Here is a 56,132-nt window from a genome sequence, read left to right on the forward strand (position 1 = left end):
GCTGCAGCAACTGATGAAACGCGGTGTTATGATGTGACAAAGCCTGAATCCTTTGTGATTAAAGTGTTTGCTCGCACACTCATTTTACTCACATGGATTCAGGCTTTCTTATTTATCCCAAACTATGGGACAGCAGTGACCCTTGGGTCGCTTTTTTTGTGTCCGCAATCCTGAACTTACTCTTCGTGATCGCGGATAAAGGTCCAGGTATCACCTTCGGACATACTTTCAGCGAAACGGTAACCTTCCAGATCAAAACCTTTCAGCGCTTCCGGATCTTCCAGTTTGTTCTGGATGATGTAACGGCTCATCAGGCCACGCGCTTTCTTGGCGTAGAAGCTGATCATCTTGTACTGGCCGTTCTTCCAGTCTTTAAACACCGGCGTGATGATACGCGAGGAGATGCTCTTCGCCTTGGCAGCCTTGAAGTACTCATTGGAAGCCAGGTTGATCAGTACCTGCTCCTGTTTCAGCTCTTCGTTCAATGCGTCGCAGATGATGTTGCCCCAGAACTGGTACAGGTCTTTGCCGCGACCGTTTGCCAGCTTGGTGCCCATCTCCAGGCGGTAAGGTTGCATCAGGTCCAGGGGTTTCAGCAGGCCGTAGAGGCCGGACAGAATGCGCAGGTGATCCTGGGCAAAGGCAAAGTCCTCTTCACTGAAACTCTGTGCGTCCATACCCGCATAGACATCACCTTTAAACGCGAGCAGCGCCTGCTTGGCGTTGCCGGTGTTGAACTCAGGCGTCCATTCTTCGAAACGCGCAACGTTCAGGCTGGAAAGCTTGTCACTCAGTTTCATCAGCTCAGCGACATCCTGTACCGACAGGGTACGCAGCTGTTCGATCAGCTCAGCAGAGTGGTCTAGGTAGCCCGGCTGACTGTAGGTGTCAGTCACCGGTGCGGTATCGTAATCCAGTGTTTTGGCAGGGGAGATAACAATCAGCATAGGTATCTATTGGTCCTTAACCTCATTTGGGAACCATGATACGCCGCAAACCACAAAAAAAAAGACCGCGTTTTGTGCGGTCTTCTATCGGGGCGGTATTTGCCCCGTCGGGTCGTCCGCTCAGTGGCGGAGCATACTGTCCAGCTCATCGACCAGTTCACACCAGTCGGAATCTGAATCCAGTGATTCCTTCAGGAACGCAGATTGCGCAGGGGTCCAGAAGGTGGCCTCGGTTAACTGGATATCACCGCTGTAGAGACGGTGAGTGGTCACAAACTGTTTGATGTCCTTATCGCTGCTTGGCAGACCGAGCTGGTCAAAAAGGGTATTCATATTGTGTGCCGACAAGTCCATCACAATCTCCCAACAACTTTTAAAGGATCTATATCGCTTTGAGTGTTGGTCAGGATTGGCTGGGTGTCAAATCCGAGTTATTTACTCAGTCTTTTCTGCGCGCCGAACTTTTCTTTCCCGGCAACACAAAGCAGGGCACCCACAACGACCAGCACGGAACTGATGATTGGGTTCTCGATACCGCCCAGCACTTTCATAGTGACAGCAGCGATTAACAATCCACCAAACATACAGAGCACGGCTGTTACCAGATTCATCAGGATGGCTTGGGCAGAACGGTTGGGGTTACGAACGAGCAGGACAACGGCAGACAGGAAAAAAGCGGAGAGGGTAATCCAGGAAGCAAGTGATTCAGACATAGCGGCAATACAGTTATCGTTATAGTTAAGATATTGTTTTTACCACCGCTTTTGGTCGAAGGGAAGCGGATACACTCCGTATCACACGCGCCTTTAGTAGTGAATTACGCTATCATAGCGATCAAATTTTATTCCAGATTCCAGAGATTCGAGTTTCATGAGCAAGAAGACGGTTCTGACCGGTATCACCACCACAGGTACCCCACACGTGGGTAACTACCTGGGTGCGATCAAACCAGCTATTGATGCAAGCACCAACCCTGATTTCAGCAGCTTCTACTTTCTGGCGGACTACCATGCACTGATCAAGTGTCATGATCCGGAGCGTGTGGCACGTTCTTCCCGCGAGATCGCTGCAACCTGGCTGGCACTTGGACTGGATACCGACAAAACCACCTTCTACCGTCAGAGCGATATCCACGAGATCCCGGAGTTGACCTGGATTCTGACCTGCATGTGCTCCAATGGCCTGATGAACCGTGCTCACGCCTACAAAGCGTCTGTTGATGCCAACCGTGACGCAGGCAAGCAGGATCTGGACGACGGTGTCACCATGGGCCTGTTCAGCTACCCAATCCTGATGGCCGCAGACATCCTGATGTTTAACGCCGATATCATTCCGGTGGGTAAAGACCAGATCCAGCACATCGAGATGGCCCGTGATGTTGCCGGTCGTTTCAACCACACCTACGAGCAGCTGTTTACCCTGCCGGAAGCGCTGGTGGATGAACAGACGCAGCTGATCCCAGGTCTGGACGGTCGCAAGATGTCCAAGAGCTACGACAACACCATTCCGCTGTTCTGCTCCGCGGATGAGCTGCGCAAGCTGATCAACCAGATCGTAACCGACACTAAAGCGCCGGGCGAACCAAAAGACCCGGATAACAGCACCCTGTTCCAGCTGTACAGCTGCTTTGCAGAAGAAGCAGAACAGCAGCAGATGCGCGACAAGTTCCTGAACGGCATCGGCTGGGGTGATGCGAAGAAAGAACTGTTCGAATTTATGGATGCCAAGCTGAGCGCGCCACGTGCACTGTACAATGAGTTGATGGCAAGCCCGGCAGACGTAGAAGCGATTCTGGAGAAAGGTGCGGCAAAAGCCCGTGAAACCTCTGCGCCGCTGCTGGAAAAAGTACGTATTGCAGCGGGTATCCGCCCACTGACCCACGTGGCAACTGCCGCGAAAGAAGAGAAGAAAAAGAAAGAGGTATCGGAAGAAGCACTGGCGCGTGCCGAAGCAGGCCGCCGTCGTGCGATTCTGATGCAGCTTAAGCCGCAGCTGGACGAAGTACAGGCTGCTGATGACAAGTCTGCTGCCGCGCAAGCGCTGATCTCGAGCAAGGAAGAAGAAGTAGCCGGACTGAAGAAAAAGGCGAAGCAGAAAGCTCAGAATGAGCTGGACCTGCTGCGTGAAGAGCTGGCGGATCTGCTGGCTTAATCCTCAACGAATACGGACGTTAATCGATGTATACAACGCTGATCACTGCACCTGAACTGAACACCCTGATCGAAAACGGGAATGTGTTGGTCTTGGACTGTCGCTTCAGTCTGGCGGACGCCGGCTATGGTCAGCGTGTATACAGCGAAGCCCATCTGTCGGGGGCTTGTTTTATGCACCTGGATGATGATCTGTCTTCGCCGATCACACCGAAAACCGGGCGCCATCCACTGCCGGATGTGGACAAGCTGGCCGACAAGTTGCGCTCATATGGCCTGAATAACAACCTGCAAGTGGTAGTGTATGACGATTGCGGTGGTGCGATGGCCGCACGGACTTGGTGGCTGCTGCGCTGGTTGGGACACGATGCTGTTGCGGTACTTAATGGCGGTTATCCACATTGGGTGCAAGCTGGATTTGAGGTGACCCAGGCAGTGCCGCAAGCGGAGCCGGGTAACTTTGCGGTGAGCCTGCGTGATGAGATGAACCTGTCCGTGGATGAGGTACTGAAATCACTGGATGATCAATCCATCACGCTGGTGGACGCGCGCGGCGCAGAGCGCTATCGCGGCGAGCAGGAGCCGATCGACCCGGTGGCCGGACACATTCCGGGAGCGCTCAACCGTCCGTTGACCGATAACCTGGAGAATGGCCTGTTTAAGTCTGCTGAACAGTTGCAGGCAGAATGGCAGCAGTTGCTGGGAACTGTAGATCCACAACGGATCGTGCACTACTGCGGCTCCGGCGTGACGGCTTGTCATAACCAGCTGGCGATGGCGGTGGCTGGAATCACCGGGACGCGTATCTATGCCGGTTCCTGGAGTGAATGGATTCGTGAGCCAGCCCGTCCGATCGCAACCATCTCCTAAACCTTACCCTCTGGCTGAACGTCCCGAAGCGCGTTAAAGCGTGTTTCTGAATATAAAACCGGTCTGAATCGTCTTGGATCGGTTTCTCTTTTTGTGGCTATCGTTCTGTTGATTTAAATAGCCGATAGCTATCGATTTGTTTGCCCAAATCAAATATCCCTGTCATCTGCATCTGGCTATACTGATCCTGTTATATCGTTGAGCACAGGGAGTTTTTTATGTCCGCACGTCCACAGCTGGGTATCACCGCAGAAGCTAACAGCGCCGCCTTATTTCTTACGTTCAACCAGTCCAGTGCCGACGGGGCGCTTGCACAGGTGCTGAATGTATTACGTCAGATTCCTAAGCTTGAAGCGGAATACCGCAGTAACCATCCTGAGGCTGAGTTTCATGCTGTCGCGGCGGTTGGCAGTGGCTACTGGAACCGTATCAATCCGCGCACGCGTCCGGCAGAACTGGCACCGTTCCCGGCGTTGGAAAACGGTGACAACGTGGCACCTTTTACCCCGGTTGATCTGCTCTTCCATATCCGCTCAGAACGTAAGGATCTGAACTTCCGGTTTGCCACCGAACTGACCGCAATTCTGGGTGATGCGGTAGAGCTGGTCGAAGAAGTTGAAGGTTTTCGATACCTCGACAGCCGGGACCTGACGGGTTTTGTGGATGGGACCGAAAACCCGGAAGGTGATCACCGTCTGAATGTGGCCGTGGTGGGGGATGAGGATGCCGAGTTCTATGGCGGCAGCTATATCCACATCCAGCGCTACGTGCATAACATGAGCCACTGGAATCGCCTGCAGGTAAAAGCGCAGGAGGACATCATCGGTCGTACCAAGGCGGACAATGTTGAGTACGCCGGAGCCGACAAGGCACTAACAGCCCATACCAAACGCACCTCACTGAAAGATGAGAACGGCAACTCAATTGAGATCCTGCGTCACAGTATGCCGTACGGAGATATGCGGGAGTGTGGCCTACTGTTTGCGAGCTACTGCCGTAACAGCCGCAACTTCCGCCTGATGCTGGAGAGTATGATCCATGGCGAGAGTGGGCATAGCGATCACCTGCTGAAATACACCCGCGCCGTAACCGGGGCTGCGTTCTTTGCGCCGTCGGTTGAAGGCTTGGCTGAACTCGGTAGCTAAGCGGCCTGAATTACCTACCTTAAGCGCTCTGTTCGTTGAGCGGGCGCTTCAGGTACGGTACCAATAGTGCATCGCCAAACAGTACAAGGAAGTGGAACAGCACACACACCAGCAATGCCTCACCCATCGGCAGGTTCAGGGCGGTGAGTACGCTGACAGCAACCGGCAGCGTCTTCTGCGCGCCGGTCAGAATCACCGCAATTGCTCCTTTCCATTCCAGACGTAGAATCCGACTGGTGCCCCAGCACAGGCAAAGTAAAGCCGTGTGTACTAAGAGCGCAGCCACCGCAATTTTCAGCAGGCCGGTAAGGTCGAGTGCCTGAAACACCTCGGAGGAGTCTGACAGGGCCATCCAAACAGTTGCGATTACACAGCTTGAAGGCAGGTACTGCAGCACGATGTGCTTGGGATCGACCGACGCAAAGCGGCGTATCATCAGTCCTGCAAGGAACGGCAGTAAAACCAGCATTACCAGTTTCTGCAACAGGGGCAGGGGATCGATCACAATCTCGCCCACGCCTTCCAGGGTAAGGTCCAGCATAAATGGGATGGTGAAAATGCCGATGATGTTGAGCGCAATCGTCATGATCAGCGCCCAGGTGCCGTGCCCCCCGGCCAGCTGGGTCATCACAATACAAGTCGAGAGAGTTGGCGGTACGGTGGCTTTCACTACCAGTCCCAGCGTGAAACCGGCGCCGAGTCCCAAAGCCGTTGCGACGCCCATACCGATAAACGGGCTGATAAGCAGGGCAATGATCGCGGTGAGCAGGGTGGCGGTAACAAAGCTGCGCGAGCGCGGCAGTTCACTGAGGTTGGTCTGGTAACCGTTGACGATAAAGATGGTGACCACCATCCAGGGTATCAGGCCCCAATCCTTAAACTGTACGCCGATGTGGGGTACCAGCCATGCGATCACAAACGCCAGAATCAGTCCGCCTGGAAGAAAGCTGCTTTTCACCTATTTACCCATGGATGTCCGTTTTGCACCTGTGCGGGGCAGTATGTCATAAAACCGTCGTTACAGGTTCATCTGCTTGTTAAATTTCTCCACTAAGCTAAGATTGTATGTAGCAAAACTACAAAAACGAAAAAAACCTAAAAAAACAACGGGAGCGAGTGGATGTCAACTGAGTTCAAAAGTCGCACAATTGCAGTGCTGGCAGTAGATGGTGAAAACTTTTCTGTAAACGGTCACTATGCAGGTCAGGACCGTGATCCGCATTGGTACACCATCACTCGTAGTCGCGATGGAAGCGTGATTGTCGACAAATGCACCCAATTTCCAACTCACGATTCCATTCGTGAGCTGATTCACTAAGGTGTCGCTGACAATCTGAGTGAAATTCAGATACAAAAAAACCGGGCATTGCCCGGTTTTTTTATGCCGTTCGAAACCTGCAGCGATTACTGCTGGGTTTCGTTATCGGTGAACATTCCGTCAAACAGCACAGAGGAAAGGTAGCGCTCACCTGAGTCAGGTAGTATTACTACAATATTTTTTCCTTTATTTTCAGGTAGTTGTGCCATGCGCTGCGCGGCAACTACCGCAGCGCCGCCGGAAATGCCAGCCAGGATACCTTCTTTCTGCATCAGAACGCGGGCCATTTCGATCGCTTCATCGTTGCTGACCTGCTCTACGCGGTCGATGATATCCATGTCCAGGTTCTTTGGAATAAAGCCTGCACCGATACCCTGAATCTTGTGAGGGGCTGGTTTCAGCTCTTCACCGTTACGTGCCTGGGTGATGACCGGAGAGTCTACAGGTTCAACAGCAACCGCGGTGATCGCCTTACCCTGGGTCTGCTTGATGTAGCGGGAAGTACCGGAGATGGTGCCGCCTGTACCTACGCCTGCCACGAAGATATCGATCTCACCGTTGGTGTCGTTCCAGATCTCTGGACCGGTGGTTTTTTCGTGGATGGCTGGGTTTGCCGGGTTCTCGAACTGCTGCAGCATCAGGTACTGTTCCGGATCGCTATCAACAATCTCCTGTGCTTTTTCAATCGCACCTTTCATGCCTTTGGCAGGTTCAGTCAGCACGATCTCAGCGCCCAGCGCTTTCATCAGCTTACGACGTTCCAGGCTCATGGAGGATGGCATGGTGAACATAATCTTGTAGCCACGGGATGCTGCTACGAAGGCCAGCGCGATACCGGTGTTACCGCTGGTTGGTTCAACCATCGTCATACCTGGCTTCAGGCTACCGTCCTCTTCCGCAGCCCAGATCATGCTGGCACCGATACGGCATTTAACGGAGCCTGCAGGGTTGCGGGATTCTACTTTCGCCAGCAGGTTGGCCTCAGGGGCGATGTGCTTCAGCTTAACGAGTGGTGTGCGGCCGATCGTTTGTGAATTGTCTTCGAAAATAGTCATGGTTGGTTCCTGAACGTCCCAATTGTTGCGCTATAGTGATCGCGACCTTTTATATAACCGGTAGATATATAACGCGGGTTGTTTATTTCTTTTTGCGGTCAATAGTTTTTATCCTATATCGGCTTTGGTAACAAGCGCTTTCTATTGAGCCCTTACAAGCTGTACGTGTTTAAATTAGAGGGTGCTGATATACTGGCGCTATCAATAGCCGCTATGCTGTCGTTTCCGTCTTATTTATAGCCCGGGGTACCTATGCGCTGGTTAATGCACCTGATTTCACCGCTGATCTTCTATATCGCCTATGGGCTGTTTCGTACCTCTCTGCTTAAGAAGTCCCAGGCCAAACACCGCTTTGTGATGAAGGTCTTCCGCTACGCTGCGGATAATGGCAGTACCCGTGCGTTATCTGTGTACGGGCACCTGCTTCATTTTCGGGGAGATGGCGTGCAAAACCGTATTCAGGGCGGTATCTATCTGCAGCGTGCGGCCGATCAGGGGGATATGAAAGCGCAGTACCAGATGGGACGGATCTTTGAAGAGGGATTTGAACATTACTTTCAGCCCAATGCGGAAAAAGCGCGCCACTATTATGCGCTTGCAGCGAAGCAGGGGCATCAACTGGCTGTGGCGCGTATGGTGGACATCTATGCCAACGGTGAGTTGGCCGTGGCGGTAGATGAAGGCCAGGCTAGCCACTGGCGGGCATTGATGCCCGAGCTCCCGCAGCGTTAAACCGAGTTGTCAGGTATCGGGTGATTACACTTCCAGGCGTGGTAGTGGATCAGGAAACGGTCAAGCAGTTGATCCAGGGCGCTGGCTGCACCGCCAGCATCGGCTAAGCGTAGCACTTCCGCGACAGTTTCTGCCGTACACAAGTGATCATCGTCCGGATTGCGTCTGAGGGTGTAGCGGGTGCGTCGATCAGGATCGAAGGCCAGCAATGGCAGTTCGTTCAGCCACGGGCTCTTGCGCACGATCTTACGTACTTCCTTCCAGGTACCGTCCGGTACCACAATCAGTGGAATTTTACCTTCGGTCGCTTGATAGGCTTTGGCACGGGGTTCCAGTTCGGGGCGATCCGCAGGAAACAGCAGCCAGGGTTGATAGCGCGGATCGTTCAGCATGGTGACTAAGTTTTCGGGGGGATCGGCGCGCTGCCAGATGAAGGTGTGGGTAACCTCAGGCAGCAACTGAGCGATCAGCCGGCTTGTGTTGCTGGGCCGTGCCGGTTCGTTCTCGTGCAGCAGAAGTGCGATCTGCAGTGGCGGTACGTCGTTACACGTATCGCCACAAGCGCAGTAGTCTTCAGGCAGGCCGCAGCCAGGACATCCACTCATTTTCGATCGGGCTTCTTCATCTGTACGCTGAAGTTAAGTACCTGATCGCTTTTGCCTGCAACTTCGACTGTCCATTGCGCGGCACCGGCGTTAATTTTTTCCATCGGCAGGCTGCTGTGTTCCAGTTGCCACTCGTAAGGGAAGTTGGCACGCAGGACAACGGTCGCCGGTTTATTACGGCTGTTGGTAATACGGATCGCTTGACCCACCAGAAAACCGTTATAGGTTTTCTGGAACTGGCTTTGGTGGCGTTGAACGGTCACGTCAAATGCCTGGCCGAGGGTGATTTTTACCGGATCTTTTTCCGCCGTGTGGTTGATGCGGGCGCCGCCAACAAACTGCAGTTGCTCCTGGCTGTCTGGACGGAAGACACGGATATTACCCGCAGGCATTGGTTGTCCCAGGCCTTCCTCGTTGGTGTTGTTAAAGCTCAGGCGCAGGTTGGGTTTGATGCGGTAGCGCTGTGCATCCTGATTGGCCGCCACGTAAAACTCATGTTGATAGGTACGTTTCAGGCTGACATCGTCGCTGCTGAGCAGGGTGATCTGTTTCTGCTGGCCATCTTCCAGATTTACTTTGCCGGGCAGTTGATACAGGTGGAACGCTTCCATCTGTGCCGGTGGTGCGACGCTGTCCGCGGCGGCACCCAATGCCACCACGGCCATCTCACGCTGTGCTTTGTAGCGGGGTTGTGGTGGGGCGGTATTCACATTGCCGGCCATCAACTGGATGCTGGCATTCGGGTAGCCTGTACCGCTGTTGTTGGTGAGTGATGCCATACCCGACAGGTTCGCGTTGTCACCGTCCTGTGACAGGGTCAGTACGTAATTCATGGTCCAGTTCAAACCACCGGTCAGGTAGCTGATGCGGGCATCACGGGCACTGCCTGTTCCCTGACTGCGAAAACTCAGGTTAGGTTTGGTGAGTAGGGCCGCCGGTCGGCTTGGGAAGATAAAGCGCCAGTGGCTGTTCAGTGGAATGCTCTCCACCCGGTTGTTCCGGGACACCAACGCCTGGTTGCCGTTAACGCTGAGCAGGGTTGCCTTGCTGATCGTTTCGGCGCCGGTGGCCGGATTGATGCGTGCCAGCTCCAGTTCCTTGTTGATGTAGTGCTCCAGCAACGCATGCTGGCTAAGCAGACGGGCGTTGAAGTTCTGCTCCAGAATCGCACCGGCATTTTTGATACGCAGTGTTTCCGGTTGCAGCTGTTTGCTGACGTCTTCGATGATCACCTTCTGGCCGGATTGCATCGCAGGCAACTCGCGGGTTTCACGCACCAGTGCCAGATCCTGGTTATACAGTGTGACACCCAGTGACTGGCGCTGGTCCACCCCGATGGTGAGATTGTCGGCTGCCAGGGCTGGGGTGCTGAGCATCAGCATGGATAGAAACAGGGGGCGGAACTTCATTCGCTAGTCTCCTTGATAAATTCTTCCGGCAAATCCAAAGCAACGCGGAATCCCCAGTCATTCTGGGAAGCGTTGGCCGGATGGCGATAACGGGCGGCTGGGCGCATCAGACGCATGATATCGAACCATGAGCCGCCACGCATAACTCGATCACTACATCCGTCACCTTGGTATGCGCTTCCGTTAACGGGTGCGCCACTATAATCCGCTGCGTAGCAGTCTTCGACCCATTCACTGACGTTGCCTGCCATATCGTACAGGCCCCACGGATTAGGTTGCAGGGCGCCCACAGGTGCGGTCTGGCTGCCATCCCAATCGCTGCCACATTCGTCACAAACCGCGAAGCCCATGGCCGGTTTATTACCCCAGCTAAATGCGCTTTGTGTCCCGGCACGGGCGGCGTACTCCCACTCCGCTTCAGTTGGCAGGCGATACGGTTGGTCCGTCTCGCGAGACAGCCACTGCACATAGGCTTGCGCATCGCGCCAGCTGACGTTGATGACCGGGCGGTTGCCGCGTCCCCAGCCTTCATCGGAAGGCAGATCCCGGTCAGTGGCGCGGGCAAACGCATCGTACTGGGCGAAGGTGACCTCATAGCGGGACAGGGCATAAGGCTGATTGATCGTTACACGGTGCACCGGATGTTCGTTATCGTCGCCAAGTTTGTGGTTATCCCCCATCAGGAAATCTCCGGCGGGTAGGGCCACCATATCTGGGCCGTACAGATCACCTCGGATCTGGTCGCGGAACAGCAAAGTCCTGGGGGCTTGTTCTCCGGTCAGCTGGGCGGCCGTCATAAATGTCGCCGCACTGTCCGACAGGTTGTTTGTGTCAGACTCTAGCGTGGGTTCGATGACTGCAGGCTGAATGCTGTCCTGGCTTGAATCAGTTTCTGCGGCCCTATCGTTCTCAGGTGTTTGAGTCTCAGGAGCTGTGACCCCAGATGCAGGGTTGGTGGTCACTTCTTTGGTTTGTGGCTGACCGGAAGTGGTCAGGACCAGTGATAAGCCGTAGCCCAATGCCAGCCCCAGAATAAAGGTGAGCAGAGGGACCAGTTTGCGCTTGGATTGTCCCTGGGGGGCTTGTGAGTCTTTCTGCTCTGCCTCTGATGCCTTGGCTTGATCCTCTGGTTGCTCGGGTGCCAGATCTTCATCGCTTAGGCGTGTGGAGCGCTGCGTCTCAGTTTCCGCCGCCGTTGCGGGGAGTTCCTCGATTTCAGACACTTGCGCGGGTTGTGCGGCTGTATCGGCCTTTTCCTCGTCTGGCTTGAACAGGTCGCGTATCAAGCTCAGTGCATTGCTCGGCCGTGCCGCAGGCTCTCCCGAGAGCGCGGTTTGCAGGCTGTGCCACTGCTGTTCGGTCAGCTGCTTGGGCTGGCTTAAGCGGGTGGGATCACACTGCGCCGGTTCCCGGGTGTTGGCGAAAGGTGGGTGGCCGGTGAGGACTTCATATGCAATGCAGGCCAGCGAGAATATATCGGCCGCCCGATTGAAGGGTTGGGCTCGGTGGGTTTCCGGTGCCTGATAGATTCCGGCGTGCCGGGTGTGGTGCCTATCCTTGGGCAGCTTGCTGTGGAGAGGCTGGGTTGCGTAGCCACTGAGCTTCACGCCACTACCCCGGTTGATATGTACGTTCGCCGGGCAAAGGCCGCCATGGCTGACATGATGGGCACCGTAGGCGACATCCAACGCAGTAGCGATCTGCAGCAGCAGGCCTTTAAGCTGATTGTCATTCAGCGCCTTGGTTTTTTTCTCTGTCAGCAGATCGGCGAGGGTAGTGTTGTCCAAGCGCTCGGATGCAACAAAGCCGGGCTGGTTTTCGCTTAGGAAGAAGCCATGCTGGAGCGCCAGGTGCTTGTGGCGCAGTTTCTTGCCAACGGTAACGGCGCGTTTCAGCGTCTCCAGGGCTTTGCTGTCGCTGATTAACTGCGGATCGATAAATTCCAGCGATACGATCGGCTTGCCCTGTACGCTCAGGTCCTGAGCTTGCCAGAGCTGCCCAAACAGCGAGTCGCCGGAATGCTCTTTCAGCAAAAAGCGGTGTTGGCTTGTACCGACCACCTGGCCGGAAGAGAGGGAGGAGTATTCGATAGCCTTTGTTACTGCCATGGGCTAGCCTGCATCAAAAATTTCCATCAATGATAGTCAAGGCTAGCCCAACCTGCACAGTGAACTGCAAAGGCTTAATGGCTTAAGCGGAGGTATCCAGCTCTGGGAAGGATTTCACCAGCTCATCGACCGCTTTCATCTGTGCCAGGTATGGCTCCAGTTTGTCCAGCGGCAGAGCGCAAGGACCATCACACTTAGCAACGTTCGGATCTGGGTGTGCTTCCAGGAACAGACCTGCGATTCCCTGAGAAAGACCTGCACGGGATAGCTGCGCAACGAGTGCACGTCGACCATCGGCAGAATCAGAGCGACCGCCTGGCATCTGCAGAGCGTGGGTCGCATCAAACATCACCGGGTAGCCAAACTCCTTCATGATAGAGAAGCCCAGCATATCCACGATCAGGTTGTTGTAACCGTAGCAGGAGCCGCGTTCACACAGGATCAGGTTACTGTTACCCGCTTCTTCGCACTTGTTGAGGATGTGCTTCATCTCGTGTGGTGCAAGGAACTGTGCCTTCTTGATGTTGATAACCGCACCGGTCTCGGCCATCGCCTGAACCAGGTCGGTCTGACGGGACAGGAAGGCGGGTAGCTGGATGATGTCGCAGACTTCAGCGGCTGGCACACACTGGTAAGGCTCGTGTACATCAGTGATCACTGGTACGTTAAAGGTCTTTTTCACCTCTTCCAGGATCTTCATGCCCTCATCCAGGCCAGGGCCACGGAACGAGGTCAGCGACGAGCGGTTGGCTTTGTCGAACGATGCCTTGAATACATATGGGATGTTCAGTTTGCTGGTGACTTCTACATAGTGCTCAGCGATAGACATCGCCAGGTCGCGGGACTCCAGCACATTCATGCCACCGAAAAGCACCATCGGTTTATCGTTGGCAATTTCTACGCCACCGGCAACAACGGTTTTCTGCTCCATACAGTCGCTTTCCTTTAAATAAGGTAAATACTTAGGGCCCGCCGATATTAACGGGCCGCGAAGCGACCATTATACGCCATTGCCAGGAAAAAGTGCGGCGTAGCGCTCGATCCATTCCATTGCAGCGGCTTCAGGGCTGAGCACACGCCCTTGTTCTTCTTTGACCTCAAGACGGTACTGATGGATCTGACACAGCTGCTCCAGCATCCGCATGCGCATTTTGGCGTCCGGATTATCAAAATCGATACCCAGTTCAAAGCCCGTACCGTCGTTGTGACACCAAGTCACCACGCCGGATACAGCCAGCGAAGGCTCAACGAATGGAATGCGCAGTTTGACTGCGGAACCTTTGGATATTTTGTTGTTGGAGTGGCAGATGAGGCCGAGACTTGGAGTGGAGTGGGAGACCGGGAGGGATTGAGTGAGTTGCTCTAGCTCAATCGGAATCTCTTCCGGATGCCGGATATATACCTGTAGGTTGCTCATGACAACCTCCCCTTTCTCTTTTACCCTTCTCTTATCTACATCGCCGGGGATGCAGATTCCTTTAGCGATTCTTTGATCAGTTAAAGGTGTTCCTATGTTTAGGTATAAACGCTATCCAAGGAAAAGCAATGGCAGAAATGAAACAAGATGAATTAAATGCTTACAGCGCTGCGTGCCGTGCGTTACAGGATGGTAAGCAATCCGTACTGTTGTCCACGCTCAATCAAGCGGGTAATCCTGAGATCAGCTATGCCCCGGCTGTGCGAGACGGCCAAGGCTGCTTCTACATATTTGTGAGTGAGCTGGCTGCACATACGGCAAACCTGTTAGGTCACCCCAACTGCAGTGTGTTGTTTATTCAAGATGAGCAGGAGAGTCGCAATATATTTGCGCGCGAACGGCTGACTTATCAGTGTGATGTGGAAAAGGTCGAGCGCGACTCTGCAAAGGGCGTTGAGATCCTGGAGCAGATGGAGAACAAGTTAGGGCAGACGGTAAAACTGTTGCGCGGCTTGCCGGACTTTCATCTGTTTAGACTGAAACCAACCAGCGGCAGCTATGTGGTGGGGTTTGGTAAAGCGTTTGAGGTAGATCCGGCAAGTGGCGAGTTGATCCACCTCAGCGAAGAGCGGGTGAAACGCTAGATTCCACCACCGATATACTCCACCACGACTGACTTGATCAGGAACGCGGCAAGACCCAGGCCCAGGGCGAAAAACAGGATTGCAGTACCAAATTTGCCCGCATTCGACTTCTTAGCCAGATCGTAGATGATGAAGAAGATAAAACCGGCGAAGAGGGCCAGTCCAACGTTCAGCATAATGGCTTCGATTTCAGCAAGGCGCATGGCAAGGATTTCCGCTGTTGAATTGGATGAACGATTAAACCTAAATCGGGCGTGAATTGTACAGAGATTGGCTCAGCGATAACAGGGCCAGTATATGTAACGATTTGGAATATAGGGTGTTTCGATCAGGATTTGGAACACTGGGAGAAGAATGGTGGTGGGAGGTGGATTCGAACCACCGAAGCTTGCGCGTCAGATTTACAATCTGATCCCTTTGGCCACTCGGGAACCCCACCACGAAGGGAGCGCGTATAATAGGGATCTCAATTTGGTCTGTAAAGAGAAATCTGCATAGAAATTACAAAAAAAATGTCATGAATCGTTCACGTAATCTTCGCAAATCTTTTGAAAAGAATTCATTATTAATTCCGCTCACGTAGAGCCCTCGTGGTTTCCCGCCTCCTGCGAAAAAAGTACTAGTGAAACGCATAGTTGAATCTGAAAATCAATATTGAATTCCTTGAGAGTAGGACTATATTTAGTGCGAATCGATTCAGGGTATACAACATCTTGTGTGGTCTAAAGTTTGTTGCCCACTGGTCGTAGTATGTGCAGTAGCTTCGCACGCATTGGTCCGGAAGGGGGCTGAATAGCGTTCGGAGATCACATTTTCCGGTTTCATTTTTATTACAATAATCTTTGCATTCGAGTGGAAGGTCTGATGCAGCAAGATCTGATGGTTACCAAAAGAGACGGTCGAAAGGAAAAAATCGACCTGGAGAAAATTCACCGGGTTGTTATCTGGGCAGCGGATGGACTAGACGCTGTATCGCCGTCTGAAGTTGAGCTCAAGGCTCACTTGCAGTTCTACGAAGGCATCAAGACCTCTGATATTCATGAGACCCTGATTAAATCCGCAGCGGACCTGATCTCCGAATCTGCGCCGGATTACCAGTACCTGGCTGCTCGCCTGGCGATCTTCCACTTGCGTAAGCGCGCGTTCGGCAGCTTTGAGCCACCACGCCTGTTCGCGCACGTTTCCAAAATGGTTGACGAGGGTCGTTACGACCGTCACCTGCTGGAAGACTACTCAGAAGCTGAGTGGGACGAGCTGAACGATTACCTGGAACACAGCCGTGATATGAACTTTTCCTACGTTGCCGTGAAGCAGCTGGAAGGTAAGTATCTGGTTCAGAACCGTGTTACCGGTGAGATTTTTGAAAGCCCGCAGATCCTGTACATGCTGGTAGCAGCGTGTCTGTTTGCGGACTACCCGAAAGAGACCCGTCTGGGTTACGTGAAGCGTTTCTACGACGCAACGTCCCTGTTTAAGCTGTCTCTGCCAACGCCAATTATGTCTGGCGTACGTACTCCAACCCGTCAGTTCAGCTCCTGTGTGCTGATCGAGTGTGGTGATAGCCTGGATTCGATCAACGCGACCTCATCTTCCATTGTGAAGTATGTGTCTCAGCGTGCGGGTATCGGTATCAACGCAGGGCGTATCCGTGCACTCGGTAGCCCGATCCGCAACGGTGAAGCCTTCCACACCGGTTGTATTCCTTTCTATAAGCACTTCCAGACTGCAGTGAAGTCCTGTTCTCAGGGCGGCGTGCGTGGTGGTGCCGCAACCCTGTTCTATCCGATCTGGCACCTGGAAGTTGAATCCCTGCTGGTGTTGAAGAATAACCGTGGTGTTGAAGAGAACCGTGTACGTCACCTGGACTACGGCGTTCAGATCAACAAGCTGATGTACACCCGTCTGATCAAAGGCGGCAACATCACCCTGTTCAGCCCGGATGAAGTCCCGGGGCTGTACGATGCGTTCTTCGCCGATCAGGACGAGTTCGAGCGTCTGTACGAGAAATACGAGCAGGATGACAGTATCCGCAAGCAGACCATCAAAGCGGTGGAACTGTTTGGTATTCTGGCGTCCGAGCGTGCCTCCACCGGCCGTATCTACATCCAGAACGTTGACCACTGCAACACCCACAGCCCATTCGATCCGATGGTTGCGCCGGTTAAGCAGTCCAACCTGTGTCTGGAAATCGCGTTGCCGACCGCACCGCTGGAAGATATCAACGACGAAAACGGCGAGATCGCACTCTGTACCCTGTCTGCGTTCAACCTGGGGGCGCTGGAAGACCTGAACGAGCTGGAAAACCTGGCCGATCTGATCGTACGTGCCCTGGACAGCCTGCTGGATTACCAGGACTACCCGATCAAGGCAGCAGAGATCTCCACCATGAACCGTCGCCCACTGGGCGTAGGTGTGACCAACTTCGCGTATTACCTGGCGAAGAACGGTGTACGTTACTCCGATGGTTCTGCGAATGGTCTGGTGCACCGTACTTTCGAATCCATTCAGTACTTCCTGCTGAAAGCGTCCAACGAACTGGCGAAAGAGCGTGGTGCGTGCCCTAAGTTTAACGAAACTGTTTACTCCAAGGGCCTGATGCCGATCGACACCTACAAGCGTGAAGTGGACGACTTCTGCGAAGAGCCGCTGCACCAGTTCTGGGAAACCCTGCGCGAAGATATCCGCGAGTTTGGTCTGCGCAACAGTACCCTGACTGCACTGATGCCGTGTGAGACCTCCTCTCAGATCACCAACTCCACCAACGGTATCGAGCCACCACGTGGTTTTGTATCCGTGAAGGCAAGCAAGGACGGTATCATGAAACAGGTGGTGCCGGACTACACCGAGCTGAAGAACCAGTACGAGCTGCTGTGGGACATCCCGAACAACAACGGTTACCTGCAGCTGGTGGGTATCATGCAGAAGTTCGTGGATCAGTCCATCTCGGCGAACACCAACTACGACCCATCTCGCTTCCCGGGTGACAAGGTGCCGATGAAACAACTGCTGCAGGATCTGCTGACCGCATACAAAAACGGTGTGAAGACCCTGTACTACCACAACACCCGTGATGGCGCGACCGATCAGCACGATGACGGCGGCTGCGAAGGCGGTGCTTGTAAGCTTTAATACTGCTTGGATGTAAGCAGTTACATACCCCGCATGGCTTACGATCTGTAAGCCATGCATTACCGTACCAGACTTATAGTATCTTTCAGGTAATTCAGGACAACGATGTCGTACTCTACGTTTAGCCATAGCGCCCACGATGCAACCCGAGAGCCAATGTTCTTTGGCCGCAGTGTCAATGTTGCCCGTTATGACAGACAGAAATACCCGTTTTTCGAGAAGCTGATCGAAAAGCAGCTTTCCTTCTTCTGGCGTCCGGAGGAGGTGGATCTCAGCACCGACCGTAAAGACTTCATGCAAATGCCAGAGCATGAAAAGCATATTTTCCTGAGTAACCTGAAATATCAGACGCTGCTGGATTCCGTACAGGGCCGTTCCCCGAACATCGCGTTCCTGCCGATCGTCTCCCTTCCGGAGCTGGAAACCTGGTTCGAGACCTGGGCGTTCAGTGAAACGATCCACAGTCGTTCCTACACCCACATTATCCGTAACATCATCACCGAGCCTTCCGAAGTATTCGATACCATCGTTACCAACGAAGAGATCATCAAGCGTGCGGATTCGGTAACCCGTCTGTACGACGAACTGATCGAGCTGGTGAACGTGTACAACACCGTCGGTGAAGGCGTACACACTATCGACGGCAAGATCTACGACGCTAGCATGCGTAACCTGAAGCGTAAGCTGTACCTGACGCTGGTGACCGTAAACGTGCTGGAAGCGATCCGTTTCTACGTCAGCTTCGCTTGCTCCTTTGCCTTTGCTGAGCGTGCGATCATGGAAGGTAACGCCAAGATCATCAAACTGATCGCCCGTGATGAGGCCCTACACCTGGCGGGTACTCAGCAGATGATCAACATCATGGCGTCCGGTTCTGATGATCCGGAGCTGAAGGAGATCGCAGCGGAATGTGAAGATCAGGTATACGAGATCTTCCGTGAAGCGGCTGACCAGGAGCGTGAGTGGGCCAAATACCTGTTCAAAGACGGTTCTATGATCGGTCTGAACGCGCAGATTCTGGGTGACTACGTTGAGTACATCACTAACGTACGCATGAAGGCGCTTAACCTGACACCGATCTTCTCCGACCGCCAAAACCCGCTGCCATGGATGAACGCGTGGCTGGTGAGTGACAACGTACAGGTGGCGCCGCAGGAGTCCGAGATCAGCTCCTACCTGGTAGGACAGATCGACAACGAAGTGGATGACAGCGATTTTGACGGATTCGATCTCTAAGGATAAGAAGGAAAAGGAGGATTCCGTTATGTCCGGTATCCCTCGAATTAAGGTAAACAATCACCACACCTTCTATTACCAGTACGAGTTTTCGTTGCTGGACTCTCTAGAGGCACAGGAGATTGATGCGCCCTATAGCTGCCGCGGTGGATACTGTGGCTGCTGCAAAGTGCGTTTGCTGGATGGTGAGGTGGCACAGGTGCAGGATGCACTGTTTGATCTGCAGGGCGATGAGATCCTGACCTGCTGTTGTGTACCGAAGACCCATATCGAGATCGAGATCCCGGAAGACTGATTCATGCCTTAAAGGGCTGACCTGCTTCCATAAGAACCCCGTTCACTAACCTGGACGGGGTTTTTTATGCTTCATCATTAGACTGTGTGGGGCCGACAAAGCGGACTCGGTTGTAGGTTGGCCATCGCGAAGCGATGCCCAACAAGTCGAAGCCAATTTGCCCATCAACTGTTGGGCTTTGCATGGCGAAGGCCAACCTACAGTTTTTATTACCTGTTGATACCTAGAAAAATTATCCTTCCCAAGAGAACGAAAGTTTCAATTTGAGCAACCCCTCAGAATCTTTTTCACAGAAAATTTATATAACTTTGTCTGTTGACAGTTGCTGTGGGTATTGATCCTTATAATTGAGATTTGGGCTGTAAGTTATTGAAAATTGGTGCTTTATTCGGTGTTGAATGCATTTTGTGCAAATCGCTGAAGTGCCCGAAAACAGGCCGTTTGCGCCATCTACCCAGAAACAATCCACCAAGTTATCCACAGTATATGGGGGTAACTGAAGAAATCCCGGAATGCCCATTATTGGGGCTTCTCCTTAGTTATTCTCAGCGTGTTCTGGTCGCTCCTGTCATGGCAGCGCAGTAGAAGGGAGCGTGCCATACTTTCCGTAACAACAAGAACGGGAGAGTGGGTTATGTCTGCTGCATCCGGACTACTTGAGCTGATCGGCAATACGCCACTGGTGCGTCTCAACAAAGTGTCCAAAGAAACCGGTTGTGAAATTCTCGGCAAGTGTGAATTTATGAATCCCGGTGGTTCGGTGAAAGACCGCACCGCGTTGGGTATTGTGCGCCAGGCGATGCGTGCGGGACTGCTTCATCGGGGTGGCCACGTGATCGAAGGGACAGCAGGGAACACCGGGATTGGTCTGGCGATGGTGGGCAGTGCGCTTGGGCTGCATACCACCATTGTGATGCCGGAAACCCAGAGCCAGGAAAAGCGTGACGCACTGCGATTGCTGAATGCGGATCTACGCTTGGTACCGGCTGTGCCCTATGCTGATGAAAACCACTACACCAAGGTGGCAAAGCGACTGGCGATAGAGTCCCAGCAACACGGCAATGCGATCTGGGCCAATCAGTTTGATAACACCGCCAACCGGGACGTGCACTATCAGACCACCGGGCAGGAGATCTGGCAGCAAACCCGTGGCAAGGTGGATGCGTTTTCCTGTGCCGTGGGTACCGGTGGCACGTTGGCCGGGGTGGGGATGGCATTGCGCAACCAGAATCCGGATGTGAAAGTTTTCCTGACAGACCCTATGGGGGCTTCCCTGTACCACTTCTTTAACGATGGTGAGCTGCGGGCAGAGGGTACTTCTGTGATGGAGGGGATCGGGCAAAGCCGGATCACAGCTAACCTTAAAGACTTTACACCGGATGGCGCCTTTCAGATCACCGATAACGAGGCGATGGAGATTGTGTTTGACCTGCTGCACGATGAAGGTTTGGCGCTGGGTGGATCCAGCGGGATCAACGTTGCGGGTGCAATAAAGGTGGCTGAGCGGTTGGGGCCGGGCCACACCATTGTGACCGTATTGTGTGATGGTGCTGCGCGTTACCAGAGTAAGTTGTTTAACCCCGCCTACCTGAAAGATAAAGAGCTGCCGGTGCCGGAATGGTTGCTTTAAGTTGCTGTCAGCAGGTGCGCTAATGTGAGCTGTTATGTGAGTAACTGTTGTGCAGAAGTTGGAATGCGTGGCCGATTTTGGGGGTAAAAAAGATTGAGGTTTTTTGCTGTCAATACTTGTAATTTAATGTTTTTTTGTTGCGCTAACTGACTGAAAAATAGGTATTTTGTCTCCTGGTCGTAATTTGCTCAATCCGCTGGAGGCGCAGATAATACGGGCGTTGCAGCAAACTGTCAGAAAGCCATCCACGAACTTATCCACAGAAAGTGTGAATAAACTTTTGCCTTGTATTTAGTAGAAGTGGAAAGGGAAAAGTGTGGCGATTAGCGGTGGGAAATGTGATTTATGTTGGCGTCTGAGGGCGATTGTTGCAGGCCCTCAGATACCAAAAGACAGTGGTGATTAACCCCGTGGCAGCAGGTCTGCCTGGTGTTCCTGCAGTACCTCTTCGCCAAACCAGGCCAGGTCGTCGTGCAGTTCTACCACTTCACCTACAATGATCAGCGCAGGCGCTTCCAGCTGGGCTTGTGCCTGTTTTTCGGCGATATCTGCCAGGGTTCCAACCAATACCTTCTGTTCCGGCCGTGTACCGCGGGACACGATCGCCGCGGGTGTGTCCGCTGATTTGCCGTGGCGGATCAGTTCGCTGCTCAGGTGTGGCAGGCTGTGCAGGCCCATATAAAAGACGATGGTTTGGTTCGGATGGACCAGCTCATCGAAGTTAAGGTCTGAGGTGCGGTTCTTCAGCTGGCCGGTGACAAAACGCACGGACTGGGCGTAGTTACGATGGGTCAGCGGAATTCCCGCGTAGGTGGAGCAGGCGCTGGCTGCGGTGATGCCCGGAACAACCTGGAATGGGATGTTGTGTTCTTTTAGTTTCTGCAGCTCTTCGCCACCGCGACCAAAGATAAACGGATCACCGCCTTTCAGACGCAGCACACGTTTACCCTCCAAAGCATGTTTGACCAGCAGCTCATTGATCCCTTCCTGCGGCACAGCGTGGTTGTCGCGCTTCTTGCCGACAAACACCATATCGGCATCGCGACGGCACAGATCGATGACCTTGGGGGAAACCAGGGCGTCATAGAGCACGATATCAGCCTGCTGCATCAGGCGTAGGGCTTTAAAGGTCAGCAGTTCCGGGTCGCCAGGACCTGCGCCGACCAGGTATACCTCGCCGGTGTGGCGTTCGGTGTTGTCGTCCAGCTTCGCCTGCAGCATCTGCTCTGCTTCATCGTGACGGCCGGCAAATACTTTTTCAGCGATCTGACCCTGCAGGACCTCTTCCCAGAAGATGCGGCGCTGGTTGGTGGTAGAGAAGCGTGCTTTCACCGCGTGGCGGAAACGGCCAACCAGGCTGCTCAGGTGGCTGTAACTGCTTGGAATCCAGGTTTCCAGTTTGGCTCGCAGCAGACGGGCCAGTACCGGTGCTTTACCGCCGGAGGAGATTGCCACCACGATTGGTGAGCGGTCTACGATTGCCGGGAAGATAAAGGTGCACAAGTCCGGCGAATCAACCACATTGACCGGCAGGCTGCGCTCGGTGGCATCAAAGTGCACACGACTGTTCAGTTCGTTATCGTCGGTCGCGGCGATCACCAGTCCTTTTCCATCCAGGAGCGCGGAGTGGTATTCGCCGATGATGGCTTCGCCCTGGTGTTGTGCGAGCAGCGCGTCAAGTTCCGGGCAGATCTCGTGGGAGACCACGGATACTTTGGCACCGGCACGGGTGAGCAGGGTGGCTTTACGCAGTGCGACACTGCCTCCGCCAACCAGAAGTACAGGTTGACCTTCAAGTTTGAAAAAGAGTGGCAGGTAATCCAAAGCAAACTCTCCTGTTGGATCGGATATCTGACGTCGTTGCCGGATAGTGTATAGGTAGTTTATCAGAGCGCGCCGCGGATGCGGGAGAAGGGGAGCCGGGCAGGAAAAAAGGGGCGTCGTTGCCCCTTTTTCACTCTACTGATCAGAGCTGAGTATGCAGTCCGCATTCGCGGGTTTCAACCGCTTTGGTTGGATCGAAGTAGTCGTTTTCGTTTGGCAGGTTGTGTTCTGCCAGGTACGCATCCAGATCTGCTTCGGTCAGGTTGTACAGCGGTGCCACCTTGATGATGCCGTCTTTGCTGGCGCTGACGATGTTCATGGACTGACGGAATTCGGTCTGGTCCTTACGGATCGCGTTCAGCCACAGGTCCGGCTTCAGTTCGGACAGGGCGCGCTGGAACGGCTCCAGTTTAACCTGACGGGTAAACTCGTCGTGCAGCGGATCGTCGATATCCGGGATGCCTTTCATCAGGACGTTACGGCGTGCACTGGTCATCTGAGGGATGTAGGTTTCGATGTTCAGGTTCAGGTCCTGAATCACTTTCTCAGCAAAGCGGTAAGTTGCAGAAGTGTTGTAACCGGAATCTACCCACAGCACTTTGATGTCTGGTTTTACCTGGGTCGCCATGTGCAGAATCACTGCTTCGTATGGACGGAAGTTGGTGGTAACCAGTGGTTTTTCGGAATTTTCGATTGCCCAGCGGATGATCTCCAGCGGGCCTTTTCCTTCAAGCTGCTCGTTCGCAGCAACGAGATCAATACTCATAACGCAACTCTTTAATTTATCTAGTTTTTATAAGATGTATCCATACATCTTGGTGTAGCTTGTTAAAACGAAACGCCCGACATGAGCCGGGCGTTTGTAATTATCTTACTGACGGTAAACCGGGCGGCTGTCGTCTTCAGCACCCTGGTAACGTACGCTGAATTCGCTGAAGGCGTTAAACACCTCGTCGCTGAAACGATCGGCTGGAATGTCCAGCGCGTCAAAGCCGCAGCGGGTCAGGAAGTCCAGGCGGTCGTGGGATACATCACCCACGGCGCGGATCTGGCCGTTGAAACCTGCGCGCTTCAGCAGGCGTGCGATGGAGAAGCAGCGGCCGTCACGCAATGCCGGGATGAAGATCGCGATCAGTGGGAACTGGTTTGGATTTTCCAGTACACCATCGATTTCGTCGTCACCGGTTACCTGGATTGCAACCTGGCCATCACGACCATTCAGGGCTGCTTCGTGCTCCTGATAGTATGCCAGCGGGACAATAATATCACCTGCAGGCAGGGTGTTACTTTCCAGTGCTTCAGCGTCGACCAGCTGCCAGCTATCGTTGTCGACCAGTTCGCGATTAATGAGCAGGGGCATAAACTTTCTCCTTAAACGGGGTCAGGCCGATGCGACGCACGCAGTCGATAAAGCGCTCGTCTTCAATACGTTGTTCTACAAATACAGACAGGACTTTCTCCAGGGTGTCAGCAACTTCGTCGGCAGCAACCGCTTTACCGATGACCTTACCCAGGGATGCGTCTTCACCGTCGGAGCCGCCCAGAGTGATCTGGTACCAGTCTTCACCTTTCTTATCCACACCCAGGATGCCGATGTGGCCCACGTGGTGGTGGCTGCAGGCGTTGATACAACCGGACATGTTCAGCTTGATCTCGCCCAGGTCGTACAGGTAGTCCAGATCTTCGAATTTAGCGTCGATCTGATCGGCAACACCCAGCGTTTTAGCGTTTGCCAGGGCACAGAAATCACCACCCGGGCACACGGTCATGTCGGTCAGGGTGTTGATGTTGGCGCGCGCTAGGTTTGCATCAGACAGAATCTGCCACAGCTCGTAGAGGTCCTGCTTGCGTACGTCCGCCAGTACCAGGTTCTGGTTGTGGGTGGAGCGGATCTCACCGAAGCTGTATTTATCAGCCAGGTCAGCAACCAGGTCCATCTGCTGGTGAGTAATGTCACCTTTTGGTACCAGGTGTGCTTTCAGGGACACGATTACCGCACGGTAGCCCGGTACTTTGTGCTCTACGGTATTCTGGCGGAACCAGTGCGCAAAGGTCTCATCTTCAGCCAGTTTGGCATCCAGAGAGGTATCGTTTGCTGCATCTGCTTCGTAGTCGAACGGGGTGAAGAAACCCTGTACACGTTTGATCTCGGCGTTGGTCAGCTGCAGGTCAGAGTCTTTGATCTGTTCCCACTCGGCTTCTACCAGCTCGCGGAAGGTGTCGACACCCAGCGCGTTTACCAGAATCTTGATACGCGCTTTGTACTTGTTGTCGCGACGACCTTTCAGGTTGTATACGCGAATGATCGCTTCCAGGTAGGACAGCAGGTCTTTCTTCTGCAGGAACGGACGGATCTGCTTGCCGATAACCGGGGTACGACCCAGGCCGCCGCCAACCAGGACTTCAAAGCCTACTTCGCCTTCATCGTTCTTAACGATGTGCAGACCGATGTCGTGCACCTGTGATGCTGCACGGTCAGTTGGACCGCCGGAAATAGCAATCTTGAATTTACGTGGCAGGTACGCAAATTCCGGGTGCAGGCTGGACCACTGGCGGATGATCTCACAGTACGGACGTGGATCTTCGATCTCGTCAGCGATTACACCCGCAAACTGGTCGGTGGTGGTGTTACGGATACAGTTACCGGAGGTCTGGATCGCGTGCATCTGCACTTTCGCCAGCTCTTCCAGGATATCCGGCACATCTTCCAGCTTCGGCCAGTTGAACTGGATGTTGGTACGGGTGGTAAAGTGACCGTAGCCTCTGTCCCATTTGCGGGCAACGTGCGCCAGGGTGCGCATCTGTTGTGACGACATCATGCCGTACGGTACCGCTACGCGCAGCATTGGAGCGTGGCGCTGTACGTAAAGCCCGTTCATCAAACGCAAAGCCAGGAATTCATCTTCCGGCAGATCACCAGCAAGGAAACGGCGGGTTTGATCGCGGAACGACGCGACACGCTCGTTTACCAGTTGTTGGTCGACTTGGTTGTATTGATACATGATTCGACACCTTGCTCGGCCTCTTCGGGCCGATCACCTCACATTAGTGTTAAAAGTTGTTGGGTTCTTATCCGGCCAGTACGAAACGCAGGCCTATGGCTAACAGCAACGAGCCCATGATCGGCTGCATCACCTTTGGAGACAGTCGGGTACCCAGATGGCTGCCAACAAATACGCCCGGCAGCGATCCGATTACCAGATAGAGCAGCAGTGTCAGATCGACATTGCCCATCTCGTAGTGACCTGCACCGGCAACGGCGGTCAGTAATACCGCGTGCAGCAGGTCGGTACCCACGATAGTCGGCATCGACATACGTGGATACAGCAAAATCAACAGAGCGGTACCCAGTGCGCCCGCACCGACGGATGACAGTGTCACCAGTCCACCCAAAATAACGCCCATTACGACGGTAATTACCGGACGCCAACGGCGACCGTGATGGGCCAGGGCCGTATCCTGCCACTCCAGCGCTTTCGCGCGGATCTTATTGCGCAGGAACACAGCGATGGAGGTCAGGACCAGCGAGACCCCCAGCGTCAGATTCATCAGGTGCTCAATCTGTTCCAGGCCATCCAGGCCCTTCAGGTAGTGCAGGGTCAGCAGGCTGCCCGGCAAGCTGCCGCTCAGCAGCAACAGAACAATGCGGTATTCGATCAGCTTCTTCTTAGCATAGGAGAAGGTGCCGCCACATTTTGTGATTGCTGCATATAAAAGGTCGGTGCTGACCGCGGTCACCGGCGGAATACCAAATACAACGATCAGAATTGGCGTCATAAGGGCGCCACCGCCGATGCCTGTAAGGCCGACGATGAAACCGACTACCAATCCTGCAAAGCTGTATGCAAATTCCATGGGTGCACCTACCACAAATAATCTTGCGGCATAGTAGCTTGTGATTTATATAACTTAAAATAATAATTTGAACTTTTCTTATTACTTTTGTATTTATATAAGGGGTTTCTTATATACTGGCATCGGGCAGGCATGCATATATCAATAAGTTTTTAATGCATTTCTATTTATTCTTTTTAGTTTTAAAGGCGTGCTGCGATAATGGCATGCTAATCGGGGCCTCTACGCTTATGCCTATATATAGGTGGATGAAGGTAGGGCTAACTAGATAACCAGATATTAATTATAGGGCGTGTATTAATGTCATCCTTGCCGGAACATCGTTTGACCCATCTTCGGCAGCTCGAAGCCGAGAGTATTCATATCATTCGTGAAGTAGCATCTGAGTTCGAAAACCCAGTGATGCTTTACTCCGTTGGTAAGGACTCCGCTGTCATGTTGCATCTGGCGCGTAAAGCGTTCTTCCCGGGCAACCCTCCGTTCCCGTTGATGCACGTGGACACCACCTGGAAGTTCCGTGAAATGATCGAATTCCGTGACAAAATGGCGGAAGAAGCCGGCATGGATCTGATTGTGCACATCAACCAGGAAGGTGTGGACATGGGTGTTGGCCCGTTCACTCATGGTTCTAAAAAGCACACTGACATCATGAAAACTCAGGCTCTGAAGCAGGCGTTGAACAAGTACAAGTTTGATGCTGCTTTTGGTGGGGCCCGTCGTGACGAAGAGAAGTCTCGTGCGAAAGAGCGTGTATTCTCCTTCCGTGACGAGAACCATCGCTGGGATCCAAAGAGCCAGCGTCCGGAGCTGTGGAACACCTTTAACACCCGTATCGACAAGGGTGAGAGCATCCGTGTATTCCCACTGTCCAACTGGACCGAGCTGGATATCTGGCAGTACATCTATCTGGAAGAGATTCCGATTGTACCTCTATACCTTTCCGAAGAGCGCCCGGTTGTGGAGCGTGATGGCTTGCTGATCATGGTCGACGACGATCGTATGCCACTGGAAGAGGGTGAAGTACCTGAAATGAAGAAAGTCCGTTTCCGTACCCTGGGCTGCTACCCGCTGACCGGTGCGGTTGAATCTGAAGCCGCAACACTGCCTGACGTTATTCAGGAAATGCTGTTGACCACGACCTCTGAGCGTCAGGGCCGTGCCATCGACCACGACAGTGCCGGTTCGATGGAGCAGAAGAAGATGGAAGGTTACTTCTAACCGCGCGTTAGAGATCTTCCCGGGCAAAATTCAACGGATTTCAGAAGAGATACAGTTATGAGTCACCAGAGCGATCTTATCGCATCCGATATTCAGGCATACCTGAATCAGCATGAAAACAAAGAGCTGCTGCGCTTCCTGACCTGCGGCAGCGTCGATGACGGCAAGTCCACCCTGATCGGTCGACTGCTGCACGACTCCAAAATGATTTATGAAGACCAGCTGGCTGCTATTCAGAACGAAAGCGCGCGCATCGGTAACGCCGGAGAAGAGCTGGACTTGGCGCTGCTGGTAGATGGCCTGCAGGCAGAGCGTGAGCAGGGTATCACCATCGATGTTGCTTACCGCTACTTCTCTACCGACAAGCGTAAGTTCATCATCGCCGACACCCCGGGACACGAACAGTACACCCGTAACATGGCAACCGGTGCGTCCACCTGTGACTTGGCGATCATCCTGATCGACGCCCGTCACGGTGTACAGGTACAGACCAAGCGTCACAGCTTCATCGTGTCCCAGCTGGGCATCAAGCACACCATCGTCGCCATCAACAAGATGGACTTGGTGGAGTTCAGCGAAGAACGTTTTGAAGAGATCAAGCGTGACTACCAGGAATTCGCTAAAGAGCTGGATCTGCCGGACGTACAGTTCGTGCCGATCTCTGCCCTGAAAGGCGACAACGTAGTAAGCCTGTCTGAGCAGACCCCTTGGTACACCGGCACTCCGCTGATGGAGCAGCTGGAAACCGTAGAGATTGCCAGCGACCAGAACTTCGACGAACTGCGTTTCCCGGTTCAGTACGTAAACCGTCCAAACCTGGACTTCCGTGGTTACTGCGGTACCCTGGCGTCCGGCATCGTACGTCCGGGCGATGAAGTGACTGTACTGCCATCCGGTAAGTCCAGTCGTGTTAAATCCATCGTAACCTTCGACGGCGAGCTGGACGAGGCGTTCCCGCCGATGTCCGTGACCCTGACCCTGGAAGATGAGATCGATATCTCCCGTGGTGACGTACTGGTTCACTCCAGCAACGTGCCGGAAGTCACCAACCGTTTCGATGCAATGGTTGTGTGGATGTCCGAAGGTGAACTGATCCCGGGCCGTCAGTACGATGTGAAACTGGCGACCTCCACTGTGGCTGGCGGTATCACCAACATCCGTCACCGTGTGGATGTGAACACCCTGGAAAAGTCCGAAGTCAGCACCCTGGTGCTGAACGACATCGCCCGTTGTGAAATTACCCTGGAGCGTCCGGTGATTGCCGACGACTACAAGGCGCATCACGGTACCGGTTCCTTCATCATCGTTGACCGTCTGTCCAACGCGACTGTGGCGGCAGGCATGATCGTTGAAGGTGCAGAACAGGTGAAACTGGGTGAAGGCCTGGAAGTGGTTGAAGCTTCTCAGGTGAGCGCTGCAGACAAAGCGCGTCGCTTTGGTCAGCAGGCTGCAACCGTGGTTGTATCCGGTGGTACGGCGCAACAGCGCGATATGGTGCTATACAGTGTGGAGAAAGCGCTGTTTAATGCCGGTCGAGCGGTAGCGGTGCTGAACGATGCAACCTTGCCGGCCGAGCTGCAGTCCAACCTGTTGGCAACAGCATCCGTCCTGAACAACAACGGTTTGCTGGTTGTAGCAGCAAGCGAAGCGGCGCTGGCGGGTGAAGGCCTGCTGAATGTTTCGCTGGATGGTGGCGAAGCTGACCTGCGTTTGAGCGCAGATCAGGAAGCTAATCGTCAAGTTGCTGCCGTGTTGGAGCTGCTTCAGCAGCACGCACTGGTATAATATGCGCCCGCAACCGGTTCAAGGACCGGCTGCGGGTGAACAATTGATGGCGGTGCCATCATTTTCAAAGCGGCGTTAAGCCGCTTTGTTGTTCCCGTTGAGGTGCGTCAAGGGTCAAACCCTATCGATGGTTCAGGAATATCGATAAAATTAGCAACTTCTAATTTTATCTCCGACCCCGTGATATTTCGGTCACGGTGGCGAAGTGGATAGTGATTAAGCGATAGCAGATACGATATGACAGAGTACCTATTAATTCTGATCAGCACAGTACTGGTAAATAACTTTGTACTGGTGCAATTCCTCGGCCTCTGCCCATTCATGGGGGTTTCCAATAAGCTGGAGACCGCAATGGGTATGTCGTTGGCGACTACGTTCGTGCTGACGTTATCCTCTGTCTGCAGTTATCTGGTGTATGCCTACATCCTGCAACCGCTGGATCTGGCGTATCTGCAAACCATCTCCTTTATTCTCGTGATCGCGGTTGTGGTGCAGTTCACTGAAATGGTGGTGCATAAGACCAGCCCGCTGCTTTACAAGGTGCTGGGTATCTTCCTGCCGCTGATCACCACCAACTGTGCCGTACTGGGTGTGGCACTGTTGAACATCAAAAAACAGAACGATTTTGTAGATTCCATCGTATACGGCTTTGGTGCCGCGGTGGGCTTCTCCCTGGCGTTGATCCTGTTCTCCGCAATGCGTGAGCGTATCGCCGTGGCAGATGTGCCTGTTGCCTTTAAGGGTTCTGCCATCGGTATGGTAACGGCGGGTCTGATGTCGCTGGCCTTTATGGGCTTTACCGGCCTGGTCCAGTTCTGAGTGAGCGGAGAGTAAGATGAGCGCAGTACTGATAGCCATTATTGTTCTAGCTCTGCTGGCAGTCGCCTTTGGCCTGCTGCTGGGCTATGCCTCCGTTCGCTTCAAAGTAGAAGGTAACCCGATCGTCGACCAGATCGACGAACTGCTGCCGCAGACCCAGTGTGGCCAGTGTGGTCACCCTGGCTGCCGCCCGTATGCGGAAGCGATCGCCAACGGCGAAGCGATCAACAAGTGTCCTCCGGGTGGCCAGTCCACCGTGGACGCGCTGGCTGATCTGCTGGACGTTGAAGCACCCACACTGGATGCAGAAGATGCCGGCGATCCGGTCAAAGCGGTTGCCTACATTCGTGAAGACGAGTGCATCGGCTGTACCAAATGTATTCAGGCCTGCCCGGTGGATGCGATCCTGGGTGCGGCCAAGCAGATGCACACCGTGATTACCTCCGAGTGCACCGGCTGTGACCTCTGTGTAGAACCTTGTCCGGTTGATTGTATTGATATGGTTCCGATCGAAACAACCCTGAACACCTGGAAGTGGGATCTGCCCAAACCAGGTGTGGAATTGATTGCGACTGACCGCGGTCGTGGTGAAGCCTTCGAGAAAGGGGAGGCTGCCTGATGACCCGTGTGCACTCTTTCCATGGTGGTATCCACCCACCGGAAAACAAACGTCAGTCCAACGGTGCGCCGATCCGTCCGGCACCGATCCCGCCGCGCCTGGTATTGCCGCTGTCGCAGCATATCGGTGCACCGGCTGAACCGCTGGTGAAAGTGGGTGATCGGGTTCTGAAAGGGCAAGTGATCGCCGAGCCGATCGGGCGTGTCAGCGTAAGCCTGCACGCGCCGACGTCCGGTACCGTGACCCTGATCGGGCCGCAGCCTGTGCCACACGCATCCGGTATGGAAGCCGATTGCATAGTGATCGAAACCGACGGTCAGGATGAGTGGATCGAACACGCGGGCCTGGAGGACTACAAGTCCTACACCAAGTCCGAGCTGATCAACTATATCCGTAACTACGGTATCGCCGGTATGGGCGGTGCGGGTTTCCCGACCGATGTAAAACTGCACCTGGGTGATGACCATATCGTTAACACCCTGATCATCAATGCGGCGGAGTGTGAGCCGTATATCACTGCGGATGACCTGCTGATTCGTGAGCGTTCCGACGAGATCCTGGGTGGTATCGAGGTGATTGCTCATCTGTTGAATCCGAGCCATATCCTGATCGGCATCGAGGACAACAAACCACAGGCGATCCGAGCCCTGGAAGACGCGGTACGCGGTTGCCACCTGAACATCGATGTAGTGGTTGTGCCAACCAAATACCCATCCGGTGGCGAGAAGCAGCTGGTTAAACTGCTCACCGGCGTCGAAGTGCCAAGCGGCAAGATTCCGGCTGATGTGGGTATCGTTTGTCAGAACGTGGGTACCGCCAGCGCTATCTACCGCGCTGTGCACCGTGGCGAACCGCTGATCTCCCGTATCGTGACGATCACCGGTGACGCGGTTGACCAGCGCCACAACCTGGAGGTGCTGATCGGTACCCAGTATTCCGAACTGCTGGCAGCCTCCGGTGTACGCCGCGATGACCTGTACCGTCTGGTGATGGGTGGCCCGATGATGGGTTTCACCATGAAGAGCGACGCGGTACCGGTGGTGAAAACTACCAACTGCATCATTGCCGCGACCGAGGAAGAGATGCCGCCAGCGCCGCCAGCGCTGAACTGTATCCGTTGTGGTATGTGTGAGCAGGTGTGCCCGGCTGAGCTGCTGCCACAGCAGCTGCACTGGTTTGCCAAGGGTAAAGAGTACGACAAGGCGAAACACCACAACCTGTTCGACTGTATCGAATGTGGTGCCTGCTCTTACGTCTGCCCAAGTAACATTCCGCTGGTTCAGTACTACCGCAATGCCAAGGCTGAGATCCGTCAGGAAGAGGCTGAGAAGCAGAAAGCGGAATACGCCCGTATGCGTTTTGAAGCGCGTCAGGCGCGTCTGGAACAGGAAAAGATCGAGAAAGAGCAGCGTCGTAAGGCCCGTGCCGAAGAGGCTGCCAAAGCACAAGCATCCAAGAAAGACAGCGCAGGCGCGGCGAAACCGGCCGCTGCCGGTGGTGATGTGAAAGCGCTTAAAACTGCGGCCGCAGTAGCGCGCACCAAACTGAAGAAAGCCGAGAAGGCGTTCGAGCAGGCGAAAGAAAGCGGTGCGGACAATCTGGCCGAGCTGGAAGCGGCGTTTAACGCTGCCAAGCAGAAAGCCGATGATGCCCAGCAGAAGCTGGAGCAGGCAGAAAAAGGCGGCACTGCCGCAGCGTCTGGTGCACCGGATATCAAGGCCCTGAAAACGGCTGCTGCCGTTGCCCGCACCAAGCTGAAGAAAGCGCAGAGTGCGCTGAAAGCAGCGGAAGAGAAAGGCCAGGACGGCGTCGAGCAACTGCGTGACACCGTTAAAGAACTGGAAACCAAAGCGGAAGCTGCCCAGAAAGCGTTTGATGATGCCCAGGCCGCGCCGGCACCAGCAGCGCAGGTTGTGGATATCAAACAGTTGAAGACCGCGGCAGCGGTAGCGCGTACCAAGCTGAAGCAGGCTGAGAAAGCCCTGGCAAATGCGCAGGACAGCGGTGAAGGTGATATCGCCGAACTCGAAGCCAAGGTAAAAGAGCTGGAAGCCAAGGTGGAGACAACCCGCAAAGCCTTTGAAGCGGCTGAGCAGGGTGGAAGCGCCCCGGCGAAACCAGTGATTGACCTGGCACCGCTGAAAGAGGATATGGATAAGGCCTTGGCGAAGGTTGAGAAAGCCGAAGCCGCTGCGAAAGCCGCGGAAGAGAAAGGCCTGCCAACGGCTGAGAAGATGCGTGCCGGTGTGGATAAACTGCGCGGCAAGTACGAAGAAGCTAAGAAAGCCTACGAAGACGCCGAAGCACAAAATGCCGCTGCCGGTGGTAAGCCAGCGATTGACCTGGCACCGCTGAAAGAGGACATGGATAAGGCGCTGGCGAAGGTCGAGAAAGCCGATGCTGCAGCGAAAGCCGCGGAAGAGAAGGGCCTGCCAACGGCTGAGAAGATGCGTGCCGGTGTGGATAAACTGCGCGGCAAGTACGAAGAAGCTAAGAAAGCCTACGAAGATGCTGAGGCACAGAATGCCAGTGCCGGTGGTAAGCCGACTATTGATCTGGCACCGCTGAAAGAGGACATGGAAAAGGCCCTGGCGAAGGTTGAGAAAGCCGATGCCGCAGCAAAAGCCGCGGAAGATAAGGGCCTGCCAACTGCCGAAAAGATGCGTGCCGGCGTGGATAAATTGCGCGGTAAATATGAAGAGGCGAAGAAGGCCTTTGAAGATGCCCTGGCGCAGAACGGTACAGCAGCCCCGGCGGCCCCTGCAGTCAATCTGGATGAGCTGAAAGCGGATATGGAAACCGCGCTGGGTAAAGTGCAGAAAGCCGATGCCGCGGCGAAAAACGCGGAAGAGAAAGGTTTGCCGACGGCTGAAAAGATGCGCGCAGGTGTTGAAAAACTGCGTGGTAAATATGAAGAGGCCAAGCAGGCCTATGTAGCGGCGGGCGGCAGCGTAGATGCGGAAGCCAAACCCGATACCGTAACCGTTGATTGAGTAAGGACTGAGTAACCGATGGCTTTAATTCGATCCAGTTCACCCCATCTGCACAAGATGAACCAGACCGGCCGAGTGATGCGTCTGGTGCTGCTTGCGACACTGCCGGGGTTGGCTGCGATGACCTTCTTCTTTGGCTGGGGCACGCTGATCAATATCATCTGGGCGTCCCTGCTGGCTGTGGGTTTCGAAGCGGCGATCATGAAGCTGCGTAACCGCCCGATCCAGTTCTACCTGAGTGATTACAGCGCGGTGGTGACCGCGGTGCTGTTGGCCTTGGCCCTGCCGCCATTTGCCGCCTGGTGGGTGACCTTGGTGGGCGTGTTTGTTGCCATCGTAATCGCCAAGCATCTGTACGGAGGTCTGGGGCAGAACCCGTTCAACCCGGCAATGGTGGCCTATGCGTTGCTGCTGGTCTCCTTCCCGGTTGAAATGACCCGCTGGACCGAACCGTTTGTACTGGTGGATGCCGACAACGGTTGGTCTGTGCTGAGTTTCATTGACACCCTGAAGGTGATCTTCGGTGGCATCGACACCAGTGTGATTGATAGCTACACCGGTGCGACCCCGCTGGATGCCCTGCGTCACCGTGGTGGCCTGACTACCGAGGAAGCATGGCGCCAGGTGCCGGTGCTTGCTGACGGTATCGGCGCATGGCATGCAGTGAGCGCTGCGTATGTCATGGGTGGCGTCTTCCTGCTATACAAAAAGATCTTCACCTGGCACGCACCGGTCTCCGTACTGGGATCACTGGCCGTCCTGTCGACGTTGTTCTTTATCGTTGAGCCGGACTACTTTGCCGATCCGTTTTTCCACCTGACGGTGGGTGGCACCATGCTGGGTGCATTCTTTATTGCGACGGACCCGGTGAGCTCGGCGACCAGTAACAAAGGCAAGATCTGGTTTGGTATCGGTATCGGTGCGTTGATCTTTGTGATCCGTACCTGGGGTGGTTATCCGGATGCGGTGGCGTTTGCGGTATTGCTGATGAACCTGAGCGCACCGTTTATCGACCAGTACACCCAGCCGCGTACCTACGGGCACGCCAAGGCGAAACGCGGATTGAAAGGAGACGCCTAATGGAGATGTTTAGCGCAATCCGCAGCAGTACGCTGGGTATTACTATCTTTGCGGTGGTGACTGCGGCCCTGATCGCGGTAACCCAGGTCTCAACCAAAGACCGTATCGCCAAGAATGAACGCGAAGCGCAGGCCAAGGCACTGTATGAGATCGTGCCAAAAAACAGCATCGACAACGATCTGCTGGAAGACACGGTTTCCTTTGTTGCACCTGAACTGTTGGGGAATGACCAACCTGCTGAAGCTTACCGGGCCCGCAAGGACGGCAAGGTGGTAGCAGTGATTCTGCCGGTGGTGGCACCGGACGGTTACAGCGGCAACATCAACATGATCGTGGGTGTAAAACGCGATGGCAGTGTCGCCGGTGTACGTGTGCTGGCGCATAAAGAAACCCCAGGGCTGGGTGACAAGATCGACCTGAAAAAGTCGGACTGGATTCTGAGCCTGAACGATCAGCGTAACGACAACGATCAGCGCGATAGCTTTGCCGTACTGAAGGACGGTGGTCGTTTCGATCAGTTTACCGGCGCCACCATTACGCCACGTGCGGTGGTAGGTGCGACCAGCCGTGCGCTGGATTACTTCCGAACGAACAAAGCGGCTCTGCTGGGGCCAGCGATTGCGGGAGCAGAGTGATGTCCGTAGATGTGAAAAAGATTACCCTCGACGGTCTCTGGACCAACAACCCGGCGCTGGTTCAGCTGCTGGGACTGTGTCCGCTGTTGGCGGTCACTGGTTCCGTGGTGAACGCGATTGGCCTGGGCCTGGCGAGTACCATCGTATTGCTGGGATCAAACCTGACGATCTCCGCATTCCGTAAGTTTGTGCCGGGTGCGGTTCGTCTGCCGATCTTCGTAATGATCATCGCCTCCTTCGTAACCGCGATTGAGTTGCTGATGCAGGCGTTTACCTACGAGCTGTACCAAATTCTGGGTATCTTCATCCCGCTGATCGTAACCAACTGCGCAATCATGGGGCGTGCGGATGCGTTTGCCAGCAAGAATCCGGTATCGGCGTCACTGCTGGACGGCCTGATGATGGGTTTGGGTTTCAGTGCGGTGTTGATCGTGCTGGGGGCCATGCGTGAAGCGCTGGGCAGCGGCACGCTGTTTGCCGATATGCAGCTGCTGTTTGGTGCCGGTGCGGAAAGCTGGAAGATCGTGCTGGTGGATGATTACAGTGGTTTCCTGTTTGCGGTGTTGCCGCCGGGTGCCTTTGTTGGCATGGGGCTGCTGATTGCACTCAAGAATATCATCGATGGCAAGCTAGAAGAGCGCCAGAAGCGCCTTACCCCGGCAGAGCCAAAAGACACCCAACGCGCTCGCGTAACTGGTTGATTCCTATCGTGGAGGTGCGCCCGCACCTCCATAGATTCCTGCTCATTGTGTTCTCCCTGAAGATTCGATAGTCTGAGTTCTTTCTCAACTCGCGGCATCAACGGAGCTGTTGTGTGAGTAGTCCGATTCCTGTTGTTATTTGCGATGACTCCAACCTCGCGCGCAAGCAGATGGCTCGAGCGCTGAGCAATTGGAACGTCGACATCACCTATGCAGAACATGGATTGACTGCATTGGAAGCGGTACGTACCGGTCTGGGTGACGTGCTTTTCCTCGATCTCAATATGCCGATCATGGATGGCTACCAGGTGCTGGAGCGTATCCGCTCCGAAGACTTACCCACCATGGTGATCGTTGTCTCCGGTGATATTCAGCCCGAAGCCCACGAGCAGGTGATGGCGCTGGGTGCCCTCGATTTCATCAAAAAACCGTTCTCCGAAGATCAAGTTGCAGAGGTCCTGCGTCGTTTTGGTTTGCTGAGTGAACTGCAGGATGAGCAGGAGATACTGTCTGCCGAGGAGATCGTGGTACAGCTGCCCGACTACTACCAGGAGATCGCCAACGTGGCGATGGGGCGTGCCGGTGATCGACTGGCCCGTTTCCTTGGCGCGTTTGTGCATCATCCCGTACCGGTGGTGAAAACCATCACCCGGGCGGAATTTGAAGAGAAATTAAAAATCTCGGCCGACTGGGAAAAGCGCATCGTCTCCCAGGGCTTTGTGGGCGCAGGCATTGCGGGTGAAGCGATGATCGCGCTGCCGCCGGAAAGCTTTGAGTCGGTCGCCCGGATTCTGCAACTCGAGTACGAGCAAAGTACTGCCTTCGAGAACGAGCTGCTGATGGATCTGGGGAACATTTTGATTGGTGCCTTCCTGCAGTCCTTTGCGCGCCAGTTGGATATCGAGTTTAGTTGCGGTATACCGGTGATGTTGCCGGCGATGAAACAATTACCTTCTGCAGCGGAAAGCTGGCAGGAGACCCTCTCTATCAGCATTGATTATGGCCTGAATGAAGACCGTGACAGTTGCGAACTGATGTTGATCTTCAGCGAGGAGTCTCTCGGGCCGTTGCGCAAACTGAGTACGTTCTTCTGATGAATGATCGCACGGAAAGCCTGAATATCGACGAGCTGCATTGGCACCTCGGCCTGCTACACAACCTGGATGTGGGGCTGGTGGTGCTGGATACGAGTTACCAGGTCCACCTCTGGAACAGCTTTATGGTCAACCACTCCGAGATTGGCCCTGCGCGCATCCGTGAGAAGAACCTGTTCGACGAGTTTCCCGAGCTGCCGGTTGAGTGGCTGCGCCGTAAGATCGACAGTGTTTTCCAGCTTAAATGCCCGACTTACATCACCTGGGAGCAGCGCCCCTACCTGTTCGATTTTAAAAGCCAGCGCCCGATTACCGGCGAGGCGTCGCGCATGTACCAGAACATTACCTTGATTCCGCTGACTGCCCCTTCCGGTGAAGTGGAGCTGGTCAGCCTGATGATCTATGACGTAACTGACGAGGCGGTCAGCCGCATTGCACTGGAAGATGCCAACAAACAACTGCAAACCCTGAGCCGTGAAGACCGGCTGACTGGATTGTTCAACCGTGGCTACTGGCAGGAGTGCCTGGAGCAGGAGTTCAACCGTTTCTTGCGCGGACGGGAACCGAGCACCCTGATCATGCTGGATATCGACCACTTTAAGGCGGTTAACGATACCTACGGCCATCCGGCCGGCGATGAGGTGATCCGACAGGTTGCAACATTGCTGACCAAACACGCCCGTCGAACCGACGTGGTGGGCCGTTACGGTGGTGAGGAGTTCGGTATCATCCTGCCCCATACCAACGCCAGTCAGGCCGAGGTGTTCGCTGAACGTGTGCGTGCGGCGGCTGAGATGTTGGAAGTGGTGTTTGAAGGTCAAAGTATCCAGGTGACCGTCAGTCTCGGCATCCGTGAGATGCAGGGTGATGTTCAGGATGAGGAGCAGTGGATCGGCCAGGCGGACGAAGCGCTTTATCACTCCAAGCAAAACGGCCGTAACCAGTTTACTGTGTATGAGGCCAAGTGACGGATGCCTGTCACTGCTTTATGATGCCTGCTGGCGTGAGAGCGCTACCATAATAATACAGACCACCAATCGCCGTTTGCCCTACACCCATGAACAAACAGAAGCGTCACGAGATTTTTGCGCGCCTGCGCGACGACAATCCCAATCCCACCACCGAACTCGAATACAGCAATCCGTTTGAACTGCTGATTGCGGTGATTCTCTCAGCCCAGGCCACCGATGTGGGGGTCAACAAGGCAACCCGTAAGCTTTATCCGGTCGCCAATACGCCGGAGGCGATCTACGCCTTAGGTGTGGATGGATTGAAGGAGTACATCAAGACGATCGGCCTGTTTAATGCCAAGGCGGAAAATGTCATCAAGACCTGCCGTATCCTGATTGATCAGCACAACTCCCAGGTACCGGAAAACCGTAAGGATCTGGAAGCACTGCCGGGGGTAGGCCGCAAGACCGCCAACGTCGTACTGAATACAGCGTTTGGTCATCCCACCATGGCGGTTGATACCCATATCTTCCGTGTCTCCAACCGCACCAAGATTGCGCCGGGCAAAAACGTGAATGAGGTGGAGCAGAAACTGCTGCGCTTTGTGCCGAAGGAGTTTCTGCAGGATGCTCACCACTGGCTGATCCTGCTAGGCCGCTATGTATGTGTGGCACGTAAGCCAAAGTGTGGCTCCTGCCTGATCGAAGATCTGTGCGAGTACAAGGACAAGACCGAGATCGGTGAATAGGGCCGGTTAACGACCCATGAAGAGCGGCGTATAGGCGTCTAAATGCCGCTCTTCAAAGTAGGCGTGGTTTAGCTTGTTGGCCAGGAACTGTGCCTCAAGGCGGCTGACATCGATCTCGACGAGCGCCATCACCTTGTCAGGGTTACCCTCGTGGTTGAGGGTGATGCGCTGGATGCGCGAGTCTCCCTGTAACAGTTCGCTGATCTGCTCTTCGGTGACATGCGGGGGCAGGTTGCTGATCGTGATAACCATACGCTGTCGTCCTAATGATGCCTTAGGCCTACATTAAAACTGTGGCTTACCCCCGCATTTTGTCAACTGTTGCCAGTCGTTTCAGATAAAAAACAGAGGGGCGTAGGCTTCCAGCCGACGCTGCTTGTGGAAGTGGTGATTCAGTCGGAAGACGTTGCGGTTTAGTTCCACCCGGCTCATCTGATTGAAACGGATCCACGCGATGATCCGGTCGGGATTGCCTTCGTCACTGAAGCTGATGTTCTCGATCCGGTTGTCGCCCGCAAACAGCTCGCACACCTCATGCAGAGAGGTGTCGTTCGGCAGGTTGTTGATGGCAATGATCATCGCTACTTCGTCCTTAAAAAATCAGGCCTATTAAAGCCTGATTTGATGACAATCTGCTTGCGGAAAGAGTGTGATTGGCAACCTTTTAGTTACGGTAGATCGTTTCGATCAGGTGCCAGCCAAAGCGGGTTTTCACCGGCCCATGTACGGTCAGTAGGGGTTTCTTAAACACCACATCATCAAAGGCTTTTACCATCTGGCCCCGGCGAAACTCTCCCAGATCACCAAAGCGGCGTTTGGATGGGCAGGTGGAGTGCTGTTTCGCCAGTTTGCCAAAGTCGGCGCCGCCGGCGATCTTCTTTTTCAGGGCTTCCGCTTCTTCTCGGGTTTTCACCAGGATGTGGCGGGCGCAGGCTTTTGTGGCCATGTTCAGGGTTCTCCGGTTGAGGTGATCAGAGGCGACGGACTTTGAACTTACGTCCCTTGATCTTGCCTTTGGTCAGTTGGTCCAGTGCTTTGCGGGCGACAGGTCGTTCGACAGCGACGTAGGCAGAGAAATCAAAAATATCGATCTTACCCACCTGCTGTCCTGAGATACCCGCATCGCCAGTGAGGGCGCCTAGAATATCGCCTGGGCGAACTTTCTGTTTACGACCGCCTGCGATACAGAGCGTCACCATCAGCGGTTTGGCGGGCAGCAGTGGCTGAGTGCTCGGGATCGTTGGTGGATTCTTGTAGATGATGCTCTGATCGGTGTATTCCTCAATCGCGGTCACCTTGTACTGCTCGCGCTCAGAGCAGAGGCTCAGCGCCAAGCCGGATTTACCCGCACGCCCGGTACGACCGATGCGGTGCACGTACACTTCCGGATCGCGCGGCAGGTCAAAGTTGACCACCAGATCCAGATCTTCAACGTCGATACCACGCGCAGCGACATCGGTCGCCACCAGAATCGAGCAGCTACGGTTGGCAAAGGTGACCAGTACCTGGTCACGGTCGCGCTGCTCCATGTCGCCTTGCAGGGCAGAGGCTGAGAAGCCCGCATTTCTAAGCGCCTGGCGCAGATCGCTGCACTGTTGTTTGGTGTTGCAGAAGATCACACAGGAGATCGGGTCGTGCTTGTGCAGCAGCTGTATCAGCGTGGGAATTCGTGCGTCTTTTTCCAGGCGGAAAAACTGCTGCTGGATACGGCTTTCCTGCGGCTGTGCTTCAACCGTCACCTCAACCGGTTTGTTCTGGAAATCTTCGCTCAGCTCGCGGATGGAATCCGGGTAAGTGGCGGAGAACAGCAGCGTCTGGCGGTCCCTCGGCGTTTGTGCGGCGATATCGAGAATATCCTGGTTGAAACCCATCTCCAGCATACGATCAGCTTCATCCAGCACCAGCGTATGCAGCATTTCCAGGTTGAGGGTGTGCTTGCGCAAGTGATCTTTGATACGCCCCGGGGTGCCCACAACCACGTGTGCGCCGTGTTGCAGCGAGCCGATCTGTGGACCGATGGGCTGTCCGCCACACAACGTTAGCACTTTCACATTAGGTTGGTAGCGTGCCAGACGGCGTAACTCTTTTGCCACCTGCGTCGCCAGTTCACGGGTTGGGCAGAGCACCAGCACCTGAACACGGTAGTTGCGTGGCTGAAGCTTGGTCAGCGCGCCAATACCAAATGCGGCAGTTTTACCGCTGCCGGTTTTTGCCTTGGCGATAACATCCTCGCCGACAAGGATCTGCGGCAGGCTGGCGGCCTGAATTGGTGTCATGCCGGTGTAACCGATCTGCTGCAGGTTATCGAGCAGGGTTTCTGGCAGGTTCAGGCTGGAAAATGGGGTCTTGGTCACGGTCGACTCGCGGGTTGAATCAAACCGGCTATTTTACGCGCTTGCAGCAGAGGCATAAAGCGCTTTCAACAATCCCTCAAAAGGGGGACGGTGTGGCTTTGTATTTCTGTTAATGTATTAAGTATTGTTTGCTCGGAGCAAAAAGGAAGGACGCTGTTTTGCTGGAAATTCTCTCGATAACGACGCCGGTTTTTCTGCTGATCGCCTGTGGCTATGCGGTGGTGCGGGTGAATCTCGTGCCGCAAGCAGCAATACCGGGCATGGGTACCTTTGTGGTCTATCTGGCCCTGCCTGCGTTGCTGTTCAACGCCCTGTCTGGCCGACCAGTGGCCGAGGTGTACAACAGTAGCTATCTGCTGGCGTTTGCCGTGGGTTCCATGGCCGCATTGCTCATCAGCGTTTTCATCGCGTGTAAAATGCGGGGTGTAGCATTGCAGCGTGCTGCCTTTATAGGGTTGGGCAGTTCCCTCTCCAACAACGGCTTTATCGGTTATGCATTGGTCACCCAACTGTTTGGCACGCTGGGTGTGGCTGCGGCAGCGCTGTCGATGCTGGTTGATCTGGTTCTGCTGATACCGGTCACCTTGATACTGGCCGAGTGGGCGTTGGATGGTCGAGCCCAGATACAAGATGCACTGTTCACAGCGTTCAAAAAGACCCTGCGCAATCCGCTGGTACTGGCGATCGGTTTGGGCTTTTTGGCGTCTGCGATGCAGTGGCAACCACCCGAACCGGTACAACACACGCTTGCGATGCTGGCATCTTCAGCGGCACCGCTGTCCCTGTTTGTGATTGGTGGCATGCTGGTGGGTATCTCGGTATCCGGACAGAAAACTGATATCGGTCACATGGTGGGGTTGAAACTGATCCTGCATCCGCTGCTGGTTGCGCTGATGGTGTGGTGGTTACCAGCGTTTGAGCCTGTGCTGCAGTTAAGTGCGGTGTTGCTGGCCGCGGTGCCGATGGCAGGGGTGTTTCCCCTAATTGCTCAGGCATACGGGCAGCAGCAGATCTGTGCTGCCGCCCTGGTCAGCGCAACCCTGCTCTCTTTCCTGAGCCTCAATGGGGTATTGTTGTTGATGGATCACCTGGGTTTGCTGACGGTATTGTCCGGTTAGGGATCAGTCTGAAGGGAAGTCCCAACCGCTTTCGTTGTTGTCCGGTTGTTGGATATCGTCGAATGCGTCCAGTGCCTTGCCCAGATCCCACTGTTTGCGCATCGCATTCACAATGACATTGATAACAAAGCTGATCGCGACATATTCCGCGACCTCTGGCAGGTAGGGGATGTTGATCTTTTCATTTGCCAGCTTGGAGAAGCTGCGCACAATGCGCTGTGCTTCTTCATCATCAATGCCTTCCGGTAGGCTGCGGATCAGGTCGTACACCTCATTGGGGAGGTTTTCATAGAGAAAGCCATCAATTTTTGTCACGATTTTGACCAGGATTTTCTGCTCCTGATCTTCGGAGAAGAAGATCGGAATGTCGATTTTCTTGTTCAGACTGTTGGCGATGGCCACAACTTCTGACTGACTTAAGCGGGCGCGTTTTTCCTGTGGCGCATAGAAATCACTAAGAATTGCCTGGTACTGAGCATCGGTGAGCGTAATGGTGGTCATGATGAACTCCCTGTGCGTTGAGTATGACGGTATGGGAGTATCTGGCACATTCGGGAGGGGAAAACTGCAGCACATCCTGTGTCAGAAACATCCCTGTATCTGAGGCACTGCCAGCAGCCTCAACTGCTTTTTTACGCCTGTTTTTGAGGGTGGTCAAATGTTGAACAGTTTGGGTGTTGCCGTTGGCGTTTATGTGGCTGTAATGTTTAACGTGCGTTCATGGAAAAAGCCCATATAATTCAAAACCATGAGTGACTGGTATGTATATATGCTGCGGTGTGCTGACAATACGCTGTACACCGGCGTAACCACCGACCCTGAACGGCGCCTGCGCGAGCACAACGGTGAGGTGAAAGGGGGCGCGCGTTATACCCGTACCCGCCAACCCGTGACAATGGTGTGGCAGGAAGCCCACGCCAACCGCTCGGAAGCCTGCAAACGCGAAGCGCAGATTAAGCGCATTTCAAAAACGGCAAAAGAAAAGCTGATCATTGAAAATACTTGATATTTCAACGAGACAAATTCACAAATTATCCTTATATTTTGTGGGTATTATTCGCGGTAAGTTTTATTGCGTTAATGTTGCAGTTATATGTGGAACTGCCGATAGCAAGTTTCTGTTATGAGCTTTGCACAGCTAATGTGTAGCTCGTGAACAGACGTTTGAGTCAATCAGTCGAGTTGTCGCAATAGGCGGAAAACAGTGTGTCTAGCTTAAAAAGTGATAGTGAAGTCCGGCTGAACGAAAGCCCCATCGACAGTGATGTGAGTGAGGAGAACAGCGCCTTGCCAACCAATCAACTGGTGATGGATGAATTGGCGTTCAACCGTTCGTTGCTTGAACAATACAAGCATGCGGTGGATATCAGTTCTATCGTGTCAAAAACCGATCCGTACGGCGTAATCACCTATGTGAACGATCAGTTCTGCAAGGTGTCCGGTTACAGCCGTGAAGAGCTGGTGGGCGCTACCCACCGTCTGATTCGTCATCCTGATAATGATCCACTGCTGTTTCGCGAGATGTGGCAAACGATTCGTAGCCGCCAAAGCTGGCAGGGTGTCATCAAGAATCAGCGGAAAGACGGCAGTGCGTATTACGTGGATTCGCTGATTCTGCCGGTGCTTGATCCGGATGGAAAAATTGCCGAGTTCATGTCGATCCGCACCGACGTGACTGATCTGATCGAGCAAAAATCCGTTATTCAGCGGCATTACACCGATCCACTCACCGGCCTCCCCAATCGACAAAAACTCACTGACGACTTGGCCGAGATGGACGAGGTGACTTGTCTGTTGATCGATGTCTGCGACTTCAGTGAGATCAACGAATACCACGGTTATCAGGTGGGTGACCGCTTATTGAAAGCGCTGGCCCGGATGATGAGCCGTCTGATCCGCTCTGACAGCGTGCTTTACCATCTGGGGGGTGACCAGTTTGCGGTCCTGACCCGCCAGAGCCTGAGCAGCAACCAGTTGGCGTATATGTGCAAGGAGTTGGCACGCCGTATCGCCCAGTATCCTGTCGGTGTGGGTGAGCTGAAGTTCCCGATCAGCGTGGTGATCGGTGCCGCGTGCGGTGCCAATGCGCTGATCGAAGCGGATATTGCTCTGCACAGCGCACAGGAGAAGGAGCGCACCTACGAGATCTACAGCCCGGGCTCTCGCCTGACCAAACGTATTGAAGACAATATCAGTTGGGTGGGGCGTATTCGTGATGCGATACGACACGACCGTATCGAGGTTTACGTCCAGCCGATCATCGATGCGCTGACCGGTCACGTAGAGAAGTACGAGTGCCTGATGCGCCTTAGAGACGACGAAGGAAATTTGCACTCGCCATATGCCTTTCTGGAAGCGGCAAAACGGGCGCGTTTGTACGAAAATCTGATGCAGATCGTGATCTACAAAGCGTTCCGTCACTTTAGCGAACGAGACGATGATTTCAGTATCAACCTGACTGCCCGTGATATCTACAACAGTGAAACCGTCGCCATGCTGCTGGACAAGGCCCTCGAATATGGTGTGGCTGAGCGGCTGATCATCGAGATTGTGGAGTCTGAAGGGATCGAAAACTATGAGAAGGTGCTTGATTTCATCGACCGGGCGAAGAAGATCGGTTGCCGTATCGCGGTGGATGATTTCGGATCCGGTTACTCCAACTTTGAGTATCTGCTGAAGCTGGATATCGACTACATCAAGGTGGATGGGTCCCTGATCAAACACCTGGACAGCGACACCAACACTCAGATGTTGTCGGACATGATTGTCTCGTTCGGGCGCAAGATGGGCGCTGAAACCGTAGCGGAATTTGTCCACAGTGAAGAGGTCAAGCAGACCGCCATTGTGTTGGGCTTTGACTACCTGCAGGGTTACCACACCGGTAAACCGATGTCGCTGGACGAGATCTGATCCCGTCCAGCGATACCCGTTCTATTTTCTTTCTATTCTCTCAATCAACGCAGCACACGGGTCATAAAGACGGTGTCTTTCACCGCGCTGCCGTTGCTGTTATTCAGTGCGAACTGCATCGGCTGGTTGCCGTTCAGGTCCGATGTGTTGGCACAGATTCGGTACGGCAGCCACTGGTTCAGTTCAGACGGATTCACTTCGCTCAGGCCGTTCACCGCAACCTCAAAGTCAGCATTTACATCCACCCTGATCGCGTCGGTGGTACCGGTGAACGATTCCACTTTAACGCGATAAAGGTTGCAGACCGTGCCGTCATCCAGTTCCTGCACCAGCTGCAGGCGGTCACGACGGATCTCCACCAGAATCTCGGTGCGTTGAGTGAAGCCCCACAGTACGGACCCTGCGGCAACAAGCATCACCAGCATGTAGGTCAGCAAGCGCGGACGCCAGAGCGGTGAAGCCTGCTTCAGCACCTGGTTTTCCGAGCGGAAGGCGATCAGGCCTTTCTCCCGACCGGTTTTTTCCATCACCGCATCACAGGCATCGATGCAGGCACCACAGTCGATACACTCGTACTGCAGGCCGTTACGAATATCGATGCCGGTAGGGCACACCTGCACGCAGAGACCACAATCCACACAGTCGCCCGCTTTGGTGCCATCGTCCTTGTGGGAGCGGTGGTTGCGCGGCTCGCCGCGCACAGCATCGTAGGTTACGGTGCGGGTATCACGGTCGAACATCACCCCCTGGAAGCGGGAGTACGGGCACATATGGAAGCAGACCTTCTCGCGGACCAAACCGCCGTTTACGTAGGTCAGGCTGGCCATCATGATGATCCAGAACAGGCTGTAAATAGACAGCTCTAGTGCGGCCATATCGGCCACCAGTTCACGGATTGGCACAAAGTAACCGGTGAAGGACAGTGCGGTAACAAACGCCAGTACTGACCACAGCAGGTGCTTGAGAATTCGGCGACCCAGAATGGAGCCCTGCAGCGGTTTCTGCTCGTTCTTGCGGCGCTCGCTGGCACGCCCTTCGGTAATTTGCTCGATACGGATAAAGAGCCAGGTCCAGATGCTCTGTGGACAGGCGAATCCACACCACAGGCGTCCCCAACCCACGGCCATAAAGAATAACAGCGCGGTACCGGCGATCATCAGGCCCGCCATCAACGGCAGGTCAGACCAGGAGAATTCGGTACCAAACAGGAAAATGCGGTGTTGGCCAAAGTCGAATAGCAGCCAAGGCTGGCCATCTACCTGTATCCATACTAAGGCAAAATAGAGGAACAAGAGACTACCGCTCACCAGACGACGCAGGTTCTGGTAGAAACCCTGGGTCAGGCGCACGTGGATCTTACCGCCGACGGCAGTGGTGGTGGATGGTTGGTTTATGACGGGGATGGGCTCCATCGAGGTTCTCCGTTGGGGAAGCCGTTTGCTCACGAGAGAGGCGGGAAGCTGTCTCGTCGGCCTCTGGTTTTACTTGTGCGTTACTCTATACCGATGCAAAAATAGGAACAGGTATAAAAAAATAAACTTTTTAGGGTACAGATTGTTCAATGGGCCGTTTTTTGTACCGCTCGCTGGAGCAAGGCATAGCAGAAGAGATCGAGCAGGGGCGTTGGCAGCCGGGGGATCGATTGCCCTCGATACGCGCGCTTGTGCAGACCCATGGTTTATCCAAAACCACAGTGATGCATGCGCTGAATCGTCTTGAAGCCCGAGGCTTGATCGAATCCCGGCCAAAAGCCGGTTTTTTTGTACGGGCCCAGTACAAACCTATGAAAGTTGTGGTGCCACCTGTACCGGAAGCTCCGGCGCCGGTACCGGTTTCCGTAAATGCCGTGACCCAGGAGTTGATGTGCCGCAGCGCTGCGTTTGATATCTCGCCCAGTGCAGGTATGCGTGATCCGCTGACACCGGGTTTGTTGCAGCTGAATCGTACTGTGGCGCGGGAGCTACGCCGCCAGAAGGGCTTGCATCAGTATTATGACGAGCCTGCAGGAAGCCAGCAGCTGCGCGAAGTGCTGGCGCGTCGCTACAAGCGCCAGGGCTGCCAGGTGGAAGCGGAAGACTTTACTATTACCGCGGGTTGTCAGCAGGCGTTGTGTTTTGTGCTGATGACGCTGTGCCAACGCGGGGATCTGGTGGCTGTGGAATCGCCCGGTTTCTACGGTGTATTGCAACTGCTGGAGGCACTGGGCTTGAAAGCGCTGGAGATTCCCAGTGATCCACAGACAGGGATGGACTTGGATGTATTAGCGCAGGTGGCCGAACAGTGGCCGGTAAAAGCCTGCGTTGTAACGCCTTCCTATGCGACGCCAACCGGGGCGTTGATGCCGTTGGAGAATCGTAAACGTCTGTTGGCACTGGCGGAGCAGCATGATTTCCATATTGTCGAAGATGATATCTATCGCGAACTTGCCTTTGACCATCCGGTCTCACCGCTGCAGGGATTGGATCGGACCGGGCGGGTGCTGTTGTGTGGCTCTATCTCCAAGACTTTATCCCGCGACGTACGTGTCGGTTGGGTAATCTCCCGGCAATGGCAGCCGGAAATCCAGCGCTTGAAACTGGTCACATCCCTGGCGACCAGCCGTTATGTGCAGCAAGGCCTGGCCGCATTCATTGAAGAGGGGGGCTATGACCGGCATCTACGCCGCTATGTACCCAATCTTCAGGCGCAGCGGGATGAATTGATCCGATTTGTTCAGAATGAGTGGCAGGTGCCTTGTGTAACCCCGGTGCCTCAGGGTGGGCTAACGTTATGGTTACAGTTACCGGAACAGATTGACTCAATGAAGGTCTATGCCCGGGCACGCGAACGGGATGTGCTGATTACTCCCGGTGCCCTGTTTACGGCCACCAATCAGTTCAGAAACTGCCTGCGTGTAAGTTATGCACATCCCTGGAGTGACGAGCGCATTCAGGCACTGCAGGCACTGGGTGGGATCTTGCAGGATGCTCAAGTGGCTTGATTGAAATGTTATATTGTATCATTTAGGCTTCAGTTATCCTTTTATCAACAGAGTTTTGGAGTGGTTTATGGCTCAGATCAGACAGAAACAGAAAGCATTTGTATCCGGCGTGATGTTGTCTTTGCTGACGGCTACGGTGCAGGCGCAGGGACTGGACGATCACGGCGATGACCACGGTGGCTCGTTGGGTGCGCATGTACATGGCATTGCGTCGTTGAATATGGCTTTGGACGGTAAGTTTCTGGAACTGGAGTTCCACACACCGGCCGCCAACATATACGGTTTTGAACACGCCCCGCGTACCGAAGAGCAATTTACACAGGTGCGTGAAGCGCAGCGCACTCTGCAGCAAGCGAACAAATTGTTTGTGCTGACCCATGCCGCAGGTTGCCGTCTGGGCCGTGTAGAGCTGGAGCAGAGCTCGGAAGAGGGGGAACACCACGAAGCGCATGCCGGGCATGAGCATCACGAAGAGAAGCACGCTGACCACGACCACCACGCTGAGCATGCAGCCCACGATAAACATGAGAAGCATGATGACCATCATGACGATCATGGGCATCACGAAAAGCATGATGATCACCATGAAGAACATGCTTCCCACGAGAAGCACGATGACCATGATGATCATCACGCCCATAAAGAGCACGCGAAACATGATGCTCACGGCAAAGATGAACATGACCACGCTCATCACGACAAGCATGACGACCATGATGATCACCATAAGCATGAAGAACATGCGCATCATGTAGGTGAAGAGAATGGTCACAGCGATCTGAGTGTGCACTACTATTACCAGTGCAGTGCGCCGGAAAAGCTAAACAGCCTGGAAGTGGGTCTGTTTAAAGCGTTTCCGGCCCTCGAAAAGCTGAATCTGCAGCTGATTACACCACGTGTGCAGCAGGGTAAAACACTGACCGCACGCAGTTACCGCGTAGATTTCTAAGGAGGTTGGTGTGCAGGCAGCCATAGAGCTGGAACATCTGAAGTTTGGCTGGAAACCGGGCGAAACCCTGCTGGATATCGATAAGCTGCGTGTGGACCGCGGCGAACGCGTATTCCTGCAGGGGGCGTCAGGGAGTGGCAAAAGCACCCTGCTGAACCTGATCGGTGGTGTGCTGGAGCCGGATGCCGGTGGGGTTCACTTGCTGGACATTACCCTGCGTGCGTTGAGTAAAACCCAGCGTGATTCGTTTCGGGCCAACCACATCGGTTTTGTCTTTCAGATGTTCAACCTGCTGCCTTACTTAAGTGTATTGGAGAACGTCACATTGCCGTGCCGTTTCTCCCATGGCCGTAAAGACAAGGCGGTCTTGCGGGACGGCACGGTGGAGGAGTCCGCCTGCCGTTTACTGGATCATCTCGAGCTGGGCCACGATGAACTGCTACGTCGTCCGGTAACGGACCTCTCTATGGGGCAGCAGCAGCGTGTGGCGGTGGCGCGGGCACTGATTGGCTCGCCGGAGATTGTGATTGCCGATGAGCCGACCTCCGCACTGGATGTGAACAATCGAGACCGCTTTATTGAACTGCTGCTGCATGAGTGTGAATTGCAGGAAAGCACGTTGATGTTTGTCAGCCATGATCCGGGCCTGCACGATCATTTCGACCGGGTGATCGATCTACACCACCTTAATCAGAACGGGAGCAAGCTATGATTCTGCTCCGTCTCACCGCCCGTTCGCTCTGGCACCGTCGCACCACGGCTCTGCTCACCCTGATTACCATTGGTTTCAGCGTGATGCTGTTTCTGGGGGTGGAGAAGGTGCGCACCGAAACACGCAACAGCTTTGCGAACACCCTGTCAGGGGCGGATCTGATCGTGGGCGCACGCAGTGGCCAGATTCAGTTACTGCTCTACTCGATCTTTCGCATCGGCGATGCGACCAGCAACATCTCCTGGCAAAGCTATGAGTTGGTGAAGAACCATAAACAGGTCGCTTGGACCGTGCCTATCTCGCTGGGGGATTCCCACAAAGGCTACCGGGTACTGGGTACTACAGAGGGCTATTTTGACCACTACCGCTACGGTAACCGGCATCTGCTGCGCTTTGAAGAAGGGCGCCGTTTTGAAGGCTTGTATGACGTGGTGTTGGGAGCAGAGGTCGCTGACAAGCTGGGTTATAAGATCGGTAGCAAAATTGTCGTCGCCCACGGCATCGGTAATGCCAGCTTCAGCAAACACGAAGATAAGCCGTTTCGTGTGGTCGGTATTCTGGAACGTACCGGCACACCGGTTGACCGCACGCTGCACGTGAGTCTGGAGGCGCTGGAAGCGATCCATATCGACTGGAAAGCGGGTGTCCGTATTCCGGGTAAAAATGTGTCTGCTGAAGAAGCTGCCCGTTTGGAGTTGCAGCCCAAACAGATCACCGCCTTCCTGGTAGGGATGAAGTCCAAGGTGGCCACCTTCCATCTGCAACGCTCCATCAACAACTACCGCAAGGAACCGATGCTGGCGATATTACCCGGTGTTGCCTTGCAGCAGCTGTGGGATATGGTGGGCATAGCGGAAAAAGCGTTGATGCTGGTATCCGCCATTGTGGTGGTGGCCGGGCTAGTAGGCATGCTGACGGTGATTCTCACCAGTCTTAATGAACGGCGCCGTGAGATGGCTATCCTGCGGTCGGTGGGCGCACGTGCCTGGCAAATCCTGTTGTTGCTTGCGCTGGAGTCTGCGTTGCTCACCTTGTTGGGGGTTGGTTTCGGGATATTTCTGCTGTACGGTGGCATCGCCCTGGCACAGCCGATACTTGAAAGTCATATCGGAGTTTTCATACCTTTAACACCTCCAAGCATCTATCAATGGAAACTACTTGGGCTGGTTGTTGTCTGTGGTACGTTGGTAGGATTAATTCCGGGCTACCGGGCTTACCGCTATTCCGTTGCTGATGGTATGACAATTCGTATCTGAGCAACGCCTGATTACGTTATCTGGTACCGCTCTATGCAGATCAAGCTTCAATCCATTTTTCGAACCCTCCTGCTTACCATCAGCCTGGCTGTAGTGTTACCGGCGCAAGCTGAAGAGCAGCCAGCGGAAAAACCGTTAACCTTTAACGGGGAGCCGGTGCAGGTCCTCAACTGGGAAGAGCTGATGCCAGCAGACTTTTCGCTGGATGCATTGTTAGGTAATCCTGATGAGATTAGTATGCTGGACGACCTCGATCCTGCTGCTACTCAGTATATGGACCAGATGATGGCTGCATTGGCCTCAGCGCCGGTAGTGCCAGAGATGGACGGCAAAATGGTGAAGGTGCCAGGTTTTGTGGTGCCGGTGCAGGGCGATGGCCTCAATGTGACCGAGTTTTTCCTGGTGCCGTACTTCGGCGCCTGTATCCACGTGCCACCGCCTCCGTCCAACCAGATTATCTACGTGCGTTTTGAACCGGGTACCAAGGTGGAAAATCTGTACGATGCGATCTGGGTAACCGGCAAACTGGAAACAGAAGTCACCACCCATGAATTGGCCTCCTCCGGTTATAGCCTGGAGGCGTTTGTGATCGAACCGTACGAAGATCTCTATGAAGAACCGGTAGATGGAGAGGTTCAGAACTGATCGGTAAGTGATCGTTACGGTCAGAGCACCAGCAAACGATCCGCCAACTGTGTCACATCCTCCTGTTGGTGGGTTACCAGCAGCACGGTTTTTCCCGCCTGTTTCGCCGTCCGTTTTACCCAATCCGCTGCCTGATGCCGCGTATGTTGGTCGAGTTCGGCAAAAGGTTCGTCCAGCAGTACGATTGGTTCCGGGCGCAGCAGTGTGCGGATGATGGCGATGCGCTGGCGTTGTCCGCCGGATAACTCCGTTGGTTTCTTCTGCAGCAGTTCATCCACGTCTAGTGCTTTAGCGGCCTCAAGCAATACTTCTGTTGGTGCCGGGCCTGGAAAGCCAAGCTGCATATTGTCCAGTGCGCTCAAATGTTCGAACAGGTTATGATCCTGAAACAGCATACTCACCGGGCGCTGATCGGCGGCCAGGGGGAGCAGCGATTGGCCTTGCCAGCGCATATCGCCCGATGTGGTTTCCACAAATCCGGCCAGGGCACCCAGCAGCGTTGATTTACCCACACCGCTACGCCCCTGAATCGCCAGGATCTCACCTTCAGCGACAGCCAACTGGTAGCGCAGTGCTTGTCCGTCACGCTGTATGACAAGGTTGTTTATTTCAAGCATGGTGCCGCACCCGTTCAAAAGCCCAGACGATCAGGGCACAGATAGATAATAACAGCATGGAGGCCAGCGATGCCTCGGCGATCCGGTAGCTGCCCGCATAGCTGTAGATCAGCCAGGGCAGGGTGGTCCAATCACGGTTACCAAAGATGGAGAAGATCGCCACGTCGCCGATGGCCAGCAAGAGAATCAGGGCAAAACAGCTGATAAAGGTTGCCTTGATAAACGGCCACTGGATCGTCCAATGCTGCCAGGGACTGAGCTTGAGGGATCGACCCAATTGGTAATACTGGGCATCGTATTGCAGCAGTCTTGGGCGTAGCTGCTGTATTGCAAAAGGGATCACCAGCGCAGCATTAAGCACAAACACCATCACCATGCCGTAGCGGTCCAGGTCAAAGTGGGGCAGTAACAGCACGTAAAGGCCCACCGAAATCACCATCGCGGGTGCCACTAGGGTGTGGGTGGATATCCACTCCAGTACTACAGCACGGCGGCTTTGTCGTAGGCGGCGGGCTTGCCGGATGGGGGCCAGGATCATCAGTGCAAACAGGATCGCCACAAGTGCCGCAACCACGGCAATGGCGAGGCTGGTCAGGGTCGGCTGCAGTAGTGCCATCGGCTCAAAACGACTCAGGTCACTCTGGGTCAGTCCCGGAATCAGCGCAACCATCGGCAGCAGCAGACAGCACCAAGTGCTGACATAAATGCCCCGGTGAAGGTAGCGCGTCAGTGGGCTGGGCTTGGGTGTGTGTTCGCGGGTGAGTGTATCTACCGCGAGCCAGTTGCTCTGCCCCAGGCGGGAGATCAGCAGAAACAGTGATCCGGCGATCAGGAGTTGGGTCCAGGCCAGGGTCAGCGCTTCGGGGATATTGAAGTCGTATTTCAAAGCCTGATAGATCGCAACTTCCAACGTGGTAGCTCGTGGGCCACCGCCCAATGCCAGTACCACGGCAAAGCTGTTAAAACAGAGCACGAAGATAAAACCGCCCAGCTGCAGCAGTGTACTCTGTACCATCGGCAATTCGATTCGGCGCAGTCGCTGCCAGGGTGTCATCTTCAGCTGGGTTGCCAGCTTCCAGCTCAGGTCCGGAATGTTGTTCAGTTGCTGCAGTAACACCCGCACGGCAAAGGGCAGGTTCAGGTAGACGTGGGCGATCAGAATGCCGTTCAGCCCATACAGGTTCCAGCCTTCACCCAGCATGGGCGTTAGCAGGCCATCCCGCCCAAGCAACGCCACCAGACCAGTGATTAGCACCAAGGTGGGCATTACAAAGCAGAGGATACAGAGGCTTAGGAAACTGCTTTGAAACGGTAGCGAGGGCAGGTAATACAGTGCCCTCGCTACCGGCCAGGCAAGCAGCACGGAGATCAGGGCACTCAGTAGTGCCTGCTTGATCGAGAACAGCAGGATCGAGTGAAAATAGTTGTCCTGCAGCAGTTGCCAGTCGGCACCCTGACCACTGAAACCGATCAGGCCATAAAAGGCCAAACCGGTCAGCAGCATAATCAGGGTGAGGGCAACGAGGCCGGTATTGTTGGCCGTATGGGTGCTCAAGGTGGGTGCTTACTGTGCCGCGGCGTTGCGCCACTCGCGCAGCCAGCCTTTGCGCTGCTCGGCCATTTCCGCCGGGCTGAAACCGATACGCGTTGGTTTCACTAGCTGGTCAAAGGCGTCTGGCAAATCAATGCCATCACGTACCGGTAGCATCCAGTTAGTCACAGGGATGATCTTCTGAGCTTCGTCGGAGGTCAGGAAACCGACAAACTGGCGCGCCAGCTCCGGGTTGTCTGTAGTTTTGGTGATTGCTGCCAGCTCGATCTGGGCAACATGACCTTCGCTGAACAGCGCCGCTTTGTAGTGTCCGGTCTGTTCGGTAACCAGGTGGTATGCCGGTGAGGTGGTGTAGCTCAGGACGTAATCTGCACTGCCTTTCAGGAACATGCTGTACGCTTCCCACCAACCTTTGGTCACGGTCACGGTATGGCTGGCCAGTTGCTGCCATGCAGTTGCGGACTGGTCACCGTACACGGATTTCATCCACATCATCAGGCCCTGGCCTGGGGTGCTGGTGCGTGGGTCCTGATAGATTACCTGAGCATCGGACTCCACCAGTGCTTTCAGGGAGGTTACCGGTTGCTGGATCTTGCGGCTGTCGTAGACGAACGCGAAGTAGCCGTAGTCGAAAGGTACAAACGAATCGTCAGACCAGTTCAGCTCTGCTTTCAGACCGTCCAGCTGTTGATTGTGCGGCTGGATCAGACCGGTGGCGCGGGTCTCCTCCATCAGTGCATCGTCGATGCCCAGAATTACGTCCGCTTTGGTTTTGTCGCGCTCGATGCGCAGGCGGTTAAGGATGCTGACGCCGTCTTCCGCACCCACGAATTCGATGTCACACTGACAGTGCTGCTCAAACGCTTTCTCCAACTGCGGGCCCGGACCCCATTCTGAGATAAACGAGTCATAGGTGTATACGGTCAGATCTGCTGCATTGGCAGCCTGAGTGAGGGACAGACCCGTAACCAGAGTGCCGATCAGACGCAGGGCTTTGTTCATGTAAACCTCGGAGTTAAGAGACGGCGGCAGGATTGCGCGCTAAACTGCGCCGAATTTTACCCCTAACGATAGACCTTCGTCATGCCCGTGTCAGAATTCGACTCCGTCAATCAATACCTTAGCGACAATTGTCAGCTTCCCACTCCCCAATGGCAGCCGTTTGCAGGCGGGAGCAGCAATAGGTTGTTCAGCACCCAAACTGAGGACCGCTCATTGATCCTGCGTTTTAACGCGCCGGATCCAGTAGCGTTTGGTGTAAATCGCAATCGGGAAGCGGCGATCCTGGCGTTGATAAGTGAATTCCCATGGGCCCCGGATGTTGTCGCCAATGACCCGCAAGCGGGATGGTTGCTGATGGATTGGCATGGGGAGCGTCTATCAGCACCGTTGGGCGAACCCGAACAGAGTCAGTTGTTAACCAGCGTTGCACAGTGGCAGACGATCAGCAGTAATGACCCGGAATTGCAGATCGATTACCAGGCTCTGTTTGACACTTTTCGGCCCCAGGTGAAAGACCTGCCGATGGAGCAGCCTTTGCTGACCTTAATCGACGGTGCGCTGCGGGTACTGGATTCTCTGCCCAACGTAGAATCGGTTCTGACCCATCATGATCTGCACCCGGGCAACCTGTGTTCAGACGATGGACGTCTGGTTGTGGTGGACTGGGAGTATGGCGCAATCGGCAACCCCTGGTTCGATCTGGCCGCACTCAACCTCCACTGTGGGATCAAGGCCGAACAACTGGCGATGCTGCCCGTGGTAGCTTCACTGGAAATGGACGAGTTGCAGCGGGGACTGCGACGGGCGATCTGGTTGCTAAAAGTACTGGAAACACTCTGGTACTGGGTGCGTGGCCTCAAGGGCACCAATATCACCATGAAGCAGCTGGTCACGCAATCCATCGAATTGCTGAAACAATAAACCAGACGGGTAACAGACTCCTCTTTTGGTCGTACCAGTTGCAATTTTGGTGGGGCAAAGCGTTGATATTCAAGCCTGTTTCGGGATAGTAACGGAACACTCTC

55 protein-coding genes and 1 tRNA gene are annotated in these 56,132 nt (G+C 54.4%); 30 read left to right on the forward strand and 26 right to left on the reverse strand.

What is annotated here, in order from left to right:
* Nucleotides 1–176: 176 nt before the first annotated feature.
* From yaaA to ACEQ15_RS01810, 3 genes are all read right to left on the reverse strand, one after another.
* On the reverse strand, nucleotides 177–947 hold the full coding sequence (gene yaaA / locus ACEQ15_RS01800; protein WP_370277314.1) for a peroxide stress protein YaaA: 771 nt from the start codon (nucleotides 945–947) through the stop codon (nucleotides 177–179).
* Between the two features lie 120 nt (nucleotides 948–1,067).
* The gene (locus tag ACEQ15_RS01805) at nucleotides 1,068–1,301 is read right to left on the reverse strand and encodes a DUF2789 domain-containing protein (RefSeq protein WP_370277315.1); all 234 of its coding nucleotides are present in this window, start codon (nucleotides 1,299–1,301) and stop codon (nucleotides 1,068–1,070) included.
* A 77-nt stretch (nucleotides 1,302–1,378) separates the two neighbouring features.
* A complete protein-coding gene (locus ACEQ15_RS01810; RefSeq protein WP_370277316.1) occupies nucleotides 1,379–1,660 on the reverse strand; it encodes a hypothetical protein in 282 nt (93 codons plus the stop codon).
* A gap of 157 nt (nucleotides 1,661–1,817) precedes the next feature.
* On the opposite strand from ACEQ15_RS01810, the gene ACEQ15_RS01815 reads away from it, so the two are divergent.
* The 3 genes from ACEQ15_RS01815 (at nucleotide 1,818) to ACEQ15_RS01825 (ending at nucleotide 5,112) form a co-directional block, all read left to right on the forward strand.
* Nucleotides 1,818–3,098 carry a tryptophan--tRNA ligase gene (locus tag ACEQ15_RS01815; RefSeq protein WP_370277318.1) on the forward strand — a complete coding sequence of 427 codons (1,281 nt, stop codon included), beginning with the start codon at nucleotides 1,818–1,820 and terminating at the stop codon, nucleotides 3,096–3,098.
* Nucleotides 3,099–3,124: 26 nt separating this feature from the next.
* Nucleotides 3,125–3,967 (forward strand): sulfurtransferase, encoded by an 843-nt coding sequence (locus ACEQ15_RS01820; RefSeq protein ID WP_370277319.1) that lies wholly within the window; start codon nucleotides 3,125–3,127, stop codon nucleotides 3,965–3,967.
* A gap of 218 nt (nucleotides 3,968–4,185) precedes the next feature.
* Nucleotides 4,186–5,112 carry a Dyp-type peroxidase gene (locus tag ACEQ15_RS01825; protein ID WP_370277320.1) on the forward strand — a complete coding sequence of 309 codons (927 nt, stop codon included), beginning with the start codon at nucleotides 4,186–4,188 and terminating at the stop codon, nucleotides 5,110–5,112.
* Nucleotides 5,113–5,131: 19 nt separating this feature from the next.
* Here the strand turns inward: ACEQ15_RS01825 and ACEQ15_RS01830 are convergent, their stop codons facing one another.
* Nucleotides 5,132–6,070 (reverse strand): bile acid:sodium symporter, encoded by a 939-nt coding sequence (locus ACEQ15_RS01830; RefSeq protein WP_370277321.1) that lies wholly within the window; start codon nucleotides 6,068–6,070, stop codon nucleotides 5,132–5,134.
* A gap of 162 nt (nucleotides 6,071–6,232) precedes the next feature.
* On the opposite strand from ACEQ15_RS01830, the gene ACEQ15_RS01835 reads away from it, so the two are divergent.
* Nucleotides 6,233–6,430: a hypothetical protein gene (locus ACEQ15_RS01835; RefSeq protein ID WP_370277322.1), complete on the forward strand. Its 198-nt coding sequence runs from the start codon at nucleotides 6,233–6,235 to the stop codon at nucleotides 6,428–6,430.
* 86 nt (nucleotides 6,431–6,516) lie between these two features.
* On the opposite strand, the gene cysK is transcribed toward ACEQ15_RS01835, so the two are convergent.
* Nucleotides 6,517–7,485: a cysteine synthase A gene (gene cysK / locus ACEQ15_RS01840; protein WP_370277323.1), complete on the reverse strand. Its 969-nt coding sequence runs from the start codon at nucleotides 7,483–7,485 to the stop codon at nucleotides 6,517–6,519.
* Nucleotides 7,486–7,737: 252 nt separating this feature from the next.
* Between cysK and ACEQ15_RS01845 the strand changes: the two genes are divergently transcribed.
* Nucleotides 7,738–8,217, forward strand: a complete 480-nt coding sequence (locus tag ACEQ15_RS01845; RefSeq protein WP_370277324.1) for a tetratricopeptide repeat protein — start codon at nucleotides 7,738–7,740, stop codon at nucleotides 8,215–8,217.
* Here ACEQ15_RS01845 and ACEQ15_RS01850 read toward each other — a convergent pair.
* From ACEQ15_RS01850 to ACEQ15_RS01870, 5 genes are all read right to left on the reverse strand, one after another.
* A complete protein-coding gene (locus ACEQ15_RS01850) occupies nucleotides 8,214–8,822 on the reverse strand; it encodes a tRNA-uridine aminocarboxypropyltransferase (protein ID WP_370277325.1) in 609 nt (202 codons plus the stop codon). The genes ACEQ15_RS01845 and ACEQ15_RS01850 overlap by 4 nt on opposite strands.
* Nucleotides 8,819–10,231 (reverse strand): DUF4139 domain-containing protein, encoded by a 1,413-nt coding sequence (locus ACEQ15_RS01855; RefSeq protein WP_370277327.1) that lies wholly within the window; start codon nucleotides 10,229–10,231, stop codon nucleotides 8,819–8,821. Before ACEQ15_RS01855 ends, ACEQ15_RS01850 begins: the two co-directional genes overlap by 4 nt.
* Nucleotides 10,228–12,339, reverse strand: a complete 2,112-nt coding sequence (locus ACEQ15_RS01860) for an SUMF1/EgtB/PvdO family nonheme iron enzyme (protein WP_370277329.1) — start codon at nucleotides 12,337–12,339, stop codon at nucleotides 10,228–10,230. The genes ACEQ15_RS01855 and ACEQ15_RS01860 overlap by 4 nt, the downstream gene beginning before the upstream one ends.
* Before the next feature lie 82 nt (nucleotides 12,340–12,421).
* Nucleotides 12,422–13,270: a 3-deoxy-8-phosphooctulonate synthase gene (kdsA, locus tag ACEQ15_RS01865; protein WP_282350961.1), complete on the reverse strand. Its 849-nt coding sequence runs from the start codon at nucleotides 13,268–13,270 to the stop codon at nucleotides 12,422–12,424.
* A 69-nt stretch (nucleotides 13,271–13,339) separates the two neighbouring features.
* Complete coding sequence (locus ACEQ15_RS01870; protein WP_282350960.1) at nucleotides 13,340–13,756, reverse strand: PilZ domain-containing protein; 417 nt, start codon at nucleotides 13,754–13,756, stop codon at nucleotides 13,340–13,342.
* Nucleotides 13,757–13,884: 128 nt separating this feature from the next.
* Here ACEQ15_RS01870 and ACEQ15_RS01875 point away from each other — a divergent pair, with 128 nt between their 5' ends.
* Nucleotides 13,885–14,400, forward strand: coding sequence for a HugZ family protein (locus ACEQ15_RS01875; protein WP_370277330.1), 516 nt, complete (start codon nucleotides 13,885–13,887; stop codon nucleotides 14,398–14,400).
* Here ACEQ15_RS01875 and ACEQ15_RS01880 read toward each other — a convergent pair.
* Both ACEQ15_RS01880 and ACEQ15_RS01885 read right to left on the reverse strand, forming a co-directional pair.
* Nucleotides 14,397–14,603 (reverse strand): DUF2788 domain-containing protein, encoded by a 207-nt coding sequence (locus ACEQ15_RS01880; RefSeq protein ID WP_370277331.1) that lies wholly within the window; start codon nucleotides 14,601–14,603, stop codon nucleotides 14,397–14,399. The genes ACEQ15_RS01875 and ACEQ15_RS01880 overlap by 4 nt on opposite strands.
* Before the next feature lie 152 nt (nucleotides 14,604–14,755).
* Nucleotides 14,756–14,839 (reverse strand) — tRNA-Tyr (locus tag ACEQ15_RS01885).
* Between the two features lie 425 nt (nucleotides 14,840–15,264).
* Between ACEQ15_RS01885 and nrdA the strand changes: the two genes are divergently transcribed.
* The 4 genes from nrdA (at nucleotide 15,265) to ACEQ15_RS01905 (ending at nucleotide 20,690) form a co-directional block, all read left to right on the forward strand.
* Complete coding sequence (gene nrdA, locus ACEQ15_RS01890; RefSeq protein ID WP_370277332.1) at nucleotides 15,265–17,529, forward strand: class 1a ribonucleoside-diphosphate reductase subunit alpha; 2,265 nt, start codon at nucleotides 15,265–15,267, stop codon at nucleotides 17,527–17,529.
* Nucleotides 17,530–17,634: 105 nt separating this feature from the next.
* Entirely contained in the window at nucleotides 17,635–18,765 is a 1,131-nt protein-coding gene (nrdB, locus tag ACEQ15_RS01895) for a class Ia ribonucleoside-diphosphate reductase subunit beta (protein WP_370277333.1), read from the forward strand.
* 28 nt (nucleotides 18,766–18,793) lie between these two features.
* On the forward strand, nucleotides 18,794–19,060 hold the full coding sequence (yfaE, locus tag ACEQ15_RS01900; protein ID WP_370277334.1) for a class I ribonucleotide reductase maintenance protein YfaE: 267 nt from the start codon (nucleotides 18,794–18,796) through the stop codon (nucleotides 19,058–19,060).
* Between the two features lie 634 nt (nucleotides 19,061–19,694).
* A complete protein-coding gene (locus ACEQ15_RS01905) occupies nucleotides 19,695–20,690 on the forward strand; it encodes a cysteine synthase A (RefSeq protein ID WP_370277335.1) in 996 nt (331 codons plus the stop codon).
* Nucleotides 20,691–21,092: 402 nt separating this feature from the next.
* Here the strand turns inward: ACEQ15_RS01905 and cysG are convergent, their stop codons facing one another.
* The 5 genes from cysG to ACEQ15_RS01930 all read right to left on the reverse strand — a co-directional run bounded on the left by cysG (nucleotide 21,093) and on the right by ACEQ15_RS01930 (nucleotide 26,369).
* Nucleotides 21,093–22,514 carry a siroheme synthase CysG gene (cysG, locus tag ACEQ15_RS01910; RefSeq protein WP_370277337.1) on the reverse strand — a complete coding sequence of 474 codons (1,422 nt, stop codon included), beginning with the start codon at nucleotides 22,512–22,514 and terminating at the stop codon, nucleotides 21,093–21,095.
* Between the two features lie 142 nt (nucleotides 22,515–22,656).
* The gene (locus tag ACEQ15_RS01915; protein ID WP_370277339.1) at nucleotides 22,657–23,280 is read right to left on the reverse strand and encodes a phosphoadenosine phosphosulfate reductase family protein; all 624 of its coding nucleotides are present in this window, start codon (nucleotides 23,278–23,280) and stop codon (nucleotides 22,657–22,659) included.
* A gap of 105 nt (nucleotides 23,281–23,385) precedes the next feature.
* Nucleotides 23,386–23,874, reverse strand: coding sequence for a DUF934 domain-containing protein (locus ACEQ15_RS01920; RefSeq protein WP_370277341.1), 489 nt, complete (start codon nucleotides 23,872–23,874; stop codon nucleotides 23,386–23,388).
* Complete coding sequence (locus tag ACEQ15_RS01925) at nucleotides 23,858–25,516, reverse strand: nitrite/sulfite reductase (RefSeq protein ID WP_370277342.1); 1,659 nt, start codon at nucleotides 25,514–25,516, stop codon at nucleotides 23,858–23,860. Before ACEQ15_RS01925 ends, ACEQ15_RS01920 begins: the two co-directional genes overlap by 17 nt.
* Nucleotides 25,517–25,583: 67 nt before the next feature.
* Nucleotides 25,584–26,369, reverse strand: a complete 786-nt coding sequence (locus ACEQ15_RS01930) for a sulfite exporter TauE/SafE family protein (RefSeq protein WP_370277343.1) — start codon at nucleotides 26,367–26,369, stop codon at nucleotides 25,584–25,586.
* 300 nt (nucleotides 26,370–26,669) lie between these two features.
* Here ACEQ15_RS01930 and cysD point away from each other — a divergent pair, with 300 nt between their 5' ends.
* The 11 genes from cysD (at nucleotide 26,670) to nth (ending at nucleotide 39,012) form a co-directional block, all read left to right on the forward strand.
* On the forward strand, nucleotides 26,670–27,587 hold the full coding sequence (cysD, locus tag ACEQ15_RS01935; protein ID WP_370277344.1) for a sulfate adenylyltransferase subunit CysD: 918 nt from the start codon (nucleotides 26,670–26,672) through the stop codon (nucleotides 27,585–27,587).
* 57 nt (nucleotides 27,588–27,644) lie between these two features.
* A complete protein-coding gene (gene cysN / locus ACEQ15_RS01940; RefSeq protein WP_370277345.1) occupies nucleotides 27,645–29,372 on the forward strand; it encodes a sulfate adenylyltransferase subunit CysN in 1,728 nt (575 codons plus the stop codon).
* A gap of 237 nt (nucleotides 29,373–29,609) precedes the next feature.
* Complete coding sequence (gene rsxA / locus ACEQ15_RS01945; protein ID WP_370277346.1) at nucleotides 29,610–30,191, forward strand: electron transport complex subunit RsxA; 582 nt, start codon at nucleotides 29,610–29,612, stop codon at nucleotides 30,189–30,191.
* 16 nt (nucleotides 30,192–30,207) lie between these two features.
* On the forward strand, nucleotides 30,208–30,810 hold the full coding sequence (gene rsxB, locus ACEQ15_RS01950; protein ID WP_370277347.1) for an electron transport complex subunit RsxB: 603 nt from the start codon (nucleotides 30,208–30,210) through the stop codon (nucleotides 30,808–30,810).
* Nucleotides 30,810–33,803: an electron transport complex subunit RsxC gene (gene rsxC, locus ACEQ15_RS01955; protein WP_370277348.1), complete on the forward strand. Its 2,994-nt coding sequence runs from the start codon at nucleotides 30,810–30,812 to the stop codon at nucleotides 33,801–33,803. The genes rsxB and rsxC overlap by 1 nt, the downstream gene beginning before the upstream one ends.
* A gap of 18 nt (nucleotides 33,804–33,821) precedes the next feature.
* Entirely contained in the window at nucleotides 33,822–34,883 is a 1,062-nt protein-coding gene (gene rsxD / locus ACEQ15_RS01960) for an electron transport complex subunit RsxD (RefSeq protein WP_370277349.1), read from the forward strand.
* A complete protein-coding gene (gene rsxG / locus ACEQ15_RS01965; RefSeq protein WP_370277350.1) occupies nucleotides 34,883–35,518 on the forward strand; it encodes an electron transport complex subunit RsxG in 636 nt (211 codons plus the stop codon). Before rsxD ends, rsxG begins: the two co-directional genes overlap by 1 nt.
* Nucleotides 35,518–36,219, forward strand: a complete 702-nt coding sequence (locus tag ACEQ15_RS01970; RefSeq protein ID WP_370277351.1) for an electron transport complex subunit E — start codon at nucleotides 35,518–35,520, stop codon at nucleotides 36,217–36,219. The genes rsxG and ACEQ15_RS01970 overlap by 1 nt, the downstream gene beginning before the upstream one ends.
* 113 nt (nucleotides 36,220–36,332) lie before the next feature.
* Nucleotides 36,333–37,313: a response regulator gene (locus ACEQ15_RS01975; protein WP_370277352.1), complete on the forward strand. Its 981-nt coding sequence runs from the start codon at nucleotides 36,333–36,335 to the stop codon at nucleotides 37,311–37,313.
* Complete coding sequence (locus ACEQ15_RS01980; protein WP_370277353.1) at nucleotides 37,313–38,281, forward strand: diguanylate cyclase; 969 nt, start codon at nucleotides 37,313–37,315, stop codon at nucleotides 38,279–38,281. Before ACEQ15_RS01975 ends, ACEQ15_RS01980 begins: the two co-directional genes overlap by 1 nt.
* Nucleotides 38,282–38,370: 89 nt before the next feature.
* Complete coding sequence (nth, locus tag ACEQ15_RS01985; RefSeq protein ID WP_370277354.1) at nucleotides 38,371–39,012, forward strand: endonuclease III; 642 nt, start codon at nucleotides 38,371–38,373, stop codon at nucleotides 39,010–39,012.
* A gap of 6 nt (nucleotides 39,013–39,018) precedes the next feature.
* On the opposite strand, the gene ACEQ15_RS01990 is transcribed toward nth, so the two are convergent.
* The 4 genes from ACEQ15_RS01990 to dbpA all read right to left on the reverse strand — a co-directional run bounded on the left by ACEQ15_RS01990 (nucleotide 39,019) and on the right by dbpA (nucleotide 41,366).
* Nucleotides 39,019–39,264, reverse strand: a complete 246-nt coding sequence (locus ACEQ15_RS01990; protein WP_370277355.1) for a hypothetical protein — start codon at nucleotides 39,262–39,264, stop codon at nucleotides 39,019–39,021.
* Nucleotides 39,265–39,345: 81 nt separating this feature from the next.
* On the reverse strand, nucleotides 39,346–39,591 hold the full coding sequence (locus ACEQ15_RS01995; protein ID WP_370277356.1) for a hypothetical protein: 246 nt from the start codon (nucleotides 39,589–39,591) through the stop codon (nucleotides 39,346–39,348).
* 85 nt (nucleotides 39,592–39,676) lie between these two features.
* The gene (locus ACEQ15_RS02000) at nucleotides 39,677–39,958 is read right to left on the reverse strand and encodes a peptidylprolyl isomerase (RefSeq protein WP_370277357.1); all 282 of its coding nucleotides are present in this window, start codon (nucleotides 39,956–39,958) and stop codon (nucleotides 39,677–39,679) included.
* Nucleotides 39,959–39,983: 25 nt separating this feature from the next.
* On the reverse strand, nucleotides 39,984–41,366 hold the full coding sequence (gene dbpA, locus ACEQ15_RS02005) for an ATP-dependent RNA helicase DbpA (protein ID WP_370277358.1): 1,383 nt from the start codon (nucleotides 41,364–41,366) through the stop codon (nucleotides 39,984–39,986).
* A 158-nt stretch (nucleotides 41,367–41,524) separates the two neighbouring features.
* Between dbpA and ACEQ15_RS02010 the strand changes: the two genes are divergently transcribed.
* On the forward strand, nucleotides 41,525–42,484 hold the full coding sequence (locus tag ACEQ15_RS02010) for an AEC family transporter (RefSeq protein WP_370277359.1): 960 nt from the start codon (nucleotides 41,525–41,527) through the stop codon (nucleotides 42,482–42,484).
* A gap of 3 nt (nucleotides 42,485–42,487) precedes the next feature.
* Here ACEQ15_RS02010 and ACEQ15_RS02015 read toward each other — a convergent pair whose 3' ends face one another.
* Entirely contained in the window at nucleotides 42,488–42,985 is a 498-nt protein-coding gene (locus ACEQ15_RS02015) for a hypothetical protein (RefSeq protein ID WP_370277360.1), read from the reverse strand.
* A 268-nt stretch (nucleotides 42,986–43,253) separates the two neighbouring features.
* Here ACEQ15_RS02015 and ACEQ15_RS02020 point away from each other — a divergent pair, with 268 nt between their 5' ends.
* Nucleotides 43,254–43,490 carry a GIY-YIG nuclease family protein gene (locus ACEQ15_RS02020; protein ID WP_370277361.1) on the forward strand — a complete coding sequence of 79 codons (237 nt, stop codon included), beginning with the start codon at nucleotides 43,254–43,256 and terminating at the stop codon, nucleotides 43,488–43,490.
* A 200-nt stretch (nucleotides 43,491–43,690) separates the two neighbouring features.
* Nucleotides 43,691–45,394, forward strand: a complete 1,704-nt coding sequence (locus ACEQ15_RS02025) for an EAL domain-containing protein (RefSeq protein WP_370277362.1) — start codon at nucleotides 43,691–43,693, stop codon at nucleotides 45,392–45,394.
* A gap of 44 nt (nucleotides 45,395–45,438) precedes the next feature.
* On the opposite strand, the gene ccoG is transcribed toward ACEQ15_RS02025, so the two are convergent.
* Nucleotides 45,439–46,806, reverse strand: a complete 1,368-nt coding sequence (gene ccoG / locus ACEQ15_RS02030; protein WP_370277363.1) for a cytochrome c oxidase accessory protein CcoG — start codon at nucleotides 46,804–46,806, stop codon at nucleotides 45,439–45,441.
* Between the two features lie 149 nt (nucleotides 46,807–46,955).
* Between ccoG and ACEQ15_RS02035 the strand changes: the two genes are divergently transcribed.
* From ACEQ15_RS02035 to ACEQ15_RS02055, 5 genes are all read left to right on the forward strand, one after another.
* Nucleotides 46,956–48,374, forward strand: a complete 1,419-nt coding sequence (locus ACEQ15_RS02035) for a PLP-dependent aminotransferase family protein (protein ID WP_370277364.1) — start codon at nucleotides 46,956–46,958, stop codon at nucleotides 48,372–48,374.
* Nucleotides 48,375–48,441: 67 nt separating this feature from the next.
* Nucleotides 48,442–49,323: a DUF2796 domain-containing protein gene (locus ACEQ15_RS02040; RefSeq protein WP_370277365.1), complete on the forward strand. Its 882-nt coding sequence runs from the start codon at nucleotides 48,442–48,444 to the stop codon at nucleotides 49,321–49,323.
* 10 nt (nucleotides 49,324–49,333) lie between these two features.
* Nucleotides 49,334–50,035 carry an ABC transporter ATP-binding protein gene (locus tag ACEQ15_RS02045; protein WP_370277366.1) on the forward strand — a complete coding sequence of 234 codons (702 nt, stop codon included), beginning with the start codon at nucleotides 49,334–49,336 and terminating at the stop codon, nucleotides 50,033–50,035.
* Nucleotides 50,032–51,291 carry an ABC transporter permease gene (locus tag ACEQ15_RS02050; RefSeq protein WP_370277367.1) on the forward strand — a complete coding sequence of 420 codons (1,260 nt, stop codon included), beginning with the start codon at nucleotides 50,032–50,034 and terminating at the stop codon, nucleotides 51,289–51,291. Before ACEQ15_RS02045 ends, ACEQ15_RS02050 begins: the two co-directional genes overlap by 4 nt.
* A gap of 33 nt (nucleotides 51,292–51,324) precedes the next feature.
* Nucleotides 51,325–51,936, forward strand: coding sequence for a DUF3299 domain-containing protein (locus ACEQ15_RS02055; protein WP_370277368.1), 612 nt, complete (start codon nucleotides 51,325–51,327; stop codon nucleotides 51,934–51,936).
* A gap of 20 nt (nucleotides 51,937–51,956) precedes the next feature.
* On the opposite strand, the gene ACEQ15_RS02060 is transcribed toward ACEQ15_RS02055, so the two are convergent.
* From ACEQ15_RS02060 to thiB, 3 genes are read right to left on the reverse strand one after another with little or no spacing between them, the layout of a single operon-like run.
* Nucleotides 51,957–52,553 carry an ATP-binding cassette domain-containing protein gene (locus ACEQ15_RS02060; RefSeq protein WP_370277369.1) on the reverse strand — a complete coding sequence of 199 codons (597 nt, stop codon included), beginning with the start codon at nucleotides 52,551–52,553 and terminating at the stop codon, nucleotides 51,957–51,959.
* On the reverse strand, nucleotides 52,546–54,108 hold the full coding sequence (locus ACEQ15_RS02065) for an ABC transporter permease subunit (RefSeq protein ID WP_370277370.1): 1,563 nt from the start codon (nucleotides 54,106–54,108) through the stop codon (nucleotides 52,546–52,548). Before ACEQ15_RS02065 ends, ACEQ15_RS02060 begins: the two co-directional genes overlap by 8 nt.
* Before the next feature lie 9 nt (nucleotides 54,109–54,117).
* A complete protein-coding gene (thiB, locus tag ACEQ15_RS02070; protein ID WP_370277371.1) occupies nucleotides 54,118–55,107 on the reverse strand; it encodes a thiamine ABC transporter substrate binding subunit in 990 nt (329 codons plus the stop codon).
* Between the two features lie 81 nt (nucleotides 55,108–55,188).
* On the opposite strand from thiB, the gene ACEQ15_RS02075 reads away from it, so the two are divergent.
* Nucleotides 55,189–56,028, forward strand: coding sequence for a phosphotransferase (locus tag ACEQ15_RS02075; protein ID WP_370277372.1), 840 nt, complete (start codon nucleotides 55,189–55,191; stop codon nucleotides 56,026–56,028).
* Nucleotides 56,029–56,132 lie beyond the last annotated feature (104 nt).

Source organism: Pontibacterium sp., from assembly GCF_964228735.1.
In the GTDB taxonomy this organism is placed as follows: Bacteria; Pseudomonadota; Gammaproteobacteria; order Pseudomonadales; family Balneatricaceae; genus Pontibacterium.

Excerpts from the sequence above, each read along its gene's own strand:
- ACEQ15_RS01880 (WP_370277331.1), bottom strand. The coding sequence starts at position 14,603 with ATGCGCCTTGCTGAAATCGAAGCCATTATGCTGAACGTTGGACTGGCC.
- ACEQ15_RS01825 (WP_370277320.1), top strand. The coding sequence starts at position 4,186 with ATGTCCGCACGTCCACAGCTGGGTATCACCGCAGAAGCTAACAGCGCC.
- ACEQ15_RS01810 (WP_370277316.1), bottom strand. The coding sequence starts at position 1,660 with ATGTCTGAATCACTTGCTTCCTGGATTACCCTCTCCGCTTTTTTCCTG.
- rsxC (WP_370277348.1), top strand. The coding sequence starts at position 30,810 with ATGACCCGTGTGCACTCTTTCCATGGTGGTATCCACCCACCGGAAAAC.
- nth (WP_370277354.1), top strand. The coding sequence starts at position 38,371 with ATGAACAAACAGAAGCGTCACGAGATTTTTGCGCGCCTGCGCGACGAC.
- ACEQ15_RS01835 (WP_370277322.1), top strand. The coding sequence starts at position 6,233 with ATGTCAACTGAGTTCAAAAGTCGCACAATTGCAGTGCTGGCAGTAGAT.
- ACEQ15_RS01990 (WP_370277355.1), bottom strand. The coding sequence starts at position 39,264 with ATGGTTATCACGATCAGCAACCTGCCCCCGCATGTCACCGAAGAGCAG.
- ACEQ15_RS01915 (WP_370277339.1), bottom strand. The coding sequence starts at position 23,280 with ATGAGTATTGATCTCGTTGCTGCGAACGAGCAGCTTGAAGGAAAAGGC.
- ACEQ15_RS01855 (WP_370277327.1), bottom strand. The coding sequence starts at position 10,231 with ATGAAGTTCCGCCCCCTGTTTCTATCCATGCTGATGCTCAGCACCCCA.
- thiB (WP_370277371.1), bottom strand. The coding sequence starts at position 55,107 with ATGAACAAAGCCCTGCGTCTGATCGGCACTCTGGTTACGGGTCTGTCC.
- ccoG (WP_370277363.1), bottom strand. The coding sequence starts at position 46,806 with ATGGAGCCCATCCCCGTCATAAACCAACCATCCACCACCACTGCCGTC.
- ACEQ15_RS01860 (WP_370277329.1), bottom strand. The coding sequence starts at position 12,339 with ATGGCAGTAACAAAGGCTATCGAATACTCCTCCCTCTCTTCCGGCCAG.
- rsxD (WP_370277349.1), top strand. The coding sequence starts at position 33,822 with ATGGCTTTAATTCGATCCAGTTCACCCCATCTGCACAAGATGAACCAG.
- cysN (WP_370277345.1), top strand. The coding sequence starts at position 27,645 with ATGAGTCACCAGAGCGATCTTATCGCATCCGATATTCAGGCATACCTG.
- nrdA (WP_370277332.1), top strand. The coding sequence starts at position 15,265 with ATGCAGCAAGATCTGATGGTTACCAAAAGAGACGGTCGAAAGGAAAAA.
- ACEQ15_RS01815 (WP_370277318.1), top strand. The coding sequence starts at position 1,818 with ATGAGCAAGAAGACGGTTCTGACCGGTATCACCACCACAGGTACCCCA.
- ACEQ15_RS01905 (WP_370277335.1), top strand. The coding sequence starts at position 19,695 with ATGTCTGCTGCATCCGGACTACTTGAGCTGATCGGCAATACGCCACTG.
- ACEQ15_RS02020 (WP_370277361.1), top strand. The coding sequence starts at position 43,254 with ATGCTGCGGTGTGCTGACAATACGCTGTACACCGGCGTAACCACCGAC.
- ACEQ15_RS01925 (WP_370277342.1), bottom strand. The coding sequence starts at position 25,516 with ATGTATCAATACAACCAAGTCGACCAACAACTGGTAAACGAGCGTGTC.
- ACEQ15_RS02075 (WP_370277372.1), top strand. The coding sequence starts at position 55,189 with ATGCCCGTGTCAGAATTCGACTCCGTCAATCAATACCTTAGCGACAAT.
- ACEQ15_RS01875 (WP_370277330.1), top strand. The coding sequence starts at position 13,885 with ATGGCAGAAATGAAACAAGATGAATTAAATGCTTACAGCGCTGCGTGC.
- ACEQ15_RS02040 (WP_370277365.1), top strand. The coding sequence starts at position 48,442 with ATGGCTCAGATCAGACAGAAACAGAAAGCATTTGTATCCGGCGTGATG.
- ACEQ15_RS02015 (WP_370277360.1), bottom strand. The coding sequence starts at position 42,985 with ATGACCACCATTACGCTCACCGATGCTCAGTACCAGGCAATTCTTAGT.
- ACEQ15_RS01995 (WP_370277356.1), bottom strand. The coding sequence starts at position 39,591 with ATGATCATTGCCATCAACAACCTGCCGAACGACACCTCTCTGCATGAG.
- ACEQ15_RS01920 (WP_370277341.1), bottom strand. The coding sequence starts at position 23,874 with ATGCCCCTGCTCATTAATCGCGAACTGGTCGACAACGATAGCTGGCAG.
- nrdB (WP_370277333.1), top strand. The coding sequence starts at position 17,635 with ATGTCGTACTCTACGTTTAGCCATAGCGCCCACGATGCAACCCGAGAG.
- rsxB (WP_370277347.1), top strand. The coding sequence starts at position 30,208 with ATGAGCGCAGTACTGATAGCCATTATTGTTCTAGCTCTGCTGGCAGTC.
- yfaE (WP_370277334.1), top strand. The coding sequence starts at position 18,794 with ATGTCCGGTATCCCTCGAATTAAGGTAAACAATCACCACACCTTCTAT.
- cysD (WP_370277344.1), top strand. The coding sequence starts at position 26,670 with ATGTCATCCTTGCCGGAACATCGTTTGACCCATCTTCGGCAGCTCGAA.
- ACEQ15_RS01970 (WP_370277351.1), top strand. The coding sequence starts at position 35,518 with ATGTCCGTAGATGTGAAAAAGATTACCCTCGACGGTCTCTGGACCAAC.
- rsxG (WP_370277350.1), top strand. The coding sequence starts at position 34,883 with ATGGAGATGTTTAGCGCAATCCGCAGCAGTACGCTGGGTATTACTATC.
- yaaA (WP_370277314.1), bottom strand. The coding sequence starts at position 947 with ATGCTGATTGTTATCTCCCCTGCCAAAACACTGGATTACGATACCGCA.
- ACEQ15_RS01850 (WP_370277325.1), bottom strand. The coding sequence starts at position 8,822 with ATGAGTGGATGTCCTGGCTGCGGCCTGCCTGAAGACTACTGCGCTTGT.
- kdsA (WP_282350961.1), bottom strand. The coding sequence starts at position 13,270 with ATGGAGCAGAAAACCGTTGTTGCCGGTGGCGTAGAAATTGCCAACGAT.
- ACEQ15_RS02035 (WP_370277364.1), top strand. The coding sequence starts at position 46,956 with ATGGGCCGTTTTTTGTACCGCTCGCTGGAGCAAGGCATAGCAGAAGAG.
- cysK (WP_370277323.1), bottom strand. The coding sequence starts at position 7,485 with ATGACTATTTTCGAAGACAATTCACAAACGATCGGCCGCACACCACTC.
- rsxA (WP_370277346.1), top strand. The coding sequence starts at position 29,610 with ATGACAGAGTACCTATTAATTCTGATCAGCACAGTACTGGTAAATAAC.
- ACEQ15_RS02060 (WP_370277369.1), bottom strand. The coding sequence starts at position 52,553 with ATGCTTGAAATAAACAACCTTGTCATACAGCGTGACGGACAAGCACTG.
- ACEQ15_RS01820 (WP_370277319.1), top strand. The coding sequence starts at position 3,125 with ATGTATACAACGCTGATCACTGCACCTGAACTGAACACCCTGATCGAA.
- ACEQ15_RS01980 (WP_370277353.1), top strand. The coding sequence starts at position 37,313 with ATGAATGATCGCACGGAAAGCCTGAATATCGACGAGCTGCATTGGCAC.
- ACEQ15_RS02050 (WP_370277367.1), top strand. The coding sequence starts at position 50,032 with ATGATTCTGCTCCGTCTCACCGCCCGTTCGCTCTGGCACCGTCGCACC.
- ACEQ15_RS02055 (WP_370277368.1), top strand. The coding sequence starts at position 51,325 with ATGCAGATCAAGCTTCAATCCATTTTTCGAACCCTCCTGCTTACCATC.
- ACEQ15_RS02000 (WP_370277357.1), bottom strand. The coding sequence starts at position 39,958 with ATGGCCACAAAAGCCTGCGCCCGCCACATCCTGGTGAAAACCCGAGAA.
- ACEQ15_RS01805 (WP_370277315.1), bottom strand. The coding sequence starts at position 1,301 with ATGGACTTGTCGGCACACAATATGAATACCCTTTTTGACCAGCTCGGT.
- ACEQ15_RS01870 (WP_282350960.1), bottom strand. The coding sequence starts at position 13,756 with ATGAGCAACCTACAGGTATATATCCGGCATCCGGAAGAGATTCCGATT.
- ACEQ15_RS01845 (WP_370277324.1), top strand. The coding sequence starts at position 7,738 with ATGCGCTGGTTAATGCACCTGATTTCACCGCTGATCTTCTATATCGCC.
- ACEQ15_RS01930 (WP_370277343.1), bottom strand. The coding sequence starts at position 26,369 with ATGGAATTTGCATACAGCTTTGCAGGATTGGTAGTCGGTTTCATCGTC.